The sequence below is a fragment of the Pseudoalteromonas umbrosa genome (assembly GCF_030125375.1).
In the GTDB taxonomy this organism is placed as follows: Bacteria; Pseudomonadota; Gammaproteobacteria; order Enterobacterales; family Alteromonadaceae; genus Pseudoalteromonas; species Pseudoalteromonas umbrosa.
Genome location: NZ_JASJUU010000010.1, coordinates 111,929 through 169,355 on the forward strand (window position 1 = coordinate 111,929; position 57,427 = coordinate 169,355).

General features: G+C 43.6%; 55 protein-coding genes, 2 tRNA genes and 1 pseudogene (1 of these 58 only partly in view). 21 read left to right on the top strand and 37 right to left on the bottom strand.

Annotated features, from left to right (window positions below; genetic code table 11):
* Positions 1 to 1,206 (top strand): calcium-binding protein (locus tag QNM16_RS24450; protein WP_284022841.1); only part of this gene is annotated, 1,206 nt, incomplete at its 5' end.
* Positions 1,207 to 1,326: 120 nt separating this feature from the next.
* Here QNM16_RS24450 and QNM16_RS24455 read toward each other — a convergent pair.
* Positions 1,327 to 1,836: a YbaN family protein gene (locus tag QNM16_RS24455; protein ID WP_284022842.1), complete on the bottom strand. Its 510-nt coding sequence runs from the start codon at positions 1,834 to 1,836 to the stop codon at positions 1,327 to 1,329.
* Entirely contained in the window at positions 1,805 to 2,410 is a 606-nt protein-coding gene (locus QNM16_RS24460) for a biliverdin-producing heme oxygenase (RefSeq protein ID WP_284022843.1), read from the bottom strand. The genes QNM16_RS24455 and QNM16_RS24460 overlap by 32 nt, the downstream gene beginning before the upstream one ends.
* Before the next feature lie 308 nt (positions 2,411 to 2,718).
* On the opposite strand from QNM16_RS24460, the gene QNM16_RS24465 reads away from it, so the two are divergent.
* The 3 genes from QNM16_RS24465 to QNM16_RS24475 all read left to right on the top strand — a co-directional run bounded on the left by QNM16_RS24465 (position 2,719) and on the right by QNM16_RS24475 (position 6,496).
* Positions 2,719 to 3,906, top strand: coding sequence for a cellulase family glycosylhydrolase (locus QNM16_RS24465; protein WP_284022844.1), 1,188 nt, complete (start codon positions 2,719 to 2,721; stop codon positions 3,904 to 3,906).
* A 254-nt stretch (positions 3,907 to 4,160) separates the two neighbouring features.
* Positions 4,161 to 6,179: a methyl-accepting chemotaxis protein gene (locus QNM16_RS24470; RefSeq protein ID WP_284022845.1), complete on the top strand. Its 2,019-nt coding sequence runs from the start codon at positions 4,161 to 4,163 to the stop codon at positions 6,177 to 6,179.
* 98 nt (positions 6,180 to 6,277) lie between these two features.
* Positions 6,278 to 6,496 carry a TIGR02450 family Trp-rich protein gene (locus QNM16_RS24475; RefSeq protein ID WP_284022846.1) on the top strand — a complete coding sequence of 73 codons (219 nt, stop codon included), beginning with the start codon at positions 6,278 to 6,280 and terminating at the stop codon, positions 6,494 to 6,496.
* A gap of 7 nt (positions 6,497 to 6,503) precedes the next feature.
* On the opposite strand, the gene QNM16_RS24480 is transcribed toward QNM16_RS24475, so the two are convergent.
* Positions 6,504 to 7,712 carry a helix-turn-helix domain-containing protein gene (locus QNM16_RS24480; RefSeq protein WP_284022847.1) on the bottom strand — a complete coding sequence of 403 codons (1,209 nt, stop codon included), beginning with the start codon at positions 7,710 to 7,712 and terminating at the stop codon, positions 6,504 to 6,506.
* Between the two features lie 190 nt (positions 7,713 to 7,902).
* Between QNM16_RS24480 and QNM16_RS24485 the strand changes: the two genes are divergently transcribed.
* Entirely contained in the window at positions 7,903 to 8,616 is a 714-nt protein-coding gene (locus QNM16_RS24485) for a DUF2306 domain-containing protein (protein ID WP_284022848.1), read from the top strand.
* A 162-nt stretch (positions 8,617 to 8,778) separates the two neighbouring features.
* Complete coding sequence (locus tag QNM16_RS24490) at positions 8,779 to 9,591, top strand: SDR family NAD(P)-dependent oxidoreductase (RefSeq protein WP_284022849.1); 813 nt, start codon at positions 8,779 to 8,781, stop codon at positions 9,589 to 9,591.
* On the opposite strand, the gene QNM16_RS24495 is transcribed toward QNM16_RS24490, so the two are convergent.
* Entirely contained in the window at positions 9,588 to 10,478 is an 891-nt protein-coding gene (locus tag QNM16_RS24495; RefSeq protein ID WP_284022850.1) for a LysR family transcriptional regulator, read from the bottom strand. The genes QNM16_RS24490 and QNM16_RS24495 overlap by 4 nt on opposite strands.
* 98 nt (positions 10,479 to 10,576) lie before the next feature.
* Here QNM16_RS24495 and QNM16_RS24500 point away from each other — a divergent pair, with 98 nt between their 5' ends.
* Together QNM16_RS24500 and QNM16_RS24505 are read left to right on the top strand one after the other, a co-directional pair.
* Positions 10,577 to 11,569, top strand: coding sequence for a zinc-dependent alcohol dehydrogenase family protein (locus QNM16_RS24500; RefSeq protein ID WP_284022851.1), 993 nt, complete (start codon positions 10,577 to 10,579; stop codon positions 11,567 to 11,569).
* A gap of 98 nt (positions 11,570 to 11,667) precedes the next feature.
* Positions 11,668 to 11,856 carry a hypothetical protein gene (locus tag QNM16_RS24505; protein WP_284022852.1) on the top strand — a complete coding sequence of 63 codons (189 nt, stop codon included), beginning with the start codon at positions 11,668 to 11,670 and terminating at the stop codon, positions 11,854 to 11,856.
* Between the two features lie 28 nt (positions 11,857 to 11,884).
* Here the strand turns inward: QNM16_RS24505 and QNM16_RS24510 are convergent, their stop codons facing one another.
* The 5 genes from QNM16_RS24510 to QNM16_RS24530 form a co-directional block, all read right to left on the bottom strand.
* Positions 11,885 to 12,268, bottom strand: a complete 384-nt coding sequence (locus tag QNM16_RS24510; RefSeq protein WP_284022853.1) for a hypothetical protein — start codon at positions 12,266 to 12,268, stop codon at positions 11,885 to 11,887.
* On the bottom strand, positions 12,265 to 12,861 hold the full coding sequence (locus tag QNM16_RS24515) for a hypothetical protein (protein ID WP_284022854.1): 597 nt from the start codon (positions 12,859 to 12,861) through the stop codon (positions 12,265 to 12,267). Before QNM16_RS24515 ends, QNM16_RS24510 begins: the two co-directional genes overlap by 4 nt.
* 190 nt (positions 12,862 to 13,051) lie before the next feature.
* Entirely contained in the window at positions 13,052 to 14,428 is a 1,377-nt protein-coding gene (locus QNM16_RS24520; RefSeq protein ID WP_237137902.1) for a class II fumarate hydratase, read from the bottom strand.
* Positions 14,429 to 14,436: 8 nt separating this feature from the next.
* Positions 14,437 to 14,724: a hypothetical protein gene (locus QNM16_RS24525; RefSeq protein ID WP_284022855.1), complete on the bottom strand. Its 288-nt coding sequence runs from the start codon at positions 14,722 to 14,724 to the stop codon at positions 14,437 to 14,439.
* A gap of 179 nt (positions 14,725 to 14,903) precedes the next feature.
* Entirely contained in the window at positions 14,904 to 15,074 is a 171-nt protein-coding gene (locus QNM16_RS24530; protein ID WP_155731883.1) for a hypothetical protein, read from the bottom strand.
* Between the two features lie 198 nt (positions 15,075 to 15,272).
* Here QNM16_RS24530 and QNM16_RS24535 point away from each other — a divergent pair, with 198 nt between their 5' ends.
* Positions 15,273 to 15,863 carry a DUF938 domain-containing protein gene (locus tag QNM16_RS24535; protein ID WP_284022856.1) on the top strand — a complete coding sequence of 197 codons (591 nt, stop codon included), beginning with the start codon at positions 15,273 to 15,275 and terminating at the stop codon, positions 15,861 to 15,863.
* Here the strand turns inward: QNM16_RS24535 and QNM16_RS24540 are convergent.
* From QNM16_RS24540 to QNM16_RS24555, 4 genes are read right to left on the bottom strand one after another with little or no spacing between them, the layout of a single operon-like run.
* A complete protein-coding gene (locus QNM16_RS24540) occupies positions 15,840 to 16,994 on the bottom strand; it encodes a GNAT family N-acetyltransferase (RefSeq protein WP_284022911.1) in 1,155 nt (384 codons plus the stop codon). The genes QNM16_RS24535 and QNM16_RS24540 overlap by 24 nt on opposite strands.
* Entirely contained in the window at positions 16,990 to 18,261 is a 1,272-nt protein-coding gene (locus QNM16_RS24545) for an alpha/beta hydrolase (RefSeq protein WP_284022857.1), read from the bottom strand. Before QNM16_RS24545 ends, QNM16_RS24540 begins: the two co-directional genes overlap by 5 nt.
* Positions 18,237 to 20,987, bottom strand: a complete 2,751-nt coding sequence (locus QNM16_RS24550) for an ATP-binding protein (RefSeq protein ID WP_284022858.1) — start codon at positions 20,985 to 20,987, stop codon at positions 18,237 to 18,239. Before QNM16_RS24550 ends, QNM16_RS24545 begins: the two co-directional genes overlap by 25 nt.
* 20 nt (positions 20,988 to 21,007) lie before the next feature.
* A complete protein-coding gene (locus QNM16_RS24555; protein WP_284022859.1) occupies positions 21,008 to 21,469 on the bottom strand; it encodes an Lrp/AsnC family transcriptional regulator in 462 nt (153 codons plus the stop codon).
* 138 nt (positions 21,470 to 21,607) lie between these two features.
* Here QNM16_RS24555 and QNM16_RS24560 point away from each other — a divergent pair, with 138 nt between their 5' ends.
* Positions 21,608 to 22,801 (top strand): PrnB family protein, encoded by a 1,194-nt coding sequence (locus QNM16_RS24560; RefSeq protein WP_284022860.1) that lies wholly within the window; start codon positions 21,608 to 21,610, stop codon positions 22,799 to 22,801.
* On the top strand, positions 22,791 to 23,900 hold the full coding sequence (locus tag QNM16_RS24565; protein WP_284022861.1) for an aminotransferase class V-fold PLP-dependent enzyme: 1,110 nt from the start codon (positions 22,791 to 22,793) through the stop codon (positions 23,898 to 23,900). The genes QNM16_RS24560 and QNM16_RS24565 overlap by 11 nt, the downstream gene beginning before the upstream one ends.
* A 7-nt stretch (positions 23,901 to 23,907) precedes the next feature.
* Here the strand turns inward: QNM16_RS24565 and QNM16_RS24570 are convergent, their stop codons facing one another.
* From QNM16_RS24570 to QNM16_RS24580, 3 genes are all read right to left on the bottom strand, one after another.
* Entirely contained in the window at positions 23,908 to 24,657 is a 750-nt protein-coding gene (locus QNM16_RS24570; RefSeq protein WP_284022862.1) for an MBL fold metallo-hydrolase, read from the bottom strand.
* Positions 24,658 to 24,814: 157 nt separating this feature from the next.
* Positions 24,815 to 24,907, bottom strand: a tRNA-Ser gene (locus tag QNM16_RS24575).
* Positions 24,908 to 24,925: 18 nt separating this feature from the next.
* Positions 24,926 to 25,016, bottom strand: a tRNA-Ser gene (locus QNM16_RS24580).
* 598 nt (positions 25,017 to 25,614) lie between these two features.
* On the opposite strand from QNM16_RS24580, the gene QNM16_RS24585 reads away from it, so the two are divergent.
* On the top strand, positions 25,615 to 26,493 hold the full coding sequence (locus tag QNM16_RS24585) for a diacylglycerol/lipid kinase family protein (RefSeq protein WP_284022863.1): 879 nt from the start codon (positions 25,615 to 25,617) through the stop codon (positions 26,491 to 26,493).
* On the opposite strand, the gene QNM16_RS24590 is transcribed toward QNM16_RS24585, so the two are convergent.
* Positions 26,471 to 27,394, bottom strand: a complete 924-nt coding sequence (locus QNM16_RS24590) for a DMT family transporter (RefSeq protein WP_284022864.1) — start codon at positions 27,392 to 27,394, stop codon at positions 26,471 to 26,473. The genes QNM16_RS24585 and QNM16_RS24590 overlap by 23 nt on opposite strands.
* A 91-nt stretch (positions 27,395 to 27,485) precedes the next feature.
* Entirely contained in the window at positions 27,486 to 27,578 is a 93-nt protein-coding gene (locus tag QNM16_RS26485) for a hypothetical protein (protein ID WP_465251040.1), read from the bottom strand.
* Between QNM16_RS26485 and QNM16_RS26490 the strand changes: the two are divergent.
* Together QNM16_RS26490 and QNM16_RS24595 are read left to right on the top strand one after the other, a co-directional pair.
* Positions 27,543 to 27,707: pseudogene (locus tag QNM16_RS26490) on the top strand (GntR family transcriptional regulator); the annotation flags it as partial. The gene QNM16_RS26485 and the pseudogene QNM16_RS26490 sit on opposite strands and share 36 nt — an antisense overlap.
* A gap of 192 nt (positions 27,708 to 27,899) precedes the next feature.
* Positions 27,900 to 28,949 (top strand): aminotransferase-like domain-containing protein, encoded by a 1,050-nt coding sequence (locus QNM16_RS24595; protein ID WP_465251041.1) that lies wholly within the window; start codon positions 27,900 to 27,902, stop codon positions 28,947 to 28,949.
* A 29-nt stretch (positions 28,950 to 28,978) separates the two neighbouring features.
* Here QNM16_RS24595 and QNM16_RS24600 read toward each other — a convergent pair whose 3' ends face one another.
* Positions 28,979 to 29,776, bottom strand: coding sequence for a DUF2884 family protein (locus QNM16_RS24600; protein ID WP_284022866.1), 798 nt, complete (start codon positions 29,774 to 29,776; stop codon positions 28,979 to 28,981).
* A gap of 343 nt (positions 29,777 to 30,119) precedes the next feature.
* Between QNM16_RS24600 and QNM16_RS24605 the strand changes: the two genes are divergently transcribed.
* The gene (locus QNM16_RS24605; RefSeq protein ID WP_284022867.1) at positions 30,120 to 30,302 is read left to right on the top strand and encodes a PA3496 family putative envelope integrity protein; all 183 of its coding nucleotides are present in this window, start codon (positions 30,120 to 30,122) and stop codon (positions 30,300 to 30,302) included.
* 62 nt (positions 30,303 to 30,364) lie between these two features.
* On the opposite strand, the gene QNM16_RS24610 is transcribed toward QNM16_RS24605, so the two are convergent.
* Entirely contained in the window at positions 30,365 to 30,814 is a 450-nt protein-coding gene (locus tag QNM16_RS24610) for a c-type cytochrome (RefSeq protein ID WP_284022868.1), read from the bottom strand.
* 364 nt (positions 30,815 to 31,178) lie between these two features.
* Between QNM16_RS24610 and QNM16_RS24615 the strand changes: the two genes are divergently transcribed.
* The gene (locus tag QNM16_RS24615) at positions 31,179 to 35,276 is read left to right on the top strand and encodes a S8 family serine peptidase (protein ID WP_284022869.1); all 4,098 of its coding nucleotides are present in this window, start codon (positions 31,179 to 31,181) and stop codon (positions 35,274 to 35,276) included.
* A gap of 200 nt (positions 35,277 to 35,476) precedes the next feature.
* Here QNM16_RS24615 and QNM16_RS24620 read toward each other — a convergent pair whose 3' ends face one another.
* Positions 35,477 to 35,908 carry a DUF2721 domain-containing protein gene (locus tag QNM16_RS24620; protein WP_284022912.1) on the bottom strand — a complete coding sequence of 144 codons (432 nt, stop codon included), beginning with the start codon at positions 35,906 to 35,908 and terminating at the stop codon, positions 35,477 to 35,479.
* Between the two features lie 26 nt (positions 35,909 to 35,934).
* Positions 35,935 to 36,441, bottom strand: a complete 507-nt coding sequence (locus QNM16_RS24625; protein WP_284022870.1) for a TlpA family protein disulfide reductase — start codon at positions 36,439 to 36,441, stop codon at positions 35,935 to 35,937.
* Between the two features lie 101 nt (positions 36,442 to 36,542).
* Here QNM16_RS24625 and QNM16_RS24630 point away from each other — a divergent pair, with 101 nt between their 5' ends.
* Entirely contained in the window at positions 36,543 to 36,968 is a 426-nt protein-coding gene (locus QNM16_RS24630; protein ID WP_284022871.1) for a YqaA family protein, read from the top strand.
* Positions 36,969 to 37,012: 44 nt separating this feature from the next.
* Here the strand turns inward: QNM16_RS24630 and folX are convergent, their stop codons facing one another.
* From folX to QNM16_RS24660, 6 genes are all read right to left on the bottom strand, one after another.
* Positions 37,013 to 37,387, bottom strand: coding sequence for a dihydroneopterin triphosphate 2'-epimerase (gene folX, locus QNM16_RS24635; RefSeq protein WP_284022913.1), 375 nt, complete (start codon positions 37,385 to 37,387; stop codon positions 37,013 to 37,015).
* Between the two features lie 19 nt (positions 37,388 to 37,406).
* Positions 37,407 to 37,964 (bottom strand): GTP cyclohydrolase I FolE, encoded by a 558-nt coding sequence (folE, locus tag QNM16_RS24640; protein WP_284022872.1) that lies wholly within the window; start codon positions 37,962 to 37,964, stop codon positions 37,407 to 37,409.
* A gap of 58 nt (positions 37,965 to 38,022) precedes the next feature.
* Positions 38,023 to 38,730, bottom strand: a complete 708-nt coding sequence (gene folM / locus QNM16_RS24645) for a dihydromonapterin reductase (protein ID WP_284022873.1) — start codon at positions 38,728 to 38,730, stop codon at positions 38,023 to 38,025.
* A gap of 258 nt (positions 38,731 to 38,988) precedes the next feature.
* Positions 38,989 to 39,822, bottom strand: coding sequence for an ammonia-dependent NAD(+) synthetase (nadE, locus tag QNM16_RS24650; RefSeq protein ID WP_284022874.1), 834 nt, complete (start codon positions 39,820 to 39,822; stop codon positions 38,989 to 38,991).
* Between the two features lie 78 nt (positions 39,823 to 39,900).
* Positions 39,901 to 40,518, bottom strand: coding sequence for a YceH family protein (locus tag QNM16_RS24655; RefSeq protein WP_284022875.1), 618 nt, complete (start codon positions 40,516 to 40,518; stop codon positions 39,901 to 39,903).
* A gap of 99 nt (positions 40,519 to 40,617) precedes the next feature.
* A complete protein-coding gene (locus tag QNM16_RS24660; protein WP_284022876.1) occupies positions 40,618 to 43,947 on the bottom strand; it encodes an ATP-binding protein in 3,330 nt (1,109 codons plus the stop codon).
* A gap of 217 nt (positions 43,948 to 44,164) precedes the next feature.
* On the opposite strand from QNM16_RS24660, the gene QNM16_RS24665 reads away from it, so the two are divergent.
* Positions 44,165 to 46,471 carry a penicillin acylase family protein gene (locus QNM16_RS24665; protein ID WP_284022877.1) on the top strand — a complete coding sequence of 769 codons (2,307 nt, stop codon included), beginning with the start codon at positions 44,165 to 44,167 and terminating at the stop codon, positions 46,469 to 46,471.
* Between the two features lie 14 nt (positions 46,472 to 46,485).
* Here the strand turns inward: QNM16_RS24665 and QNM16_RS24670 are convergent, their stop codons facing one another.
* Entirely contained in the window at positions 46,486 to 47,544 is a 1,059-nt protein-coding gene (locus QNM16_RS24670) for a GGDEF domain-containing protein (protein ID WP_284022878.1), read from the bottom strand.
* A 110-nt stretch (positions 47,545 to 47,654) separates the two neighbouring features.
* Positions 47,655 to 48,536: a DMT family transporter gene (locus tag QNM16_RS24675; protein ID WP_284022879.1), complete on the bottom strand. Its 882-nt coding sequence runs from the start codon at positions 48,534 to 48,536 to the stop codon at positions 47,655 to 47,657.
* Positions 48,537 to 48,836: 300 nt separating this feature from the next.
* On the opposite strand from QNM16_RS24675, the gene QNM16_RS24680 reads away from it, so the two are divergent.
* Entirely contained in the window at positions 48,837 to 49,220 is a 384-nt protein-coding gene (locus QNM16_RS24680) for an MAPEG family protein (protein WP_284022880.1), read from the top strand.
* Positions 49,221 to 49,223: 3 nt separating this feature from the next.
* Here QNM16_RS24680 and QNM16_RS24685 read toward each other — a convergent pair whose 3' ends face one another.
* A complete protein-coding gene (locus QNM16_RS24685) occupies positions 49,224 to 49,940 on the bottom strand; it encodes a pseudouridine synthase (protein ID WP_284022881.1) in 717 nt (238 codons plus the stop codon).
* Between the two features lie 113 nt (positions 49,941 to 50,053).
* Here QNM16_RS24685 and QNM16_RS24690 point away from each other — a divergent pair, with 113 nt between their 5' ends.
* Positions 50,054 to 50,359, top strand: a complete 306-nt coding sequence (locus tag QNM16_RS24690) for a DUF6482 family protein (RefSeq protein WP_284022882.1) — start codon at positions 50,054 to 50,056, stop codon at positions 50,357 to 50,359.
* Between the two features lie 243 nt (positions 50,360 to 50,602).
* On the top strand, positions 50,603 to 51,328 hold the full coding sequence (locus QNM16_RS24695; RefSeq protein WP_284022883.1) for a hypothetical protein: 726 nt from the start codon (positions 50,603 to 50,605) through the stop codon (positions 51,326 to 51,328).
* 26 nt (positions 51,329 to 51,354) lie between these two features.
* Here QNM16_RS24695 and QNM16_RS24700 read toward each other — a convergent pair whose 3' ends face one another.
* From QNM16_RS24700 to QNM16_RS24725, 6 genes are all read right to left on the bottom strand, one after another.
* A complete protein-coding gene (locus tag QNM16_RS24700) occupies positions 51,355 to 52,500 on the bottom strand; it encodes a retropepsin-like aspartic protease (RefSeq protein ID WP_284022884.1) in 1,146 nt (381 codons plus the stop codon).
* Positions 52,501 to 52,523: 23 nt separating this feature from the next.
* Positions 52,524 to 53,402, bottom strand: a complete 879-nt coding sequence (locus QNM16_RS24705; RefSeq protein ID WP_284022885.1) for a dTDP-4-dehydrorhamnose reductase family protein — start codon at positions 53,400 to 53,402, stop codon at positions 52,524 to 52,526.
* 136 nt (positions 53,403 to 53,538) lie between these two features.
* Positions 53,539 to 55,062 (bottom strand): peptide MFS transporter, encoded by a 1,524-nt coding sequence (locus QNM16_RS24710; RefSeq protein ID WP_284022886.1) that lies wholly within the window; start codon positions 55,060 to 55,062, stop codon positions 53,539 to 53,541.
* 157 nt (positions 55,063 to 55,219) lie between these two features.
* Complete coding sequence (locus QNM16_RS24715; RefSeq protein WP_284022887.1) at positions 55,220 to 55,921, bottom strand: HAD-IA family hydrolase; 702 nt, start codon at positions 55,919 to 55,921, stop codon at positions 55,220 to 55,222.
* An 82-nt stretch (positions 55,922 to 56,003) separates the two neighbouring features.
* Entirely contained in the window at positions 56,004 to 56,924 is a 921-nt protein-coding gene (locus QNM16_RS24720) for a tyrosine recombinase XerC (RefSeq protein ID WP_284022888.1), read from the bottom strand.
* A protein-coding gene (locus QNM16_RS24725) for a DUF484 family protein (RefSeq protein ID WP_284022889.1) crosses the window boundary here: on the bottom strand, positions 56,921 to 57,427 show its 3' portion. It continues 120 nt past the right edge of the window; only the last 507 of its 627 coding nucleotides appear in the window; its start codon lies beyond the right edge, outside the window; the stop codon is at positions 56,921 to 56,923. The genes QNM16_RS24720 and QNM16_RS24725 overlap by 4 nt, the downstream gene beginning before the upstream one ends.

Below are 57,427 nucleotides of genomic sequence, written 5' to 3' on the forward strand. Positions count from 1 at the left end.
AGCTGGAAAAGAAGTAGCACTAATCTTGTGTTTATACATAATACAACTGGTGAAACCATCACCGTTAAGAATTACTTTTTGTCTGATATTCATAGCATCGAAGCTGCAGAATTAGCTGATGGGACTCAATTAGATTTAGCGCAAATTGCCCTCGATGTGCGCAATGTAACGGGCACTGATGCTGGAGAGAGTTTGTATGGTTTTGAAACCGATGATGTGCTGATAGGCGCAGGCGGCAATGACCGTATATATGCAGGTAGTGGTGCGGACGTTTTATCGGGCGGTAGTGGGAATGACATCTTGCAGAGTGATGCGGGTAATGACATTCTGGATGGTGGCAGCGGCAATGATACTTTGCGTGGTGGACAAGGTAATGATGTCTACCGTTGGGGTGTAGGCTCTGGCAATGATGTCATAGAAGACTATGATGCTGTTGATCGCAACGACGCTAATCATGTCGATAAATTGGTGTTTGGAGAAGGGATCAATTTAAGTGATTTGAGCTGGGAAAGAAGTAGCAGCAATCTTGTGTTTATACATAATACAACTGGTGAAACCATCACCGTTAAGAATTACTTTTTGTCTGATATTCATAGCATCGAAGCCGCAGAATTGGCTGATGGTACCCAATTAGATTTAGCGCAAATTGCCCTTGATGTGCGCAATGTAACGGGCACTGACGCTGGAGAGTATTTGTACGGCTTTGAAACCGATGATGTGCTCGCAGGCGCTGGAGGTGCTGATCATCTTTATGGTTATGCTGGCCAAGATGTACTGAATGGTGGTACGGGTAATGACCGCTTGATTGGTGGTGCAGGGAGTGATACATATCGCTTTGAAGGGAGTTTTGGTCAAGACTCAATCTCAAATTATGATGCGGACCCTCAAAGCACAGATGTGATTGACTTTACCGGTTTAACAAGCGGTGATCTATGGTTTAGTCGCAATGGCAACCACTTGATGGTTGATGTGATAGGCACCGATGATCGTGTGCAAGTAGACAATTGGTTTATCAACTCAAATTACCGAGTAGACAGTATTGTCACGACAGACGCCTCTTTGGCTTCAGAACAAGTGGACCAGTTAGTCAATGCGATGGCTGCATTTGATGTACCTCAAGGTGTAGGGGCTATTACCTCTGTTGCGACAGAAGAACAACTGGCGCCAGTCTTGGCACAAACATGGCTGGTTAAAGTCACAGGTTAATCGCATATATTAAATTGGTTTTCTGTATTTAAAAGGCACTTTATAAGTGCCTTTTTTATGATTCATGCAAGGGCAGAAGTTACATGCGATGAACTAATTATCGATATAGCAACTCATGTGTTAAAAAGTGAGTGGGGAGGACATTAACCAGTAGCAAATAAGAGAAAAGCTGATGGCACTCAGTAGGATATTGATCTTTTTAGCTATGGCTTTGTTCGGCTGCTCTGAGGAGGTACTTGGTTTTGAAAATAAATAATTGCAGATAAATGCAAACAATACGGTTAAAAACATTTGCAACCAACCAAACGAAAACACAATTCCTGATATGATTAAGCTTACACTCATACCTGCTGCGGCTAGATATTTTGCTGGTCTTGGAACGACCTGCGCCTGTCGCCAGTTATTTAAGATGTGGCCGAATTTGGGATGAGTAAGTAGCCAGTGCTCAAGACGAGCAGATGATTTTGAAAAACACCAAAGTGCAATGAGCAAAAATACGGTTGTTGGCATAATGGGCAAAATAGCGCCAATCAATGCAAACCCGAGTGAAATAGTCCCACCGAGTAGGTAGGTGTATTTCACAAGGTTTTGTTTTAAGTTAAGCGACATGCGTGGTGTTTGGTTGAGCATAACTCAGCTCTACTAATTCATTTGCAAACTTAAATGCAGCTTGCGCGCCTTCAAGCATGGTATCTTCTTGCTGAGCATTTAATGATGCATCTTCAATGCATTGCATAAATTGACGCCAGTTTGAACCTCGACTTGAACCTGTTAAAAACCGAGCGCCAAATTCGCAGTGTAGGCCTAGTTTTTCAGCTTCTTTGGCTAGGATGGCGGCACCAAGCTTTGAACCTTCAATCACATAGAGCCAGCCCAAACTCTCAAAAATGGGTATATCAAGATGAGGGAGTGCAGGAAGAGGCTCTGGCTGAGTTATGCCTAAATCTTGAAAGTCCTGTGTCAGTTGTTCGCTCCGATCTCTGTCTGGTAGGTCAGGAATGATTTCAGCAATCTGTGGACTTTGATATAGCGCAGCAACGTAATTCATTAAATAATACTGATAGCGTAAAAATAGGCCGTAATTTGCTTTGTTTTCGAATGGTGACTGCGCCATGATTTTTTTATCTAGTTGGTCATGGACACTGGATGTTGATGCCCTAAGTTTGCTCATTCTCGGGTAGTTAGCAGATCGTAAGTTACTCATTTTCTTTCAATTAGATTGGTCATATAAATAAGAACGCATGAGCCGTTAAAACCCATAAAGTGAAGTATAAAAAAATTGTAACCATATGATTTTTAAGTTCTATCTAATGGATAGATAAATGGGATTACAGGCCAAAAACGCAGTGAAAAGCTAGGCGTGGGCTTTGTGAATAACAGCGATTTTTAGCACATTTCAAACCACTTTCAATACTTTACGATCAATTTGGTGAAAAATAATAGCCATTTAGTTTGGCAACCTCTATATCTCAATCAGGAACAACAATGTAAACAATGTGTAAAGGTTGAAAAATGAAAAAACGTTATTTGAGTGCTGTCTCATTGGCAGTCGGACTGATATCAAACCAAGTTTATGCTGCTGATTGCAGCGCAGTAAATACCTATCCAGATTGGCCACAAAAGAACTGGCAAGGGCAACCCAGCCATGCTGGTGCTGGTGATAAACTGGTGCACAATAATACGCTTTATCAAGCTAAATGGTGGACCAGTTCGGAGCCTGGTACGGGGTCCGCGTGGCAATATTTGGGTCGCTGTGACACAGGTGTCCATATCACGCCGGTTGAAAAATACGGCCGTTTGCAAGTGTGTGGCACGGGCCTGTGTAGTGAGTCAAACCAGCGTATTCAATTACGTGGTATGAGCAGTCACGGATTGCAGTGGCATGGCTTGGGCAAATGTTTGACTGATAAAAGCTTAGATGTACTGAGTTATGATTGGCAAGCTGATGTACTGCGATTGAGTCTATACGTTCAAGAAGGCGGCTATGAGACAGATCCGGTTGGTTTTACCAATCAAATGCATACGCTTATTGAGATGGCGAGTGCGCGCGGGCTTTATGTCTTAGTGGACTGGCACCAACTAGACCCGGGCGACCCTAATTATAATGTTGAGGCCGCCAAAACATTTTTCACTGAAATAGTGACAAAACACAAGCACCGCAATAACCTCATCTATGATATTGCCAACGAGCCCAATGGCGTGCCTTGGTCTGCGGTACGTCACTACGCCGAGCAAGTTATCCCTGTGATCCGTAATATCCAACCTAATGCTTTAATTATGGTTGGTACACATGGTTGGTCAACATTTGGGGCGTCTATGTCGGATGGCGATTTACAGGATGTGATCGATGACCCAGTGCCGTTTGATAACATCATGTATACCTTCCACTTTTATGCTGCTGCACACACGGATTATCACCGCAATATGCTCGATAGAGCGTCGGATATTTTCCCTGTATTTGTCAGTGAGTTTGGTACGCAGCACTACACAGGTGGTGGTGCAAATGACTTTGTGAGCTCGCAGAAATACATCGATTTAATGGCAAGAAAAAAGATCAGTTGGACAAACTGGAATTACTCAGACGACCCGCTCAGTGGTGCGGCGTTTAAGGTAGGGAGTTGTGCGTCGCAAAATTTTGCTGACTCTGAACTCAAAGAAGCCGGTGCATGGATCAAAGCAAAAATATTAGAAGGGCGGTAGTTATTCTTCAAGCAGATTTAGCTGTGGTAAGAGAGCGTGCACACGCTATTTTACCACTATTTTTTTGGTGACTGTTCATTGGGGTGAAATTCTAGGATATCTCATTCATATTATTGCTAAATATACATTTTTATACCTTTTATCGGTATTTTTTATGTTTCATAATTTATCTGTTTATTTTCATTTAGATAAGTGTGAAAAATAAATAATTTTGAAATTGGGTGAGCTGTACTATAGTTTAATTCGTAAAAAAAATGTTTAAGAAAAATAGTGGTGCAGTGATGTTACAAGCAATTGCTCGATTGGTTTCTAGCCATATGACAACCGTTGTATTACTACCATGTTTACTCTTAGGCGCAGTGATTTTTTACGATGTATCCATGTCGGCTAAACGGATGAACGACGCCTATGATGCAGAGTACAATGCGTTTTTGAGCCATATGGTATTAAGTGTTATCCATGAGACGCAAAAAGAGCGCGGAGCCTCAGCGGGCTTTATCGGCTCTAAAGGTGCTAAGTTTAAAGATAATTTGCGTCAGCAGCGTACTCAAACAGATAGATTGATTGCCACGCTTAAGCAGGAAAAACAGCATTGGGATTTAATCCCTGAAATGGCCAAAGAGTTGGCCGAGTTTGAACGCATGTTTGGCAATTTGTCGCAAATTCGCAGTCGTGTAGATGCCTTGTCTATCCCACTTTCCGAAGCGTTGAAGTTTTACACTGATATCAATCTCAAAGCATTGCATATGGTGATCACTGCATCGCGGCTGAGTAACGATCACACCATCGCCACTGAATTGGTGGCCATCTACAATTTTTCTAGTGCTAAAGAGTCCGCGGGGATTGAGCGCGCCGTATTATCTAATGTATTGAGCCGAGACAGTTTTACGCCAGCACTGAAAACCAAACATGTTGCACTGATGACTAAGCAAGACGTGTACCTTGAAGAAGCTTTAGAGGCCTCGCCTCCAGAAATGAAACGTATCTTAGAGCAGGCACTTAGTGGCAGTGCCTTTCGAGAAGTGGCCCGTTATCGTAGCGGGGTTGAAAGTAAAAATGATAATTTTGGACTGGATGCGGAGAGCTGGTTCAAAGCAGCTACAGATCGTATTAACGCACTGAAAGAAGCTGAAGAAAAAGCGCTCAGCTTGGTGGATGAAACGGCCATCAAAATTCAGCAGCATGCGGTGTGGGTGTTGGTTACAGAGTTGGTCATTTTAGTCGTCGGCTTGGCTATCACCGCGGCATTATTTTTTGCGATACGTCTGCGTCGCCGCCAGTCAGCAAAAATTGCTGAAGGCATAGATATTGCCATGCTAAACAAAAACCTTGGGCATGAGATTGGCGTGATTTCTAAAGACGAGCTGGGGAAGTCTGCAAATAACATCAACAAGCTAACTCGCCAATTTGAAGATGATTTAATTGAGTTTGCTCGGGTGTCTTCCAGCATTGCAAATGCCTCCCAAGAAACTGCAACGGCGATACAGCAAAGCCAAGAAAATTTAGTCAGTCAGCAATCTGGTATTCAAACGATAGCGTCTGCCTCAGAGCAGATGAGCGCCAATATTCAAGTGATTGCCAATTCTATGAACGAGAATGCGGCGGCTGCAAAAACCGTGACTCAAGAGTCATTGCAAGGTCAGCAAGTGGTGGCTGATGCAGTGCAAGTGATCCAACAAGCCTCAGATGATATGGCACGCTCTGCACAATCGGTGGATGCACTCAATGAGCGTGTAGGCAGTATTTCTTCCATGGTTGAAATGATCAAAAGCATTGCAGAGCAGACTAATCTCTTGGCGTTGAATGCTGCCATTGAAGCGGCCCGTGCGGGTGAGCAAGGGCGTGGTTTTGCCGTGGTGGCTGATGAGGTACGTAGCCTTGCCAGTCGTACACAAAAATCAACAGAAGAGATCTCAGCTTTGGTGAGCGAGTTACAAACCAGCTCCTCAGAGGCGTCTGATGTGATCACTCAAGGTAAAGAAAACGCGCTGGAGGCGGCGCAGCGTGCGGAAGAAATTAAGCGTGCCCTTGAGCAAATTGTTGAACAAGCTCAACAAGTTGAATTGGTGACCGAGTCTGTATCGAGTAACACTCAGCAGCAAAGCAATGCCATTGATGAAGTGAGCAAAAATATCAACGGTATATTCCAAAAAGCCACGGAAAATGTCAGTGGCGCCGAGCAAATCAATATTGCCGCCACAGACATTGCTAGAGCTGCACAAATGATGGATAAATTGATAGCTGAATACACGGTGAGTCAGTCAGTGCGCTAATCCTATGCAGGCGTGCTGTTCAGGTATGCCTGTTGTCATGTTGATCTGGGATGATAAATTTGGCGTATCAAACAGCAAATTAATTTAAAACTTTATTTATGCAGCACACACTTACTCCAAAAAAGTTGCTCCACAGTAAGTGGACGTCAGTGAGTCCAGAGCACAAAGAAAAGCACTTTATGGTCACGTCAGTCGAGTTTGATGAAGATGGCAAAGTGATTGAGTGTATTATTGAAGCTTTGATGACGAAACGTGAAATTGCCATTAATTGGCGCGTGCTCAAAGACCCTAAAATTTGGAAAATGGGCTGGAAGTAGGCCTGAGCTAAGTTTCTTTTTTCCGATAGGCACTGGGCGTCATGCCGGTGTGTTTTTTAAAGGCGGTATAAAAAGCAGACTTAGAATTAAAACCAACCGACATAGCCACATCCAATATGGTTTTATCGCTGTGCATGAGACTCTGCTTTGCTGCATCGACACGGTGCTGATTTACAAAATCGAAAAAGCGGATATCTAGCGTTTCATTTAAGGTTTGAGAAATATAATGACTCGGTGCATGAATGTGCGCTGCGAGCTTTGGCAGTGATAAAGCAGCGTCTAGATAGAGCTTATCACTGTGCATTGCATGCTGTAATTTTGTGGCAATTCTTTGCGCTTGCTGGGTGTCTAAAGCAGAGCGCTGATACTTTTCTTCACTGCTTGATGTCGGCTCGTTCGTCAGCGTTTGATTGGGCGCAGAGGTGTTCTCAAGGTGATAGCACTCTGCAAACCCCGGCTTTTGTCTTAATCCCCACAAAGATAAGCTATATACGAGCAGTAACAGTAAAGTGGCATGCAGATACGGGCTAAGCTGAATTGGACTTAGTAGGTTATCGAGTACTAAGTTCGTTGCGATGAATAGCCACACTCCGCCGACGGAAGCTAATAACCAGACTAGCCAGTGCAGCTCTTTTTGCTCGGTAGATGCAAACACATCTTTTAGCCTGATATGGTAATCACGCAGCAAATTGAGAATTTTGTAAAAGTACCAAGCTGATTGCACCACCCAACCGAGTACGCAGACAAACGTCATGATCAGTAAGCCATAGATGATTATTTGAAGCAGGTTGGAGGCGTGTGTAATAACAGTGAGCTCATCACTCACCAAAATCCCATGTTGATAGCGTGAAGGCAAACACAGTGCAACGAGGGCAATGATGCTGCCAACACATGCGGGGATCAAATGCCTCATATCATGATATGAAAGCTGCCAAGGGGTCCTACTGGTCAGTGCTTTAGTGTATAGCCATAAGCTTGGCGCGATCAGTAACAAGGCGGGTAAGGACGCAATGTGGTTGATAATTTGCCACTCGATTGGCAGCAATACTTTGCTGACGGGTAACATAGCAATGAGTCCAATGGCGAGCAAACAGACTGCCAAAGGCCAATAAATTTGATAAGTACGCACCCGCAAAATAAGTTGGTGTGCACTAAAAATAATGACACATAATGTGGCCACATTGAGGGCAAATAGACTGGGTTGCTCTACAATCATCCGTCTGACCGAGACCTTATTGTCAAAATAAAAATAAGTATATAAAACAGGGTGCTAAATAAGCTTTAAATCATGGTTAGCGCCAAGCTGTTTTGCTGTTTTTGTCCTGCCCAATCAGCTAGGACGACCTCTTTTTAATCATCTTACATAATCATCGCATCCTTCACCAGATGAATTAAGTGAGTAAACAATGACTAGCAACAATCAACCCGTCGCATTTAATTGGCCAGTGATCAGTGGCCTGCTGTTAATCATGGCGGTCCCCGGTATACCCGCCATCATCATTATTGCGTTAGTGCTGTTAGGTCAAACTGATGTTTTAGGCATGGCTGATGTTATAAACCCTCAGTACTTAGCTGCGCCTGCGGCGATATTAACCCATGCTATGGCGGGGGTAACATTCTTTTTAACCATGCCTTGGCAGTTTTCGCCTCGTCTTCGTATTCGCTACCCGCGCTGGCACAAACTTGCTGGACGCATCGCGGTGATATCTGGCTGCGTGATGGCGTTATCTGGAATTTGGCTACACCTTGTGTTGTCTCCAAATGAGTTAGGTGGACGTTTTATTTCGTTGGTTGTGATGAGTATCGCAATTGTTGGGGCGTTTTCAGTAGCAGTTTGGCAGATAGTCCACGGTCACGTGAAAGAGCATAAAAAGTGGATGATGCGTGCGGTGGCGATAAGTTTAGCAGCCATTACACCGCTATTTATTGGCATGATAGTGCATTTGGTGTTAGGTCATTGGAAAGAGACATTTGCACCCGTGCTCACGCTTTACCATGATTACGACAGATTGGTTGCCATGTTGATTAACCTAGTCGTGGTTGAGTGGTTAAGTAAAAAGCCTCAAAAAGCGGGTAAGCCAAATAGAGCGACAATGTCAGCGTCACTGTGTGAAAAATAAAGGCGCTGTGTTTGAAAGCAAGCGTTAGAGCGTGGTTTGATATTTATTATCAATTTATTTTTGAAACTGATTTAAAAAGATACACTATTATCAATATTAGTTAGGTGTATTAAAGTGATCCGCAGACATTATTGACACGGTTAAAGGGCAAAGGGGAGCGCAATGAGCAAAACCATTTTAATTACCGGATCGACAGATGGCATTGGCAAAGCTAGTGCAATTACCTTGTTGATGCAAGGACATCGTGTGTTATTACATGGTCGTAATCAAGATAAGCTAGATGCATTGTGTGATGAGCTCTCAACGCGCTTTGGCTGTGAACGTGTAGTAGGTTATTGTGCTGATCTGTCTGTGATGGCTGAGGTCACTTCGCTGGCAAAGGCGGTCACTGAAGATAATGCCCAGTTAGATGTATTGATCAACAATGCTGGTGTGTTTAAAACCACACAAACGCTGACCAGTGATGGTTATGATATGCGCTTTATGGTCAATACCATTGCCCCTTATATTTTGACTAAAGCGCTGCTCGCCATTGTGCCAAAACAAGGGCGTATTATTAACTTATCATCTGCTGCTCAGTCGCCGTTTGAGGCGAGCGAGTTATTAACTCCCAGTAACCTATCTTCGGGGGCTGTGTATGCAAAAAGTAAATTAGCGCTGACCATGTGGTCGATGTGTTTAGGTGCACAATTAAAAGTGAGTGGACCGTGTATGGTGGCAGTGAACCCCAAGTCTTTTTTAGGCAGTAAAATGGTCCAAGAAGCTTATGGTATGCAAGGCAGTAGTGTGCAGTTGGGCGCGGATATTTTAGTTGAAGCGGCTTTGGGTGAGCGTTTTGCTGGCGCCGGCGGGCTGTATTTTGACAATGACATTAATCAATTTAGCCCACCCCATCAAAGCGCCATGGATCAAAGCTTGATGGCCGACTTAATGCAGACTTTGACGCAGTTACATCAACAAGCGAAGCCAGCTTAATCCCAGTAGGGCACATCTCCGATATAGGCTTTGAGATAGTCAATAAACACACGCACTTTGGGGGCCAGCATGCGAGAGCTTGGATAAACGGCCCACAATGCAGTGTCATTGACAAGGGGTACCTCTTTTAACACTTGCACCAACTTGCCTTCTTGCAGTGCTTGATAAGCACACCACATCGAGCACAGTGTGATCCCCATACCGCGTATGCACGCATCCCGAATGGCTTCGCCATTGTCTATTTGCAGTCCACCGATGGGCTTAAACTTGATGTGCTCTGTCGCACCTTCAAAGACCCAGTGCTCTATGCCGGTTAGGTTAATCAAAGGGTGAGCGCTTAGTTGTTCAACTGAGTTGGGCATGCCATGCTTGGCAATATACTCAGGGGATGCACATAAAATACGGGTATCGCTGGCAAGCTTACTGGCTATCAGGGAAGAGTCACTCAGTGCCGCATTGCGAATAGCCACATCGAAGCCCCCTTCAACCATATCAACGATACTATCACTCAAACGAAGATCTATTTTCAGTGCCGGGTAGCGCTGTGTAAATTCCACCAACGCGGGCACGATGTGCATACGTCCAAATGAGGCTGGAGCGGTGATCCGCAATATTCCCTGTGGTGTGTGGCTGCCTGCGCCGATGGCGGCTTTAGCGACTTCAACGCTCTCGAGTACAGACTCGGCATGGGGTAAAAAAGCCAACCCCTCTTCCGTTAAGGCCACTTTGCGGGTAGTACGATAAAGCAGTTGTGTTTCCAGTGTCTCTTCTAATTTATTGATATGAGCGCTGGCAACAGCTGCAGAGAGCCCCAGCTCTTTACCTGCTAGGCTAATGTTATTTGTGGCGGCGATGCGGGTGAATAATTTTAAATGCGCAATGTTCATTATCAATCAAATCTAAAAACTGATTGTATTTATATCGATATTATCAAAAGTATAGTTAAAAAATATACTGTTTGTATTCACTGAACGAGGATTTAATCATGAAAGCAATGGTTATAAATGAATTTGGCGGTACAGATGTATTTACACAAACAGAAGTGACAAAACCGGAAGTTGGTACGGGACAGGTTCGCGTGAAGGTAATGGCAAGCAGTATCAACACGGTAGATATGATGATCCGTGAAATGGGGCCGGCGCTGCCACTCTCGCCTGCACTGCCTGCTATTTTAGGTATGGACTTTGCTGGCGTGATTGAGTCAATTGGTGAGGGCGTAGACGGTTATCGCGTTGGTGATGAGGTCTATGGTTGTGCGGGGGGGTTAGCTGATCTGCCGGGTGCACTGGCTGAATACATGATTGCCGACGCCAATTTAATTGCGCATAAGCCGACTTCATTGAGTATGCGTGAAGCCGCAGCCCTACCATTGGTCGGGATCACTGCATATGAAGGCTTGATTCGTGCAGGCGTTGCAGATGGTCAGCGTGTGCTTGTACATGGCGGTGCAGGTGGTGTCGGTCATGTGGCGGTGCAATTGGCGGTACATTTTGGCGCAGAGGTGTTTGCAACGGGTTCTAAACCAGACCAATTGGACTTAATCACGCGTTTAGGTGCGACACCTATTAATTATCAAACGGAATCGGTAGCGGATTATGTCACAACACATACGCAAGGGGCGGGTTTTGACTTGGTGTATGACTCAGTAGGCGGAGCAAATTTATTGAACTCGTTTGAAGCGGCGGCACTGAACGGTCAGATTGCGACAACGGTGTCGTTGGCTGAGATTGATTTATCTGTGGCGCATTTTAAAGGGCTGTCATTGCATGTGGTCTTTATGCTTATTCCGATGCTACATAATGTGAAGCGCGCTGAGCATCACCATATTTTGGCTAGTATGGCTGACATTGTAGACGCAGGTAAGCTCAAACCTGTGCTTGATGCTTCAGATTGGAGCTTTGCACAGGTCGGTGATGCCCATGCACGATTAGCCAGTGGCCAAGCGATGGGCAAGGTTGTGGTGAGTAACCTTTGGTAAAAAGAAATCGGCACTGGCTGTTGCTGCAATTAAAATAGGTGCAGATTTTATAATGTACCGCTATGATAAAATGATGTGTCTAAGCGTATGAGTTGTCAGTGTCTTTTTATTTATTATCGCTATTGTTGATGTTTGCGTTATTCGGTGTGGCATCGACTTATTTGTTGCGCTTTATGTATTGTTACTGGTTCAAAAAGCGCTTGATGCTATCTTATTTGGGTTCTGCGGGCTTGTGTGTTGTCTTGGTGGTGCCATTGCTACTGCTGAACCACTTCTTAGCGGGATAGGCAGTGATGGGGCTCACTGCCTAGAAATCTATTTCAATACGATTGATTTGCAAGTATTGCTGATGCACAGTGCTTGAATGGGTAACACTGGTTCGCAAATTTCGCTTGCAATCTTATCTTTATTGTCGGCTTGCTCTGCTAGGGTGACTGCTTTAGCCGCGCGTTCGACATCGTCTTCATTCACATTACGTGACGAGTACACTAGGTATCGGCTTGGTCCACCACAGGTTAGTCGCTCGCCAACTGCGATGACTTTGCATTGAAAGCTGGCATCGCAGCCTTTATCTGCAATGACCTGTTCAAGTGAATTGCTGGAATGGTTCTGACTAAGTTGTGCGCCTGTTTCGGTGGTTACACAGCCAGTCAAAAATATCATTGATAGACCAAAAACAATGCCGAGTTTACACTTCATCGATAGTCCCTAGTTGGTGATTTGTTCGTACCACCTAGTGTAACACAAGTATTTTCAACACATTGAGTTGTTGGCTGACGTAAATGCTCACAGATGCTGATCATGCCATGTTTAGCATTATACTGAGCTTCACTGTCAGTGAGTTTTTTAGCTAGCTCGTAAACTTTGTTTTGATCTGCGGTTTTGGTAGAAAACACTAAATAGCTTGAAGGTCCGCCGCATGCGCGACTACCCACAGGAATGGCAAGACATTGGCTATTGCTGTCACAGGTTTTGTCTTTGGTGATGAAGTTTAAATACTTATGCTGATTTTGGATCCCGGCTTGTGATATTTCATCTTTGTTATAGTGGGCAATGGGCTCAGCTTTGGTGATCATTTTCGCTGGTGCTGGCTTGCCATGGCCAGTATCGTGACGCACTGCTGACTTAGTTTGTAATTGTGCTGGTGCCAGTTGTTTTTTGTTTTGCTTAACTGGTTGCTCAGCGACTTGTGATTGTGTTTGTTGTGACTGGGTCGTTTCAGAGTCTGCTTTTGTACTGGAACACCCTGAAATAACCAATAGGCTAGCGAGCGTTAGCTTAAATGCGTTCATAATCTATCCTGTTTTTTTTTAACAGTGTGCCGTGCTTTGTGTTGAGATACAAGAGCCGGCACGCTATGGGTTGAGCAACTTAATGGGTGAAAACTGTCCCAATTCAGTGAGCCATAGCTCGCCTGTATCATAGCTGAATAGCCTCAGGCGAGCTTGCACAAACCCTGTATAAGATTAGAGCGCTTTTCTCTTATAGACCACCTTCTGTGAGTTTTTGTGGATCTAGCAGTGTTTTAAGCTCATCTTCACTCAGATCTGTATGCTCTGCTGCAACTTCAATAATTGGACGCCCTTCTTTATAGGCTAATTTCGCAATGGCTGCTGCTTTTTCATAGCCGATCACCGGATTCAATGCAGTCACTAAAATTGGGTTACGCGATAGCGCACGCTGGATGTTTTCCTCGTTGACTTTAAACGTTGCGATGGCTTTATCAGCGATTAGGCGAGAGATGTTTGCCAACAACTCAATGCTTTGCAAGATGTTGTAGGCGATCACAGGTAGCATGACGTTAAGCTCAAAATTGCCTGACTGGCCACCCACTGTGATTGTGGCATCGTTGCCGATCACCTGCGCACTGACCATGGCTGCTGCTTCTGGGATCACTGGGTTGACTTTGCCCGGCATAATTGAAGAGCCAGGTTGCAGTGCTTGCAGTTCAATCTCTGCTAGGCCTGCTAATGGCCCTGAGTTCATCCAGCGTAGGTCGTTGGCAATTTTCATGTTTGCGACAGCCAAAGTTTTTAACTGGCCAGAAAGTGCAACGATGGCATCTTGTGAGCCAATGTTGTAGAAGAAGTTTGGACTTGGGTTAAAGCGAATACCCACGTTGCTACTTAAGTACGTATTAAATGATGCAGCAAATTGCTTATCAGCGTTAACACCTGTTCCCACAGCGGTGCCACCTTGGCCTAATTGATACACTTTTTCTAGAGAAGACAAAATGCCTTCGTATGCTGAGTCAATTTGCTGCTGCCAGCTGCTGAGTGTTTGAGCAAATGTTACAGGCATCGCATCCATTAAGTGTGTACGGCCGGTTTTTACATGGTGACCCACCTCTTTGCTCTTTCTTTCAATAGTTTGTGATAAATGCTTAAGCGCTGGAAGCAGTTCATAGACTGCCGACGTTGCGCTACTGACGTGGATTGCCGTTGGGATCACATCGTTCGAGCTTTGCCCCATGTTGACATCGTCATTGGGGTGGATGTTTAAGCCACTTTGTTGGCTAGCAAGTGTCGCAATCACTTCATTGGCATTCATGTTTGAGCTGGTGCCAGAACCAGTTTGAAATACATCAACAGGGAATTGGTCAAGGTGAGCACCATCAATGATTTGCTGACAGGCTGTTGCAATGGCTTTGGCTTTATCTTGATCTAGGTGACCTAACTGTGCATTGGCTTCTGCTGCAGCTTGCTTGATATAAGCAAGGGCACGAATAAAGCTGGTTGGCATGGTTAAGTCACTAACAGGGAAGTTGTTCACAGCGCGCTGTGTTTGTGCTTGATACAGTGCTGTTTCTGGTACTTCTAAAGTGCCCATGCTATCAGATGCGGTGCGGTAAGTGGTCATACTGACTCCTAGTTAAAAGGATTAAATTCGTGACTGATGATCCTAGCTTCGCGCTCGAGGCGGTAAAAAGGCGCCATAGAACGGTGTTGTTTTTTATAAAAACGTTTTAGTGCTAGAAGCGGTTTATGAAGTTGCTCGAAACATTGTTGGCGAAAGCTCTGGTGAACGAGTGGATCAGCAATGTGATTGAGTAATTCAAAAAAGACACGTCGTAAATAGAGTTCTTGTAATAATACGCATGGCTTTTTTTCATACCACTTAGCCAGCTTGAATCCATCTTCGATAAAGTTGGCCACGTGCACAGGGGCCTCTAAGTAAGGGCGTTGACATTGTGTATCTAAGCGGGGTTGAAACTGACATAGAACTTGCGGTGTAACCATGACATATTATATTTTAGTGTAACGATAATTATTATCATTACACTAAAATGGGAGATTAGCAACCCTTATGCGGATTGTAAGTGATGGCGTTGTTGTCAGTTATAACCCAAGATAAACTGTTCTGTGGTTTGATCTTTTTCCTGCTCTTTACTGCTGAGCAGATCAGCGACTTCTTGTTGATAGGTTTGCTTAGACTCAGCGGCTTCTTGCTCTGGGATATGGCCTAAGCTTTGATTGGGCATATGTGTCACTTTTGAGTACTTCATTTTTGGCATCTCCATACAGGGTTTTTGAACGGGTACACTAGGTACTTATAGTCAATGCCTATGTTTTTTGCATACCATATACCAAAATTTTTTTATCTATATTTATCAGCACAGTAAATAGACATTGAGAATAACTCGTTGCAAAATGGGAATCACATTGCGCCAACTCGGCGCGTAAGTGGTCTATTTAGGTGCAAAATGACAAAGCCATTCTCTCAAGCGTGTGAAAATAATAAGGGGCCAATTTTAGCCCATTTGGCGCCCTTCATCGGTGAGGCGCAGAGTGTATTGGAAGTGGGCTCTGGGACTGGCCAGCATGCGGTGCACTTTGCCAAAGTACTCCCCCATGTGATTTGGCAAACCGCTGACTTGCCTTGCAATCATGAAGGGATTATCAGTTGGTGTGAAGAGGCTGCGTTGGATAATTTGCGCCTTCCATTAGCGTTGGATTTAAACCAGCAATGGCCTGTGGCAAAGGTGCCTGTGATTTATACGGCCAACACTTTGCACATCGTTTCTAAAGCGCTGGTAGAGCGCTTTTTTACAGGTGTTGAGCGTCACCTCGATACTGACGGGAAAGTGATAATTTATGGCCCGTTTAATTATCAAGGCGTATTTACGTCGCAAAGTAATGCCCAGTTTGATGCACTTTTAAAGTCTCGCGACCCTGACAGTGGGATCCGTGATATTGAATGGATCATGACCCTCGCGACAGCAGCGGGCCTTAAGTTAGTGGCTGATCATGCCATGCCAGCCAATAACCGACTACTGTGTTTTAAACGGCAGTAATGTTGTGCACTGGCGTGCATAATGAGCAATTTGGCTGCGCTCAGTATTGATAAAGTCGCCTATCGCTTGGCTAAATAAAGGGTGGCAGATGGTGTGATACGAGCGCGTAAACACGGGCTCAAATCCCCTTAGTAGTTTGTGCTCCCCTTGTGCGCCAGCATCAAAACGCGCTAATTTGTGCGTAATGGCATAGTTGATCCCTTGATAGTAGCAGAGTTCAAAGTGTAAGTGCTCACTATCTTCCAGTGCACCCCAGTACCTTCCATATAGCGTGTCTTTATCTTGTAGATATAAGCTGGCAGCAATCAATTCCTGTACATTGGATTGGTCGTGTTTTCGATAGGCGCAGCAGAGCTTTACTTGCTCTGGGATGGCATTAAATAGCAGCTCAAAAAATGCGCGAGTTAAATAGCCATTGTGTCCTGAACGTTTACGATAGGTCTGACAGTAACATTGATAAAAAAGATCTATGATATTTTTATCAATGTGCGATGCATCCAGCCAGACAATGGACAGATCTGAGCTATTAACCTTGTCGCGTTCTTTATTTATCATTTTGCGCTTACGCGCTTTCATCGTCGCTAAAAAGGCATCAAAATTCGTATAACCTTGATTATGCCAATGGAATTGCACACCATGGCGTTCAAGTAACTGCGCACTGGGCCAAGCTTCTTCTTGGCGCGGGAAATTGACATGCCAGCCAGACCAAGCTTGTTGCGCCGCTTCGTCATCGAGAACAGATTGAATGAATTGATACAGTGTCTCTGTGGGGGCTTCACATAAAAGCCGCGCGCCGACTACTGGCGTAAACGGCACACCAGATAACCATTTGGGGTAGTAATCTAGGTTGTGTCGCTCATAGGCTTCTGCCCATGCCCAATCAAATACATATTCCCCGTATGAGTGGCTTTTAATATATCCAGGCAAAATGGCGACTGGGTGCGCGGTGTCTTGCTGGTATATCACCAAGTGATAAGGCTGCCAGCCTGTTTCGCGTCTCACACTGCCACTGAGTTCAAGGGCTGATAACCACGCATAGCTGGTAAATAAACTATCACCTGCTAAACGCTGCCAATGCGATTGCTCTACGGCACTGATGCTGGTCACAAATTGATGACGATACGGCTTAATGGACATGATGATTTAAGAACTCACTAAGTTGTTTAACCAAACCTGCGTAGTCAGGATTAAAGGTAACTCTGGCAAGTGGCGTGTGTGCCGCTTTATTGGTGCTGTGGTGTTCGCCAAAGGTAATTTGCTGTGCAGATTTACATGCTTGGTAGGCGGCTTCATCGGCAAAGTAGCTGCCGCAGTGGCGATACGCGCCCTGCTCGCCATAGTAGGGGTGATGTTGTGGTATCAGCAAACCAACGTGCGACATATCAATGACCTTGTCTAGTTTATCAATGCGAGTGAGTGCTATACGTTGGTCAAGCTCTATGGGGTTATTTGCATAGAGTCGCAATGCCAAGGGGGCGCGGTGTGTTTTGGCCCATCGCGTTAGCAAGTTCAGTGTGGCTTGGCTGTTTATGGTGGCATCAACATCGCTCATTATGGTTAAGATAGGCAGATCAGTTGGCACGTTACTCTGCATCATATCAACCATAACATTATGTACTAAGGCTGCTGCTGCAAGGGGAAAAGACTCATATTTGGCAAAATCGAGATCGGCATCTTCATCAAGCCAATTCATCAGCGGCAGCCAATCAACCCACTGTGCCATCCAGCTGTTTTTGTTATGAGACTCTGTGGCAGGGGCAACCAATGCTAACGCTTTGAGATTAGATGGTGTGCGCTTTTCGATCTCGAGGGTCGCTAATGCCGCACCGGTAGAGAAGCCGATAATGGCAAAGTGCTTGAAATCCTTGCTGGTACGCTCAATGGCGTAACTGACATGACGCTGCCAATCGCGATTGGACACACGCCTTAAATCATCTGCTGCCGTACCATGGCCTGGTAACAGTAAGGTTCTGACATTAAAGCCTTGGCGATATAAATCTGGTGCAATGGTATTAAAAATATAAGGTGAATCGGTTAAGCCATGGATCAGTAAAATGCCTTTGTCTTGGTTGTGATGTAAAAGTTGATAAGGGGCGATGTGATCAATGACTTGAGTTTGCTTCGCTTGTACAGGCACAGCAGTCGGCAGTGGACAGGGAAGTGTTGCCCGTTTGTTGCGCTTTAATATTAGGGCCTTGGCGGCATCGATATATTCAGCGTAAGCCATATTTTCTGTTAGCGTAACGGCGGCGGGACCTATGTTATTCGCATGGCGGTATTCGCCAATTTGTATGCCTTTTACGTACTGTTGATGATCTGTGGGCAGTGTTGTGCAGTCGTGTGCAAAGGCGCTAACTGCCCACAGTGTTGAGATTAAGCCGATGAATTTTTTGAGCATATTTGAGCATAATGAGCCAGACATGCTCCTAGCTTATCGCGATCAAGCGGTTTTGCAAGATGGCTGTTAAAACCAATGGCCAAGGCATAAGCTTTGTCTTCAGGCATGACATCTGCGGTGAGCGCCACAATGGGCAAGGCTTTTTGATCGTATTGCTGACGCAGTGTCGACGTGGCCTGATAACCATCTAATATCGGCATTTGGCAGTCCATCAGTACTAGGTCAAACTTGCCTTGTTGGACGGTCGCAATGGCTTGTTGACCATTGGCGACTAATTCATATTTCACGCCAAAAGAGTCTAACATGGATCTGATCACGATTTGATTGACAGGGTTGTCCTCTGCCACCAAAACGTGGAGTTTGGCAATCTGAGATTCATCGAATTGCGGGCGTGAGACACTGGTTGCTTCACCAAATGGACAGCGGATAGCAAAGTGAAAGTGACTGCCAACATCTATTTGGCTTTCGACATGCAAACTACCGCCCATTCTATCCGATAGCTCCTTGCTGATAGCTAAGCCCAATCCCGTGCCGCCAAAACGTCGTGAGGTTGAATCATCCGCTTGCACAAACGGAGAGAAAATATGTTCTATTTTTGCGGCTTGAATACCTATGCCAGTGTCTGACACGCTGAACTGGACTCGATAATCAGCATCGCTTTCTATCACTTCACAGTGCAAACTAACTTGACCGTGCTGGGTAAATTTAATCGCGTTACTACACAAGTTTATCAACACCTGCTCTATTCTCAGCTCATCACCTTTAAGCCAAACGGCATGGTCAACGTTACTGTACAACCGCCAACTTAAGCCCTTTTCTTTAGCGCTGGAAGAGAATAGGTTATCCATATGGGCAAGTAATTTTTGTAGGTCAAAGTCATATTGCTCTATGTGCAATTTATTCGATTCAATTTTGGTGATATCGAGTATGTCGTTTACAAGGCCCAGTAATGTCTTGGCGGACATATTGATGTGCTCGATATATTTTTTTACGACATCGAGAGAGTGTGAGGTTTGAGTCAAAGAGGCAAAGCCGATCACCGCATTGAGTGGTGTACGGATTTCATGGCTCATATTGGCAAGAAAGCGACTCTTTGCTTGGTTTGCTTGCTGTGCATCCTGCAGGGCAATATTAAGCGATTCAGTGCGCTCTGCGACCAAGTGGTTGAGGGCGATATTTTGGTAATTGTAGAGCAACACGATAAAGGTGATGAGCGCACAAATACACAGTTGCAGGGTCAATAGCCAAATCGTTTGCTGATGATTTAAGTGACTTATATAGCTGTCTTTAATTGCCAAAGTTAAGCGCCATGTTTGGCCCGCAAAGCGAATTTGAGTGCTGTAATGGGTATCAGCATGATAAGGCTTTTGGGCAGTATCATAGTTGCTGAAAAAAGGTTTTTCACTGTTGCCATCATAAAAGGCGAGGTCGTAGTTATTCGCCAATGTCATTTTGAGCACTGAGGTGAGTAAGACATCAGTTTGCACCACGCCGATGGCGTAACCCACAATATCTGCATTGAGTGTTTGCTGCGTCGTATCGTTTTGATGAAATACTGGCGAAAAAAGCACATAGGCAGGTTTAGCTGGTTGTGTTTGTACCAGCTTAACCACATTGGTTGCTCTGGGCTGAAGAATAATTTCAGGGTCTTCTAACGCGGCTTTGCGATTGGCTCGCGAGTAAATATTAAAACCGAGCGAGGCAAAGTTTTCTGCCTGTGGAGAGACATATTTCACCACGACCATGGGGTCATTACTATTGAGTGGTGGACCATGCAATAAAACTTCCTTTCGGTACAGTGCATCCAGCTCTGCTTGTAAGGTATATGCGTCTGACTGCGCAATGCGTTGCCCCCAAGAAACAGCAAATAAAAAGGGATAGCGTTCCCTTTGCTGTTGGGCTATTTGCATAAATTTATCTTGGCTAAATTGGGGCTGAGACTGCAATTTAGCAGCGACCCCTTGTACCGCAAGCATACTGAGATTGACATGCCTTAGTACGACATTTTCGATAATATCGACTTCGCGCTGTGCCTCTCTTTGCGCTGCTTTTAAGTTAGCTTGATTAGATAAATACGTGGTGGCTGTGACCGACAGAAACAGGATCGAGCAGGTTGCTAACATGATGCGCTTGTGCTGGTAACCGCGTGGCTTAAACACCGTAATATTCAGCAGCATGAGCAATAAAGGGGTAAAAATTAAAATGCCAAGGCTGTCCCCTAGCCACCAAGCAATGACGTTTTGCCAGTGCTGTGAAAAGGCATATTGAGGGTTAAATAGGCTTAAAGCGAGCATACCAATATTGGCTGACGTGACATTGGCAAGTATGCCAACCAGCAATACATAGTAAGCTATGTTCTTTCTTGAGCGCATTAATAAAGGGTCGCCAAGCCATAACCGCATTAAATATCCGCCCAATAAGCCCTGTATGACAGCGCCAGAGGCAACCACCGTTACTTGGACAATATCGCTGTAGTGATTGATATGGGTTTGTAGCCCAAAGTAGGTGGTCCAATTAAATAATACTGAAGCGAAAAATATTGCAGGTGCAAAGCGCCATCCCCATAAAAAGCAGCCAACAAGGGCAATACCTGCTGGAAGCCAAATCGGCAGCACCTGATCTTCAAATGCGATGAGAGTGAAGAGTTTTCCAAAGCCAAAGTAGCTTAGCGCTAACCCAATATAGGCGAGTGCATGATGCAATGACGAGCGGAACTGAATGTGCATAAACTAAATGCCTTTAAAACTCATAGTGGAACTCCGCGTTTATTGAAGGTTTGCTTCAACACAATGGTTGATTCAACAGCTGCAATAAAATCTAAAGATGCGAGGCTGTGTTTAACAAAGTGTTCATAACTGGGTAAGTCCTCAGCAATGATCTCCAGTAAGTAGTCGTGACTGCCTGACACTACGGAGCAACTTCTGATTTGCTGCAGTGCGTCAACATGCTTTTCGAAACTTTCGGCTGCTTTGACTGAGTTTTTGGTTAAACGAATAAATGCATAAACAAGAACAGAGTAGCCGACAGCTGGAGGTGATATATCGGCATGATACCCCAAAATGACACCATCTTGTTGTAGTTTTTTAACTCGGCGTAAGCACGGTGTATCGGATAGGCTAGCTTGCTCGGCAAGCGCCGCGTTACTCAGCCGCGCATTTTGCTGTAATGCGCTAAGTAAAATCCTATCTTTGTTATCAATGTCGGCCATATTGGTTAATTCTGCTATTTTTTTTCATTTAAAGTAGGTATTCCTCTAATTGAGTTTAATGATTAATAAATAATTGGCAAATATTGCTTCTGGTGTTTTGCTAGCCTGTCACTAATGCAATTTTCAGGATTTTTAACAATGACAAAAAGAACAAAAGAGTTTGATCACTGGATAAGAAATGAGTTTGTCATGCTCAACGATAGGTTAGAAGGGATGTACCGTGAGCAAGCTGATCCGGCGAATGTAGTTGGTGTGGGTGAAGAGATAAAGCAGCAATTACTGTTACAAGGGCAGAAATATATTGAGGCGCTACTCAAAGAGGGGAATACCGATGAAGGGTTTGATAATGCATTTGATCTACTAGGTAATGTTGGCTTATATATGGCTGCATGTCGTAGACATGAGTTGACAGAGCCAAGTAAAGAGCGACAATCTCCATTGAAAGAGGCATCTGCATTATCAATGCATATTGGTTCATCTATTGGTGTTACACCAAGATTTGCAACAGCACATTTAACAACACACAATACTGCAGTTAACGGGACATACAAGCGGTTTACCAGCGATCCGGCTGAAAAGCTCTTTATTGATTACAATACACGCGGAATTTTGGCATATAAACGCGCTGCAGAGGCATTGTTAAAAGTGCAGCCGCTGGGTATTTCACACCCCATGACCCCGGTTTTATTGGAAGAAGTAAAGCGTGCGCTGGTGGATGTGATTAATTCGAATCAAGCCTTATTTAAGCAATTAGACACGGCCTCATTTTTTTATGTCGTTAGGCCATATTACAAGCCATATCGAGTGGGGAAAGAGGTATATCGCGGTGCAAATGCCGGTGATTTCGCAGGGATTAATGTGATTGATATGATGTTGGGTCTATGCCAAGCCAATGATGTTGATTACGCCCAAATCTTAGTAGAAAAGCTACTGTATATGATGCCCGAAGATCAGGCGACATTAAAAGAGTGCATGCGCTTACCAAATTTACTTGATGCATTTTTAGCTGCGCAATCACATCGTCATGAAAGTTGGTATCAAGAAGCGCTCAAAGTCTTTCTGCAAGCGTGCAAATTACATGGTGATACGGCAATACAACATCACAATCAACTAGTAGAAAAGTACATTTGCGGACCTGCTAAAAACTTAGCTAATCAACATCTTGATAAAGTAACCGCCAGCGGCCCACCGTTACAGGTTCTACTTGACCAGCTCAAAACCTTGCGAGATAAAAGAGCGGCTGCAAAACGTGCTGATCTGGATACGCGTCATGATGACTTAAAGGTATTGCGACAGTCACTGATAAAACCTGAGGTTCACCATGCAAGCTAATGATTTTTTTATGCCAGAGGGCACTTATTTATTGAGTCACTCGGTGGGGCGTATGTTAAAGACAGCACCAGCGCATTTTACAGAACAATTTTTTAATCCATGGCAGCAACAAAATCGTGAACCTTGGGCGCAATGGTTAGCAGGCGTGATGCAGTTTAACCAGGCATTAGCAAAGTTATTAAATAGCCATGCAGATAATTTTTGTCCTCAAGCAAATTTGTCCAGTGGATTGACAAAGTGGCTCATGAGTCAATCATCGCTACAAAATAGGCGGGTGCGTGTTTTGCTAAGTGAAGATGATTTTCCGAGTATGGGGTTTGTATTGCAACAGGCACTTGATGATGTTGAATTGTGCTTTATACCTGCCGGTGAAGATATGAGCGCTCTATCTACTTGGCAGGCACATTTAAACCAGCATTATGATTTGGTGTTTGTCAGTCATGTGTATTCGAATACCGGTCAGCAAGCACCAGTGCCAGACATTATCCCTCTGGCTAAAAAGTTTGGCTGTAAAGTGATTGTAGATATTGCGCAATCTGCGGGTATTTTGAATGTGGATTTGTCTTTATGGCAAGCCGATTGTGTCCTTGGGTCGTGTGTAAAGTGGTTATGTGGTGGCCCCGGTGCCGGGTTTCTTTGGGTGTCTAACGAATCTTTAGCCATGTGCGCGCCTAAAGATGTCGGTTGGTTTTCTCACCAAAATCCATTTGAGTTTGATATTCATAATTTTACTGCGCATGACACTGCGCTGCGATTTTGGGGGGGAACACCTTCAATCGCTCCCTATATTATGGCCGCTAATAGTATTGATGCTTTGAATGAGTTTGGCATTGAGCGAATACGAGCACACAATTTACAATTATTAGCGCGGATCTGGCAGGCGTTACCGCAGCTGTGCACTTCGCCAAAAAATGCAGAGCAGTGTTCAGGTACCGTGATTATGAATGCAGGCAGTAAGCTCGAGACTTGCTTACATGCTTTAACTGAGCAGAATATAGCTGTTGATGCGAGGCGTTATGGGCTGCGTATTTCGCCGCATATATATAATAGTGCCACAGAAGTTGAGCAATTCATTGAGGTGATAAACTCACTGACATAAATCAAAATCATTTAAAACCAAGGGCTTTTTTGGTTTTAGCTTTGACTGAACGCCAGTGTGTGACTGGTACTTTGGGTGCCAGTTGATCGAGGTGATCAAAATTAATGTCACTGAATGGGAGCTCACCTTGATGCGCTAAAATAACGTGAGTTGGTTTGATCTCCCTGATCCTCTGCAAAGAATTACGATATCTGTTTGGATAAAAGACTGGATACGGAGGAACAAGCTGGCCTTTGACTTTAACTAAGAGATCAGCAACGTATAGGCGTTGTGTGTCATGATGATAAAGAGAAAGATCTCTATCTGTATGACCTGGTGTATGCAACACTTGCCACTGAGGAAATTCAGGTAGATAGTCGTTATCGGATAGGTAGTAATCAGCATTTAACTTGCGGCTATACCATAAGTTTTTGCGCGCTTTGTTTTTACGCCCCGCAACCCACAGTGCGAGGAAAATATCAGACCAATGCATCAATATCCCATCGATGCCACTATACCAATGGCCATCAACTTTCGCTGTGGCGATTTTTGCGCTCGTTCGCTTTTTGAGCAAATGGGCACCGCCTGCATGATCAGGATGCATATGCGTGACGACGATCAGTTTCAGATCACCCAATGATCTTAACAGCACGTTACTGATGAAGTCACAGACAAGATCAACATCAGCACGTGTGCAGCCGTCAAGTAAGAGTAATTTGTCAGGATATTCAACTAAATAAATTTGCTGAATATAGCCATCGATAAAGTGGATCTGCATGTGGGTTATCAAGTTTGCGACTGGTATTTATATTCATAACACATCTGACCAGTTTGTGAAGCGCAAATATCAATGAATGGAAAATGGATTTGAAAATAGGGGAGTAAATTTCAGACATAAAAAAACCGTCCAATGGACGGTTCTTTTACAAAGATAATGGCGGAGGGGGAGGGATTCGAACCCTCGATAGGGCTACAAACCCTATACTCCCTTAGCAGGGGAGCGCCTTCAGCCACTCGGCCACCTCTCCGGCGCAAAACTTTAAATATGGCGGAGAGATAGGGATTTGAACCCTAGATACGCTATTAACGTATGCCGGTTTTCAAGACCGGTGCTTTCAACCACTCAGCCATCTCTCCATGGGCAACGATAATACTGATGGAATGAGTCGCTGTAAATAGTTTTTTAATCGTTTGCTGAAAAAATAGACAAAAAAGGGAAGTTATTGAATTGTTTGCCTGAAATTTATACTTTCTGGTAGGGTGTGTCTAAAATATAGACGCAAAAATTCAGCTTGATGACCAACATTAGTTGATCATCAAAATGATGGAGTTGTAATTTACTTATGCATAACCACGTGGCTGAGGCTCAGCGCTCGTCCAATTTTACTAAACCAAGCCATCCATTTGATCTGAGGCTTCGTTGCAATTGGGCTTATTGATTTTTCAGTGGTCTGAGTATGGCCGCACGCAGCAGCTGAGTTAAGCATAGTTTTACTCCAAGTTGTTGACGGATTAATAATTTACTTGTCCATTTTGCATGCGATTTGGTTGAATTTAAAACGATAAAAATTGCCTATGAAGCATTAGAAAAATTAATGAATAAATTATCCTTTTAGATTTAATATTGAGCTAGTGAATATTTATGCAATGGCTTTTTGTGGTTTATTTGGGTTTTTCGGTTTTAATTTCGATCGTTTGAATAGTTATTCAGATAAAAAATATTAAGGTTTTTGTATTGTTAGTTGTTTATAGGCCGCATAGCGGAAAAAAAATGTTGGCGCACAAGACATGGTTAAAAAAAATGGCCATACAGAGACAAGTAAATCTGCAATGGTACGCAACATGTGGCTGTTTTGAAGAGGATGTTGCACAGGTCAAATTGTTGTTGGTGCATCATCAGCAAGTTACTGTATTAGGGGGAGATGGCACATTAAATATGGTCGTGAATGCGTTATTTGATGGCGAGCAAGTATCTCGTTCTACACCAGACAAGCGAATGGCGATATTACCGTGTGGCACAGGCAATGACTTTGCAAGGTCATTTGGGCACTCATTAGCTCAGTGGCGCAGTGCGGTATTTTCTGAGTGTAGCCGTCAAGTTGATGTTGGCTGCGTGGATCAGCGCTATTTTATTAACATGGCTGGTATTGGGTTTAATGCTGAAGTTGTGGAGTCTATGGCTGGCGAAAAACGCTTTGGTGCAATGAGCTATACCTTTTTTGGTATAGCAAAATTACTGACCTATGGTGGCATGGATGTGAAAATTGATGGTGTTAAGCAATCTGTCATGATGTGCCTTTTTGCCAATGGGCGTCATTTTGCGGCTGGGTTGACACCAACGCCGAGCGCGGCACTAGACAGTGGAGCATTGCAAATGTTGGCGATACCTGCGTGCTCATTGCCGAAGCGATTATTAAGCTTTGCGCTGATGTTGGTAGGTCTGCATACTAGACTGCCTTGGGTGAAAGTCAGCAGTGGTCAATGTTTTGAAATAAGCTCACAGGGGGCGAAAATTGAAGCGGATGGTGAATTAATTGCAGTAACGCCTGCTAGGGTAACCACGCATGCGGCGTTACTGAGACTTAATGTGCCTAATTCGTTTGATATTGCTTAGCGGTCGAAAATGGTGTGTATTTAACAAGTAATTTTTTAGGCAACAGCACCAATAAGTTACCTGCGCAGATCAAGCCAAAGCCGATAAATGTATTCACCTGCCAAGTAAACCCTTCAAACAAGGTACTGAGCACCACCGCAACGATCGGAAATAACACTATGATGTAACTGGCGCGTTCTGGCCCGATGTTTTTGAGCAATGAAAAATAACATGCAAAGGCGATGACCGTGCCAAAAACGGCAAGGTAAAAAAGAGACACCCAATAGCTGGTATCCGCCTCGATTATAAAAGACAGTGGACTGAATGCAGTATACGTACCTAGTAATAGACTACTATAAAGCATGCCCCATGCATTGCCTTCCAACACGCCGATTTCACGGTTTGAATTACGGATACTAACCATATTACCCAGTGATGCGGCAAACGTACCTAATAAGGCCAATGCAAGCCCTGTTATTGTGGCTGTTGATAAATCGGTGCTGCCAAGCTCATGCCAAAATAGGCTGACGATGCCTAATACACCAATAACTGCGCCGACATAACTCTTAAAGGCGATTGGCTTTGCAAAAAAGATGCGTGTATTGATCATATTTAAGATCAACATAAACGAGAAAGCGATAGAGGCCATTGCGGAAGATAAAGTACCTTGTGCCCAGTAGAGCAATAAGTAATTAAGGCCAAAATTACCTATGGCGAGGAGTATAAAAAAGCTGTGGTCGATAATATTGAATCGCATAGGCAGCTTTTTCCAAAGGACAAATCCCCACATGCATATTGCAGAAATAGCAAAGCGGTAAAAAAGAGAGACAACCTCATTGACTTGGCCTAGTTGAAATTCAATGGCTAGCCAAGTTGAGCCCCAAATAAGAACGGTCATGATGTATAACAGCCAATTTCTCATTGCTGGTCCTTGTGTGAGTTGATTATTGCAGCTGGTAGCAGTTTACTCGGATAATCTGTGTATAATAGATACAGAAAAATGTAATTTTTACCTATACAGATTTGATGGCAGGGCGTACATGCAAAACGGTCAGTTCCTTTATCAACATGTCATTGAAGTCATCAATGATATGGTTTCTCAGCAAATACTCGAACCGGGTGATAAATTACCTTCGTTGCGAAAATTAGCGCAACAGCTGTCTGTAAGTATTCCCACAGTTAAGCAAGCTTATTATTATCTTGAAGGTCAGGGGCGCATTTACTCGAAAGAAAAGTCGGGGTATTTTTTATCTGAAGTTGAACAAACGACACTACCTCGTCGTTGCAAGTTGGCAACTACACCAACAGAGGTGAATAAGCAATCGTTAATCGAACAAGTATATGAAGGTATACACGGGCAGCACGAAGCCAAATTTGGTATTGCGAACCCAGTTACAGCGATGAGTGATGAGGCTGTGTTGGCAAAAATGATGCGTAGTGTGTTGAAGCAAGCAGGTGATCAGATGCTTCAATATGGTGCAATGGATGGGTTATTAAAGCTCAAGCAGCAAATTGCACAGCGGTATTTACGTATGGGTTTATCTGTTTCTATTGACGATATTGTAATTACTAATGGTGCTCAAGAAGCGTTGGCGATTGCCTTGCAATGTGTTACACAGCCGGGCGATGTGGTTGCTATTGAGTCCCCAGGGTACTTTGGTATCATTGAGCTTATCGAAAACTTAGGGCTACGCGCATTAGAAATTCCAGTTTGTCCTGATGATGGTTTGTGGCTTGAAGATTTGGCGCATGCACTCACTCAGCATGAAGTAAAAGCCTGTATTTGTTCGACTAGCATTAATAACCCCATTGGCAGTGTTATGCCTGAGCATCGTCAGCAGAGTTTGCTTTCTATGTTAGTCGATAATAACGTCACCTTAATTGAAGACGATGTTTATGGTGATTTACATTTTACCAAACATCGTGCAAAACCAATTCAGTATTACGCGCAGCCGAGACAAGTTATCACCTGTGACTCATTTTCGAAAACCGCCGCGCCGAGTTATCGTATTGGGTGGATGTTAGCACCCGGGTATGCGCAAAGGGCAAGGCGCTTTAAACGTGCATTAAGCTGTTCCTCTTCACTGATAAATCAATGGGTTTTGGCTGATTATTTAACTTCAGGTGCATACGATAGACATCTCAAAAAGTTGCGCCTGAGATTACAAGAAAACAAGCAAAAAATGCTGTGTTGTATCCGTCGTTATTTTCCTGAAAATACCAGAATAAGCGATCCCCAAGGCGGGTGTGTTGTCTGGATTGAACTGGATAAAAGTGTGGACGGAGGGGAGTTATTCAACTTAGCGATAGCGCAGGGGATCAGCCTAACACCAGGGCAGTTATTTAGTGCAACTGAACGCTTTCAACACTGCATTCGGTTAAGCTTTGGTTTACCTTGGCAAGATAAACATGAAGTGGGTTTAAAACGGTTAGGAGAGATTGTATCGACCATTATTAAAATGAGTGAATCAAAGTAAAGACTCACTCATTTAGTCTGTTGGTAATTTTATTGTACTGAGTATCGCATTAATGTGTACCCAGAAAGGGTAGGTATAGATTGGGATAATCTTTCCTCTTGTATCGCAATTTGTTCAAATTGATGGCACAGTGACTCTGCACGCAACTCTAGTTGCTCAGCCTGTACAGTAACACGCTGTTCAATGCTCTCACCTAATTTTTCCATCCGTTGCTCAAAGGCGTTGAAATCACCATTCGCGTGCTTCATTTCAGAGCCGATGGACATAAGTAAGCTCCCTATTGACTCAAACATAGCGTTTTTAATTGCACTTTCGACACGAGATTCGAATTCATGCTCGAACTTTTCGCCGAAGTTTGACATTACTTGTTCCCCCATTACAAAGCTACCCTCTTGATAAAAAGTATTGTGTACCTCACTGTTGAGCTCATCTAATAGGCCAGATAAGTCATCTAGACTATCTAGGCTATCTAGGCTAAAGGCCGTTGCGACTTCATCAAGTGCAACACTGGCGATGCTTACAGCTTCAGAGGCTACATCAGCGACTTTTGGCAGTTCGACACGCAACGTTTCAGCATAGAGCGCAAGCGCTTGTTGTTGTTCAGGGGTTACAGAAATCGCTTTGTTATTGATGTGCAATGTACCGTTTGTCGTGATCATCATCTGCTGATCGCCACTGTGCGTTATATATACTTCTTGAGGTGTTATTTTTACATTGTTTTGAAACTCTACTTGGCAATTGTCAGTGGTAATAGAAAAGTCATGGTCATGGTGTGCATAGACGGAAGCTGAAGACAAAATCGCAAGAGATATAATCGTATTTCTCATAGTTTTACTCTGTGTTGTTGATGACATAGAAGAGTAACCAAAGATAATGCCAAGTTTTAAAATTCAATAAAATCAAAATCTTGTTATTTTTTGTTGAATGTGAGGTGAGGCGGTTGGTCAATATTTTAACTAAGTTTTAGCCATTTTTATTAATATTTAGTTTGATTGCTTTTTTTCATCGTGACGATAAAAATCATTCACTGTCAAAGCGGCTTATTTCGAGCTAAATAAGATACTATTCGGAGTGTGCATGCTGAGGTTAAAAGTGACTCCGAAGCCATAACGCGTCAGCTAATATCCGTGTTTTAAAAGTGGATCTATTTTATGAAGATAGGAGCATATCATGGGTAAAACATATTCCTATGACCCATTGGATGATGAGTATCAAGATGAACTTGGAGCATTGAATGAGAAAGATGCGAACCAGCAGCGACAAAAAGTACGCAAAAAATTAGATGATTATCTCGAGCAAAAAAGATTGCGGCGAAACTTAGGAGATGATGATTTTGACTTTTTCGACGATTAACTTTGCAATAAAAATGGCGCATAAGGCTGCGCCTTTTTAATTCGTTTCAAAACGCTGGGCGATCAGTCTTTAAATGACTTGTGACAATCTTTACAACCTTTTGCCCAATTTCTAAAGGCACTTGCAATTATCTTCTTATCTCCAGTTTCTGAAGCCGCTGCGAGCTCTTGCGCGTATTTCGCGAACTTAGAGGATTTTTCATCGAATGTTTTTCTATCGCTCCAGATCGCAGGTAACGCGCTGGTGTCTCCTTTATCTGAGCCTGCTATAAATGCTTCCCAAGGCATACTCGAAAGCTGTGCTGCATTGTGAGCGCGTTGTTTAAAGCGTTCTGCATTAAAAGGCACTTTGCCTTTGAGCATGTCACCCATGTCGCCAATTTGATAGCGGATGAGCTGAAATGCCGCTTTTCGGTATTCGATTGCATCTTCTTTTTCTTCAAACAATGGGTTGGCTTGTACTTGCACACTCATGCCTGCAAGCAAGGTTAATAATGTTAATGACTTCTTCATACGTTGCCCCTTAAATAAATAATTCCTTACCTTTTTAAGGGTTTCTCTGATATTTGGCAAGCAGCTTAGACTAATAACTAGTCTGAAAAAGGGGTTTGAAAATATCTTGTTGCTTTTTTTGGTACTTAATTTTATTTGTGTTTACATATGCGTCGTCCCTAATCTGTTTACTTTCATTTACATAGTAGTTTTTCCTTTAATAACAATGAGTTGTTAAGTTGAATAAATTTAAAGTTTAAAAAATGTAACTTAATTGGATTTCTATTATTGCAATTAACCATGTAGTCACATTATATTGATGAATGATTCTACTCTCTTAAATATAAATAAACACCAAATTAAACAAAAAGTCCTAGGGGAAACTATGGCCAAGTATTCATTCAAAGCGACAGCAGTAGCGATTGCTGTGTCAGGTGCACTAACAACAGCTGCCGCAGGCGCTGCGACAGCAGAAAGTCATGCGCGTGCACTTAGTACTGATGTAACCAAATTCACACAATCTTCAAACCAAGAAGCACGTGTAACTGCTTTCATGGTTGTGTTGAAGCAAGAAACAGCCGCAGATTTGATGGAGCGTGGTAATTACTCGGTGAGTGATGCACGTGCAACGTATGCGTCAATCGAAACAGCACAGCGTGATGTTACTCAACAACTTGTAGAAGAAGTTGAAGGCATCAAAGTGGTAGGTTCTACCAAGTTATTGGCATCTACTTTAATCGTAGAAGCTTCAGCAGAAGCGCTAGCGAAAATTAAGAACAATAAAAACGTAGCGCGCATATTACCTCTTCGTGATTATGAGCTGCATGTTGCTGACGCCAATGAGTATATCAAAGCTGCACCAGTGAACTTATCGGGTTATACAGGTGAAGGCCAAAAAGTTGCTGTACTAGATACCGGCCTTGATTACACTCACGCAGTATTTGGCGGTGAGGGTACAAAAGAAGCTTATGAGGCTGCACAAGCAGACCCAAGAGCGGTAACGTGGCCACAAGGTCAAGTTGTAGGTGGTTATGACTTCATTCGTAACGACCCTGACCCAATTGAAAATGATCCTAACTTCCCAGATCCAACAAGTCCTGATGATGGTGCTTCATCGCATGGTACTTCAGTATCTCACTCAGTAACAGGTATTGCGCCGGATGTTGAACTTTATGCGTACTCAGTATGTGGCGGTGGTTGTCCGTTCGCAGCTCAGTTAGGTGCATTAGAAGCAGCTATGGATCCAAATGGCGATGGTGATATTAGCGATCGTGTTGATGTCATTAACATGTCACTTGGTGGTGAGTTTGGTTCTACTGTCACGTCTGAAATGGATGGTACACAGTATCTTATTCATAAGTTTGTTAAACTAGGTACAAACGTTGTTATCTCTGCAGGTAACGATGGTAACAACCCGTTCCGTATTGGTGGTCCAAGTACGACGCCAAATGCGCTATCTGTTGGTGCAATGGGTCACCCAACGATTAATGACCTGTTTGCTGTTGGTACAGTTGCTGGTAATCGTGTTGAAGTAGGCACAGCCGGCTTTGGTTTCCAAGGTGAATTTGCGTTTTCTAACAACGATGTTGAGATTGTATATCCAGATGCAGCTCCAGAAGGTTGTTTAGTTGAAGACCAAGTCAACCCTGGCGTCTTTTTAAATCCTTTCGCGGATATGGACTTTACTGGTAAGGCTGTATTGATTGACCGTGGTTCATGTGCCTTTACAGAAAAAGCACTTAATGCACAAGAGCGTGGCGCGGCTTACGTTATTATCGCCAATAATGGCCCTGGTGAAGCGCCTGGACTAGGTGGTTCTAACCCAGCGGTAACAATTCCTACGATTTCTGTTCAGCAAGCTGTAGGGACACAAATCAAAGAGATCCTTGCTGAAAATCGCCAGCCAGAATTTAGCTTTAGTATTGAGTCACACTTAGCGATCGATACAGTTGCTGATTTCTCATCACGTGGTCCGTCAATGGATGGTTTACTTAAGCCTGAAATTACAGCACCTGGTGTTAATATCCAAGTTGCGGCAACTGGTACTTATACAGGTTTAGCTGGCGCGACAGGTACATCTTTCTCTGGTCCAATTACAGCTGGTGCAGTTGCACTAGTTCGTGAAGCGAGACCTGAATTGACTGCAGAAGAAATCAAAGCAGTTCTAATGAACACAGCAAATCTAAATGTGATCATGGAACCAACAACGGTCTCTGCAGACTCAGTATTGGCACCTATCAGTTTAATTGGTGCTGGTCTGGTTGACGTAGAAAAAGCAGTAGCTTCAGAGGCAGTTGCTTGGGTTGCACAAGAAGATTTTGATACTAATCAAGGTGCATTATCATTCGGTTTTGATGTGCTTGATGAGACAACTTCATATACTAAGACGGTAACGCTTAAAAACTTCTCTGGCGAAGCTAAAACATATAATTTACGTAAAGAAGCACGTTACTCAAATGATGACGATTCAGGTGCGCTGAGCTGGGATTATCCAGCAGAAGTAACAGTTCCAGCTGGTCAAGCTGTAGAGTTTGACGTCACAATTACGATTGACCCAAGTAAGCTACCTGAATGGGATTTGCCAAACCCACAGAGCTATGATGATCAAGTTGCAAGACCAACTGCGTTGACATTATCAGAGTTTGATGGGGCGCTTATTTTTGATGATGCGTCTACAGATGGTGACCATGATATTCACTTGGTTTATCACGTTCTACCTAAGGCAGCTGAATCTCTAGAGCTTAGTTATGACGACGACAATAGATTAGCTGTTGTAAATACCGGCTTTGACACGATGTCTTTATATACTGAACAGCTTGTCGCTATGAACAGCGAAGCTGGTGAAGGTGATGAGGCGTTTGCAATTAAAGGGGTTACATTCAATGCAGTTGCATCTGATACTTGTAGTTCTGGTGCGTTCTTCACTGCGTCAGTGGTCTTAGAAGACGAATTACTAATGCACCGTCAGGCTGGTTATCAATTAAATCTTGATATCAATAATGATGGTGTTCATGACTATGCGTTAGCAAACTATAACGACGTAGGCAGAAGTGCTGCAGTTATTGGTCGTATGAGAACAGTAAGTGGTCCGATTGTAGACGGTAATCCTGCATGGGCATTCTTAACGGCTGGTTATCATCAAAGTGGTACAGATACTATCACTTTCTCTGCTTGTACAGACCTTATTGGATTAACTTCAGCTGATTTCTCTAGTGATGCTCAGCAAACAATCATCGGTATTGAAGCGTTGGTAGGTTATGACAACTATCAATTAGGTATTTCATCAGTAACTGACTCAATATCTGGTACTGCGAACTTCACTAATTTCGCACCTGCAGTGTTAGAGGATGCATCAGGTCAACGTGTAACTAGCTTAGAGCCAGGTCAAAAAGCATATGTTAATGCAGTGAACTCTTTTGCTATCTCTAGTGACGACAGCGTAGTAACGGTTGTAACAAGCCAAGATCTTGCAGGTCCTACAGAGCCAGAAACACCAACACCTGAAATCGTTGAAGCATCATTTGACGTTGCTGAAAACACTGAAACAGGTACTGTTTTCGGACAAATTGAACTTGTTGAGCATGAAGGTAGTGCTGATATCTCTGAGTTCCTAGTGCGTTCGAGCAACCACGCAGGTGTGACTGTGTCTAAATCTGGTGAGTTAGTAGTTGCTGACGGTGAGCTGCTTGACTATGAAGCTGGTTACATGGCAACACTTGTAGTTGTAGCGATTGATGTTGAAGGCAATATTTCTGATGAAGCTGAAATTTCTGTAAATATTACAAACGAAATTGATACTGACGAAGAGAAAGCGCCATATATCGCAGAAGGGCAAGAGTTTGACGTTCAAGAGAACGCTGAAGAAGGTACTGTGATTGGTCATCTTGAGTTTATGGACCAAGACGACAATGTTGTAGAGTTTGAAGTTGAAGGCTCAGATGCCATCGCAATTGATGCAGATGGTCAAATCACAGTTGTAGGCGAAATTGACTTCGACGCCGGCGAGACGATAGAAGTATCTGTTGTGGCTGTTGATGGCGACGATTTAGAGTCAGAAGCAGTGACTGTGGTATTCAACGTAGAAGAAGACGAATACGAAGGCAAGCCGATGATTGAAGAAGGTCAAAGCTTCAACATCGAAGAAAATAGCCCAATCGGTACTGTGATTGGTCAGCTAACATTCTCTGATTTCGACAATGACGTTGTTGAGTTCATCGTAACAGGCAGTTCACTTATCTCTGTTAATGAGCAAGGACAAGTACTTGTTGCTGGTAACCTAGACTTTGAATTTGATCGTCAGTTTAGCTTTGATGTTAAAGCAAAAGATGCACAAGGTAAGCATTCAGACACGGTTCGCGTAGACATTCGCTTAATCGATGTGAATGAAGACAATGGTGACGATGATGACGATTCAGGTTCACTAGCTTGGTTGACATTACTTGCTGCACCATTTGCTGCGCTGCGTCGCCGTAAGCAAAAGTAAGATGTTATTGTCAGCTTAGCTTGATAATAGCAACATAAAAAACACCGGCATTGGCCGGTGTTTTTTTATGCATTGCAAAGTTGTAAAAACAGCCATTGTGGAGAGGAGGTTGATGGTGTAGCGCACAAGGCATTATTACTTTTATGGCTAATAAAATATCGATAAATCATGGTAATAATGTATTAGTGTTATGAAATTGCTTAGCCTATGTCCTTAAAAATCATACCGCGTCGCATACTGCGTGTCGCTAACATGACCTCAGTCAATAGCGCTAAAAAAGCGCCTATTAAGAGTAACATCGCGGCGATGAAGCAGCTTGAAATTGTCACACCAAGTGACCAGGTATATAAATGGGAAATAAATAACAAGACGACTACAGCACATACCATGAGTGCACTGAGCACACTCATACTAAACGCAACATGGATACAGCGAGAGCGTTTTAATAAAGCACGCATCTCTTGTGTGAAAGTAAAGTGTAATGCCTCATCCAAGTTTGCATTGAGCTTTCTATCAAGCAGCCTTGCCCTGTCAGTGATCCGTGCTAAACGATTAGATAAAACCCCAAGAAAAGCGGCAATACCCGTCAATAAAAAAACGGGTGCAACCGCTGTTTGGATAACCTTGGCCATCGTTAAAATGTTGACCACGTCTGAATTTAATTCCACTTTACCTGCTCTATAATATTGTCAGTTTCACCTATTAAAGTGTTAATCACACGGTTATTTTCATCAAGTAGTATTAGGCGTGGTACGCCTTTATTCGCATATTGGCTGTATATCGTGCGCTTTTCATCGCTGATAAGTGGAAAGGTCACACTATATTCTTGAGCAAATTGTGTGAGAGATGCGGTGTTTTCTTCTCGGCCAATAGCTAAAATGGTCAGTGTTTTGTCTTCGACGAGCTTAGAAGCATTGAGCTGCTGAAACAGACGTTGGGAGTCAGAACACCATGTTGCAAAAAGTATGACTAACTTTCTTGATGGTTGATCACGCAAATTAACTGTTTGGTCATGGATGTCTTTCAATGAAAGATGTTTAAACACTTCCCCTTGGCTTATATAGGTTTCATAATCAGGGTTTGGTGTCACTTCTGTGGTGCCACATGCACTGATCGATAAACACAAAGCAGCGGCTGTGCCGATTGTGAATAGACTTTTTATCATTGTGTATTTCCTTATGTTAGGCTGGCGTTATTTACGCGTATTTTGCATCACATAGCAAGCTTTGTGGTGGGCATTTTTTGCAAGGTTATTGTTCTTTATATATGGCTTATTTCAGTCTTTTCTTTAGCGCCTTGATTGCAGCGACTTTGTTACCTGCGTCATCGGAATTGCTGCTTTCGGGTATGGTTGTTAAGCAAACGGGCTTATTGTGGTTATTATGGTTGAGTGCGACTTTAGGCAATGTGATTGGCAGTTGTGTGAATTATTATTTAGGTACTCAGGTGGAGAGGTTAAGCCATCATCGCTGGTTTCCAGTATCACCAAGAGCGTTAGAAAAAGCGCGCGGCCATTTTCAAAAATATGGCACAGTAAGCTTATTGTTTGCGTGGTTGCCTGTTATTGGTGATCCTTTAACGCTGGTTGCTGGCGTTTTTAGAATAAAATTCGGTCTCTTTTTGCTATTAGTGAGCCTAGGAAAGGGGTTGCGATATGCCTTGGTGATCGCGTTAGCACTGGAGTTACTTTAAATTAAATAAAGCCTTAAAGCTGGCGCCATAAGGCTTAGCCAATATCAGTCAATATTGCGTTTTTTTTGCCACTCTAATGTTAATGATACGGAATCTGCAAACCTCAATGCATGAGGCTTGTCGACCCGTACTCGTGCAAATGTCACATCGGGGTGAATATGGCATTGCGCCAATATATCGGCCACGAGTTTTTCTAATAATAAGAAGTGCCCGTTCTCTACTAACTTGATAACTGACTTGGTAATGGTCTTATAATTTAACGCATGTTCTACTTCATCTAATTGCACACACTCAGTATCTGCTGGGTAATGTATTTCAATATTGATGACAACATCTTGTTTCTTTTCACGCTCTTCATCGTTAAATCCGATAAAAGTGCGCAGTCTCAGATTAGTTATATTGATAATTGCATTGTGCATCATGGCCTATCCTTGCAAGCTAGCCGTGTTTGACGAGTTGTAAAAACTCGTTACGCGTTTTTGCATCTTCTCTAAAGTTACCTAGCATGACTGAAGTACGCATTTTTGAGTTTTGTTTCTCAACACCGCGCATCATCATACACATATGTTTTGCTTCAACAATGACTCCCACACCTCTTGCACCTGTTACTTCCTCAACCGCTTTAGCAATTTGGTGAGTGAGTTGCTCTTGGATCTGAAAACGACGAGCAAACATGTCTACAATTCGAGCAAACTTAGATAAGCCTAACACTTTACCATTTGGAATGTAAGCAATGTGGCAACGCCCGACAAAAGGCAGTAGATGGTGCTCGCACATTGAGTACAGTTCGATATCTTGAATGAGGACCATATCATCTGCATCAGATGAAAATACGGCATTGTTGGTGATTTCATCTAGCGTTTGTCGGTAGCCTTGAGTTAGATATTCCATTGCTTTGGCAGCGCGTTTTGGTGTATCAAGTAGGCCTTCGCGATCGACATCTTCACCTACCGCGTTAATGATCTCTTTATAACTGTTTTTTAAATCTTCATGCATAATATGACTCACAATTCATTATCTGATGAGTTCAAGCGAATTATCACGTCGCTTAAACTTACTTAAGGTGTCTTCCACCATCTACGGCAAGTGTTCTACCTGTTATATAGTTGCTATTGAGCAATAGCTCAATGCTCGCAATGACTTCTTGGCATCCTGGTTCAATGCCCATTAAAGACTTTTGCAGTGTTTTAGTTTTATAGGCCTCATCATCATGCTCATTAAAAATGATGAGAGATGGCGAGACGGAATTAACTTTAATATTGGGGGCGTATTTTGCTGCAAATGAACGGCTCAGATTGTCTAAAGCGGCTTTGCTGGCTGCGTAAGCTACGTGTTTAGGGCTGCCTTTTTCTGCAACATAGTCGGTGATGTGCACAATATCACTCACCTCATTTGAGGCTTGCAGCAGAGGTGCTAAAGCCATATTGAGCAAATAAGGGACTTTTGCGTGAATCCGCATCATGTTATCAAACAAGGCATCATGATCTGGGTTAAGCTTTTCGCAGTCCCAGCTTGATGCATTGTGAATGACAGCACGTAAAGCACTTGTTTGTTCTTTTATTTTCTCTACAAGTTGCGCTATTGCATCTGGCTCATTGAAGTCGACTTGGATGCATGTTGCACCGCTTGCCTCTAACTCATCGACGCTTTTATGTCGTGTCCGATAGGTTACAATCAGCGGTAAATCAGCAGAAATAAAGTGCTTTGCAAGTGCAAGCCCGATACGTTGTGCTCCACCGGTAATTAAAATTGGGGCTGCCATTATGTTTCCTTAAAAAGTGGTGTCTTGTGACTATAAGTTTGGTGAAATAATCAGAACACGCTGTGCTTTTGGCACTATCACTGACACATTTGCCAAATTAATACGGGACGAGTTACCTTTATGATCACTAACTTAGCATGGGTTTTCATTGACTGTATAGCATCTTGTTACTTTTTTGTTAAAGTTTGGGCCCAGCCTGACAAAAATAAAAAAGGGTGCAAATTGCACCCTATCTTCAGGTAAATTCTGTGCTTATGCTTACTCATCATATACAGTCGGAATCGGCTGTCGTTTGTGCTGCGTGCGCAGATAGATAGTAACAAGCTTATCTTCAACTTCTTGTGTGACAGGTTTGCCTTCCAAGAAGTCATCGATGTTGTCATAGCTCAATCCGAGTGCATCTTCATCAGCTAGACCAGGTCTATCACATTCTAAATCAGCAGTGGGTACTTTATCGACCAGTTGCGCAGGTGCGCCCAATTGCGCGGCAAGTGCACGGACTTGGCGCTTTGACAAACCAAATAACGGTGCCAAATCACAGGCTCCATCACCAAATTTAGTATAAAACCCAGTGATATTTTCTGCGCTGTGGTCCGTGCCAACTACAAGACCGGCGCTTAAACCTGCAATCTCATATTGTGCAACCATACGTTGTCTCGCTTTCACGTTACCTTTAACAAAATCTATTTGGGTCTGTTGAGGTAGCGTCAGATCCGCATCTGTCATTGCTTGCATAGCCTGCTCATGCATAGCATCTGCAGCGGGTTTGATATTGACAGTCAGTCGCTTTGTGGGCTTTATAAAGTCCATCGCCAGCTGGGCTTCATCCTCGTCGGCTTGTACTCCATAGGGTAGTCGCATCGCAATGAATTGATAAGATTTATCAGGGTGAGCTTGATTTAATTCATCAACTGCCAATTGGCAAAGGCGGCCGCAGGTTGAAGAATCAACACCGCCGCTGATCCCAAGGACAAGGCTTGTGCAGTGTGCAGATAGCAAACGCTGCTTGATAAACTGAACGCGACGTGTGATCTCTTCCGTCACGTTGATGCTAGGTTTAACTTTCATTTCGGCAATTATTGCGTCACGCATTGAATATCCTCAGGCCTATTTATTTTCTTCACAACCAGTGTAATTGATCCACAAGTCTCTGGGCAACGATGTTTTTAGTTAAAGTCCAAGATGCTGCTTTATGGCGTTAAGCTCGGCTTTTAATTGATTAATTTCCTCTAGTAAGGCATTTAGTTCATTTGGATTATTGATATCAGCTTGTGCTGACGTTTGTGGCTCTGGTGCATCACCAAATAAATGTTGATAACGACTTTCGCGTTTGCCAGGCTCACGCTCTAGTTTCACGACGAGCTCTTTTTCTTGCAGCTGAGCTAATGCCGTTTCAACTTCACTGACATTGCTAAATTCAGCTAAGCGACCACTGCGGGTTCGCAATTCCCCGGGTGTTTGTGGGCCACGAAGCAACAACAAGCATACAATTGCACGTTGTTGCTCGTCTAGTTGTAAGCTACTGAACTCAGTATTACAAAAACGGTGTGTGTATTTAGTTACACGTCCAGATAATGCTTCATCACACATCACTAATCGTTGTGTTTTAAGCTGTTCTAAGCCATCTAATACATCTGATTCAGTCAGTGAAAGTACGGGTTCTCGATTGGACTTTTGATTGCATGCATTGGTAAGGGCATTCAATGAAAGCGGATACTGATCAGGTGTGGTTGTTTCTTTTTCTAGTAGGCAGCCAATTAGGCGCTGTTCTATTGTAGTGAGCTTCATAGTTTCCCTTTTCAAATCGTATCGTAATATGAAACGTGGCCATGTTTGATTGTGACTAACCGAGTGTGCACATGTGAAACTTAGGCCATTAAATTAGCTTTACTCTATGCTATTTAAGGATATTTTCCTAGATGTGCTGGTCCACTCTTGAAGTGATTTTGTCAGTAAATCAAAATCGATGGGTTTGCTTAAATACGCATCCATGCCTGCGGCAAGGCACTTCTCTTCATCGCCTTCCATCGCGTTCGCAGTGAGTGCAATGATGACAGTATCTTTATGTTGTGTGCCACCTTTACCTTGACGAATAACTTGTGTGGCTGTGTATCCATCCATTTCAGGCATTTGGCAATCCATTAAAATGATATCGTAAGGCAGTTCTTTCTTTTGTAAGTGTTCAACGGCTAAGCGACCATTGGCCGCGCAGTCTGCTTTGATCCCAATTTTCGACAGTAGGCTGAGTGCCACTGTTTGATTTATTTTATTGTCTTCAACAAGTAACACCGAACAATCTAGCTGTATGTTTTGGTTTTCCTGTTGTGCCGTGTGCTGTTTTTGTACCAGTGCCAGTGCGGTTGCAGGAGTTAATGGGGCAAGCACAGTGTTACATTCATGCACTTTTGGCAAAGCCGCCAATTCATCTGGGGTATGGCACAAAATAGCATAATGAAGTTGATGTTTTTTTATAAATGAGAATAAAGCTTGAGAGATCAATTCTGAACTCTGCGTGAGGACTGTGGCTGTTACTATGAGTGCTGGATGGGTGTTAGTTTGTGATTCGCAGAATTCTAACGCATCAGGGATGGTTAAAAAGTGCTCTGTCGGCACTCGCCATGCATTGAGCATATGTCTGGCACTTAACTCAGTTTGTGGGTGTTGATCGATAATGAGTAGGTAATCACTGGTACTTTCGAGTGCTTTTATGGGTTGCGCATCTTGTAATTCTATATAAAAAGTAAAGGTACTCCCTACGGAGAGCTTGCTGTATGCATGCAAAGCGCCGCCGAGCAATTCGCACAGCTGTTTTGCAATGGTCAGTCCGAGCCCCGTGCCACCGAACTTACGCGTAGTGGAGGGATCTGCTTGTGTGAAAGAATCAAATATTTTATCCAGCTGCGCCTTGCTAATCCCAATGCCGGTATCTTCAATGCTGCACCATAGGCGCGTATTTTGATTGCTTTGCTCTGTGTAGCAAGTCAGAGTTATCTTGCCGTTTTCGGTGAATTTAATGGCATTACTGATCAAATTATTCAATATCTGCTTTAAGCGGTGGGGATCGGTGTTGGCAAATTGATACTGCATATTACGACTATCGAGGAACAGCTCTGTATGTTGATCAATGGCCTTCGGGGCAAAGGCAGCAAAACAATCGCTGATAATTTGAATGAGATCACATTGCACAGTGTCAATCGACATTTTCCCTGCCTCGATCTTAGAGAAATCGAGGATATCATTAATGATGGTCAGTAAAGATTCTGCAGAACTTTGCGCCAGCGTGAGGTGGCGTTTTTGTCCGTCATTTAAGTTTGAGCTGTTAAGAATATTAAGCATGCCTAAAATCCCGTTCATCGGCGTACGTATCTCATGACTCATACTGGCTAAAAAGGACGCTTTGACTTTGGCTGATTGCTCGGCGAGCTCTTTTTCCATTACTGCTTGATGTTGCGCTCGCTGCTGTTGTTGACTGCTAAACAGGCTCGCTAGCATGGCTGCGATGGCTTTTAAAAATCGCTTGTCACTTTGTGTCCACTGTGGATAAGCGGTATTAAACTCTGCGGTTAATGCACCGTATAAAGTGTCCTTAAAGAAAATGGGAACAAATACAATGGCATCGATCTCAAATGGAGATAAATATTGCTCATTGATCGCACGTGTTACCGAATGACTTTTGGCTGACCAAGCTTCTATGGTATGTCTGCTTATTAAAGCATTAAATAAAGCGGCTTGAGATGTTCTGCGCCAAGGTGGATAGTGTTGTAAGCTGTCCTTTTTAGTATTGCTAAAACAAGCTGGATATAGATGGGTTTGCTCGTCATTGAACAGCCAGATACTGGCTCGTGTCGCTCCAACGCCTTGGCTGATAGTGTCTATACAAAGCTCTTGGGCACGATCTATATGGCTATTTAAAATAGCTTCATGTGTGCTCAGTTGTGCCAATAATTCATTATTTTTGGCAACCTTTTCGTGTTCAACCTCCATGGTTTTGCGTTGATGGATGTTTTGAATAGAGCCAAACACTTCGAGGGTTTTGCGACCGGATGTTTTCGTTTGAGCTTTGATCAGAACCCAGCAGGGTGGTTTATCTTTTGGGACGATTAAAAACTCGCCTTGGAAATTTTTACCGTTTTTAATCGCTAAACTCATAGCATCTTGAAAACGCTTTCGCTGAGCTCCCTCTTTAAAAAATTCAGTACTGCCCATCCAAGTTGGTTGGTAATGGGGTGGTACATTGAAAATCTGCTGAGTGACGGTGGACCAGTTAATATGATGGCTGCTGAGCTCTACAGACCAAGCCCCAACTTCTGCCAAAGAGCCCATGCTGGTCAGTGAATTTGCTTGATCTTCGAGTTGTTTTAATAGTCGTGTAAAGAAGACAAACGCGACCATAAAAATGATCACTATAGTGAGTAATGCAAGACGAAATGGCCACAGGGCTGATTCTTCTCCAGACCAGCCAAAGCGAGGTGCTGCATAGAGTACCCAAGAGCCCGATGGCACGTTAATTTCAAAGGTTAATGGGTTTAGTTGCTGAATATCACTTGTACCATAAAAATATGCGCCCTGTGTACCACGGGCATGTTGTCCGCGTATGGCGATTTGATAGCTGTCTTCAAGTTCATTGAGCTGCGTATTTTGATATAGCTTTTGCATATCAATGACCACAGAGAGTAGACCCCAAAATTGTCGGTCAGCATCATAAACAGGTACGCGCGCAATAAGGGCTTCTCCGCCTTGTACAAGTTTTAATGGGCCTGCTAATACAATCTCACCTGTTTGCTTTGCTTGCAGTGCCTCGATACGTTGCGTGGGGTGGGTACGATAGTTTAACCCCAGTGCTTTTTCATTACCTTCCAGCGGATAGATGAATTTTAAAACCATGTCTGGGGCGGCGCCCAAGTTGCGTAAAATTTCATCGCTTTCAAAAAGAGGTGCGGCGATCTTGGCAAATTTTTCTTGGGTCAGTGTTGGCTCATTACCCAATGCAATTGCAAGCCCCCGAACTAATTGAATATTTGCAGCCAGCTGTCCTTCAATTCTCGTCCGATATACATTCACTTGCTCATAAGTGCGGTTTTTTTGAACTTCAATGAGGTGTTTATAATTTACTCGATCGACATACCACCCTGTGGCAATGATCACAGTTAACAGTATGAGCACTCCGAGCTTTGATAAGATAGCTTTCCTTGGCGGCACAACATTCTCTGTTTGCATGTCTGGTCTGTCGGTTCCATGAATATGATAACTATAGTTGGCTTGCTAAAAAGTCGCCAAATCAAAGTGCTTTAAATGAATTGCAAAAAAAGAATGATAGGTTCATTGATGTTAACGTGTTTTTGAATCTGGCTCATTGACTTGCTATAACTGATGGGCAAGTTGCTCGATGGTGCTGAGGACGCAGGTACTCGCTCACTCAAATAAAGGAAGGTTTATGCTGAAATGGTTAAAAATAGGTATTTCAATTACGGTGATAGGGGTATTGGCTGTGACTGCAATGATTTATGGTGTGCTCTCGTTGAGTTTACCCGCGCTGGATGGGCATGCAAAAAGTCAGGCGCTAAAAGCGCAAAGCACGTTGAGTCGAGATGGTATAGGACAGGCCGTGATCACGGCAAAAAGTCGCCAAGATGCGGCTTTTACTCTGGGGTATGCCCATGGTCAAGATCGATTTTTTCAAATGGATTTGTTGCGACGTAATGCAGCTGGAGAACTTAGCGAGCTATTTGGGGAAGGCGCACTCGGGCTTGATAAGTCACTGAGATTCCATCAATTTAGACAACGCAGTGAGCAGATTGTTGCCGCAATGAGTGAGGCGGACCGTACCTTGCTCGAGGTATATGCGCAGGGTGTTAATGAAGGCCGTGTGCAAGCCGGTATGTTGAGTTTTGAATATTTACTGTTGGGCACTGAGCCGCGTCCATGGCAGCCTGCTGACTCATTGCTGGTCATTTTTAGCATGTATTTAGACTTGCAGGCTGCGACTTTCAAACGAGATAAAACCTTGATCCATATTGCCGAGCAGTTTGGTCAGCCAATGGTCGATTTCATATTGCAGCCAAGTCAATATCAGGCTGCGCTAGATGGTAGTCTGCTCGCCATGTCCAATGTACCCATTCCAACTTTAGATAAACCAAACCTGTCAGTAAAACAGATCCCTCACATTACACAAGCCCCTATCTTTGGCAGTAATAACTGGGCTGTGATGGGGAGTTTGACCTCAACTGGGGCTGCTATGGTATCTGATGATATGCACCTTGGCCTCAATGTGCCCTCAATCTGGTACCGCGCCCAGTTGAATTATCAAAGTGAATCTGCCGAGCCAGTTACTGTGACAGGGGTAAGCTTACCTGGGGTGCCAGCAATTGTGGTGGGCAGTAATGATAAAATTGCTTGGGGCTTTACCAATGGCTATCTAGATACCGCAGATTGGATAGCGTTGTCTGAGCAAGAGCCTCTGCAAAGCATCAATGAAGAGATTAAATTACCAAATGGCCAAGTACATACCTATACATTATCGCTCAGTAGATTTGGCCCCGTTAAGGCGTTTAACGGTAAACAATATGCGCTGCAGTGGGTAGCACACCAGCCTTATGCGGTTAACTTAAACTTGTTGCAGCTGGAAACTGCTGAGTCTGTGGTACAAGCTCTGAATATCGCACCGCATGTTGGCATTCCAGTACAGAATTTAATGGTGGTTGATAAGCTGGGCAATGCAGCGTGGCGACCTATTGGCGCCTTGCCTGCACGGGTGTTTCCGAGTGATTTAGCTGTCTCGGCTAATCGTGCTGAGTTATCGTTATGGCAGAAAAATGAGCTTGTTCGGCCTCAAGTCGTTAACCCTGATAATGGTAAGCTATGGACCGCGAATTCACGCGTTATGTCAGCACTGGACCACCGTCGTTTTGGCGATGGGGGATATGCACTTGGTGCGCGTGCGGTACAGATCCGCGATAGATTATTGGCGGGTAGCCAATTTAGTGAAGCTAGCTTTAATCAGTTACAGTTAGATAATGAAGCGCGTTTTTTACTGCCGTGGCATGAACTGCTGGTTGAAACCTTATCAAACTCTCAGGCCCCTTTAGCTGATCAACAACAAATCCTAGATTACTTGGCTGATTGGCAAGCTTGTGCATGCAGTGACTCAGTAGGCTACACCTTGGTGAAATATTTTAGAAAAAGTGTGATTGACACCGTATTTAGCCCCATTGAGTCCTCTTTAAATGCGCAAGATGAAACGCTCAGTCACTTATCTCGGTATTTTGAGCCCGCACTTTGGCAGCTCTTGGCGTCTAAACCAACAAGTTGGTTGGCGCAGCATGCAGATTGGCAGCAATTACTTGAGGCTGCTTTTTCCCATTCTCAGAAAAAGCTGACAGCACGTTTTGGCAGTAATATGGCAAACTGGACATGGGGCAACGTCAATATGCTTACTGTGCAACATCCATTTAGTCAGCAAATGCCTTTTTTAAGTCGGTTTTTAGACATGCCTGCAGTCCCAGGTTTTGGCGATAGCTTTATGCCAGCAGTGCAAGGAAAGCGTTTTGGGGCATCACAGCGCTTTATTGCGCAGCCTGGTTTTTTAAATAATGCCGTGATGACAGTGGCTGGGGGTCAAAGTGGTCACCCGCTTTCGCCTTATTATCGCAGTGGCTTTGATGCCTATGCACAAGGTGAATTGACGCCATTACTACCGAGTGAAATAAGACATACCATCACCTTATCTATTCAAGAGGAATAACTTTAGTCGCTATGTCAGACGGCTTTTAATGGGGCGCTAGTGGTACGATTTCGCCCCTGTGCTTTGCTCATGTAAAGCGCATCATCGGCTAACTTTACAGCAATACGAAATGGTAGAGCAGGATACCACTGCGCTATACCAAAGCTCATGGTCACCTGTAACTCATGATTGTGAAATATATGTTGTGCAATATCGCGACGCAGGCATTCCACGCGTTCTTGCGCATGGTGTAAATCGCAGTTAACCAATACAAGTAAGAACTCCTCGCCTCCCCAGCGCACTGCAATATCAGATTCTTGCGTGTATTTATTAATTTTTAGCGCAACTTCAATCAAAACATCATCACCAATATCGTGGCCAAATTTATCATTGATGTTTTTAAAATGATCAATATCCGCCATGATGATGGTTAATTGTTGAGACGTGTTGATACAATTTTCTTGTGCGTTGTTTATCAGCTCTTTAGCATATCGACGGTTAAATAAACTAGTTAAAGGGTCTTTGGCGGCCAGTTGTGCAAGCTGATAACGGTTGGAGAAGGTCACTTCACGAATATGGCCAATGGTGTAAATACTAGGTATGGCACAGATCAGCACGTTGATGAAGTGGATGAAAGGCGCCAGTTCGCTAAATAAAAATCGGTGATCTACGTTACTAAATAATTCAAATAAAAGTGCAAAGGTGACAATAAGACTCAAAGCCATTGCTGAAGCAATTTTTAGTTTGAGTTGGTAATCGAGTAAGATCAGACTGGCGATTGTCCAGAGGTAATACTGAAATCCATAGTCCATGCCTAATGTGGCGCAAACAAAAATAGAGTGCAGCGTGACTTCCATGCAAAATAGCCGCAAGGCCAAATGGCTCTTATTCTGATGTAGTAGCTTGATACCGAGTGACCAAGCGATAACACTGCCGATATTGACCAAGGCTAATATCAGAATGTCACAGTACCAGAACAACACCAATAGTAAGCAATGGAGCCCTAAACAATAGTAAGCCAGTTGTTTGAAGAGCCGAATTTTAACTTGTTCGACGCTGTCTGGTTGACTGAAATAATGTTGACGTGTTGCCACACCATGCTCATATATCTTTGATGATTAGTTGAGTATAGGAGAAGGATCACCAGCTGGAAAATTGTTGCTGGTGGACTCTCAACTGTGGCTTGTGTCGTGGTATTTTTATCTCAGAGTATATCGCCCATCATCACCATTATGGCTGCCAAAGCAATTAAAAAAAGACCGAGTGTATCGCGTTTTTTAGGTGGTGATTTAAGCCAAAATACGGCAACCAAGAGGGTAAAAAAGACTTCAATTTGCCCCAGTGTTTTGACATAGGCAACATGTTGAAGACTCATTGCGCTAAACCAACCAATAGAGCCGATGCAGCTGCTTATGCTAATCAGTAACACCATAGATCGGTGTGATTTAAGCGTCAGCCACGCCTTGGGTTCTGTGATACCGATATATAGCGACAAAATAAGGGTTTGGCAGCTTAGAACACAGAGCAAAACCCAGCCTGCACTGTGTGGAAATGGCAACCCGGATGCAAGAGAAGCCTCTCTCACCCACAACGACGTTAGCGCAAAACAGGTGCCACATAACAGTCCGAGGCAGGCAGTTTTGAGATTGAACTGTTTAAAGCTAAACCCACTGAGTAGCAATACGGCAGCGCCCCCGATAAGCACGCCTATCCAGCCTAACCATGTCAGTGCCGAACCAAAAAATAGCATGCCTAATATCGCGGCCATTAAGGCTTCACTTTTTGCCAGCCCCGCGCCAATAGCAAAGTTTTTCTGTTTGAATAATACAACCATCAATGCGGTGGCGATGATTTGCATAAAGCTTGCGGCGAGTATGTAGATGATAAGCGGTTGTGAGGGGGACAGTGATGGTGCAGGCTCAAATAGATACAATGCATATAAATACAAACCTGCAATTGGGGTAGCAAAGATAAATCGGGCAAGCGTTACCATACTTACGCTTGCATGTTGGCTCAGCTTACTTTGCAGCGCATTGCGCCAAGCTTGGCTCAATGCGGCAAGACAGGTAAATAAAATCCACCCCATAATTGACCTTGAATAAATAAGTTTTTTATTAAATTACTATTTTATAGTGCTGAATCATAATGAATTTTCGTGATGTTGGGCATACCCAAAGATAACTAGCACACTGTGACAATCTGTCGCAGTGTGCTCTTTTTATAAATTGCCTATACTGTGTTCGATGTTACTCATAAAGCCACTGACGTGTATTGGAGTGGCTTTATTTCCTGCCTAAATGCCTGTACATTATCTGACCTAGTATGAATTTCAACTAGATGATAAAACCAGAATAAATAGCACCTAGTTCAAACTCAAGGAGTGATTATGACAGTCATTATTATATGTGCATTAATTGCGGTGATTTTACCGTATGCGGCTAAGATACCGATTATCATTGCAGCTAATAAAGCGGGTGGCTATGACAACAAGCAACCCAGAGCTCAACAAGGTCAATTATCTGGTTTAGGTGCCCGAGCAGTGGCGGCACATTATAACTGCTTTGAGTCTTTAATTGTGTTTGGAGTCGCTGTTGCTGTTACCCTCTCTACTGGGACGACAGGCAGTGCAATTCAAAGTTTGGCTATCGCGCATATTATTGCGCGCTGTTTGTACTGTGTGTGTTATTGGACGGATTTGGATCTACTGCGCTCTCTGAGTTGGACAGTTGGCATACTTTGCCCTATTGCCATGATAGTGATGTGTTTGTAACTATCATTGAGGTGTTTGTAAGGCCAAATCACCGATCGCGATTTGACGATATTGCCCCTCAGGTAATGCGTGTGCGTCAAGCGTTAGGTTTGCGATACGCGTTCGATTAAGGTCGACAACACGGCGCTCGCAGTATTTCGCCATTTTTCTTATTTGTCTATTTAAGCCCTGTTTTAAAACGATGATAAAGGTGTTGTTGGCGACTTTTTTTACTGAGCAGGGTAAAGTGAGCTGCCCATCTACAGGCACACCTTGCGACATTTTTTGGCAAAAATCTTCATCAATTTCTCTATCAACGGTCACTCTATATTCTTTTTCTTGATGTTGGTTCGGATGGATCAGTGCATGACATAATTCTCCATCATTGGTCAGCAGCAGTAACCCTCGGCTATCTTTGTCTAATCGACCTATTGGATAAACACGTGCGCCCTTGGGTAGGTGATGCACTAAACTTGCAGGGTCTTGCTCATTCAGCTTGCAGTCAACGCCAACAGGCTTGTGATACATAAACAGGAGTTTAGGTGCCAGTCCTGTAATTTTTTTGCCTTCAACGTGTATTTCGTCTTGCTCGGTAACATGATCAATATGATTGGCTGGGCGGCCATTGACTTGCACTGAGCCTTGCTCAATGAATCTCGATGCTTGACGCCTTGAGCAGACACCGCAATGACTAAGGTATTTAGCTAAGCGCATGGGAGGGGGATTAATAGGTTCGCTCATGGGTATTTTTTAGTAACAAAGCAAGTTGGCATGATAGCAAAATTATTGGCATATGTATCGGCACTAAACCTGACGATAAAATTTTACGTATAAGGTTAATTTGGAGGCTAAAAATGAAAATCACGCTTGCTGCGCTTGCAGATAAACCCATGATAGACAAATTTATTGCTAATTCTCTTGAGCAGGCACTGTATCAACTGACGGTTTGCTTGGGCGATACAGAGTATGTGGTGGTGGACGCAAATGGAGAAACCATCAAAGCTCATAATCCATTGGCACTGCAAAAGGTGATTCAACATTTACCATACAAGACAATGACACTACGCCAGCACAGCGCGTATGATGAAATGATTGGTCAGCCATTGCGTCAAGGTAGCAATCAGCTTGAAGTACCATTTGGTGATAATAAGCTTTACTAAATTGATGTTGAGATTTTGTATGCTTTTTTACACTGTGTAACATGTAAACTATACGATTATTTTAAATACTGATTTACGATATCTGAATGTAAGTTATTGCCTTTTATGTTTTTTATTTTTTCTGTGTGACAGGTTCATTTTTATAAATAAACTCATTTTTAATTTTTTTCACACTTTATTAAAACAATCATACATAATGAGGTTACACTTAATGTAACTTGGGTTAACTTGGTGTTACTTGTTGTGGAGATCAATAAATTACAGCGACATTTAAGTCAGTGTAGCGATCTCGTACGAGTAGGTGAGCCACACGAACGTGGTCACTTGATCCCCGCTCGTGCGATTTTGAAAACTAAAACGTTACTGTCATTGGGTGTGAATGAGAATTGGCGCTTTGATAAAGCGTTTCAGGCATTAAACCCTGACTGTAAAGTGGTGGCAGTAGATCATAAGTTGAGCTTATCATCTGTGCTTAGTGAAGCATTTGGCAGTGGCTTGAAGTCTTTACAGAGCGCTTTAAAGGGCAAGCTAAAGCAAAGTAAATTACATGCACAGACGATACTAAATCGAGTACTTCTTTATACATTCTATAGTAGCCATACTCGTTTAGTGCGCCGCCGAGTTAGCAATCAAACTAATGAATTGGACATTAGTTTAGAGACTTTGATAGCTGTTTATGGCACGCTTGATGACAATGCTACTATGTTAAATATCACGATGGGTTGTGAGCAGTCTCATTTGCTTGAAGACATTATTTCTTTGCAAGATATGCTTAGTGTGGTGACGATTGAGTTATCACCTTTACCAGAGAGTACGTGCCAAGTTGAAGGCTTTATTGATCGTATGTCGACTTGTTTTGATATTGTCAATGTCTCTAGCAATGGAGTTGAAGTCGATCAGGTTAATACGATGGAATCTCTAGAAGCGCCACTTGAACTGACTTTTATGAACAAACGGCTATCGAGTTAGTTTACCAGTCTTATATTCACAGCCGCTTATCTTGGCCTTAAAATCAGCTCTGCTTTGTGTTGGTCTATCTCAAAATCAAAATGGCGCAAAAAATTCATCCCTAATAAGCCTGGTCCATAATGAGATTGTTCCATGACGCCAAATTCGAATGGGGCCTTTTGTTTGGTGCCAATTTGGATGCCCGAACTCTGGTAAAAAGGGACCTCAGTGATGCCGTTGGCGGTGCTGACACGCCTTGAGTTGATATAATCAACATCGTAGGCGAGCTGTTCAAATTGCGCTACGGTTAAGGCGGTTACACTCGCACCGGTATCTATCATTAGCGCAATATCTTGACCTGCAATTTTGGCATTTAATACATAATGCTCGCCGTGACGCGCAAGAGGAATGCGTTCAACTTGTTGCGTCGCATTATCAAGTCTAGCTTTAAGCGGTGTTATGGCTTGATGTTTTAGTTGCTGCGCACTAAGTTGCGCCAGTAATAGTTCTGCTTCTACGGTATTATTTAGTGCCAAATTTGCCTCAACGATAGCTGCAATAATCGCGATATTACTGGGTTGTTCACTGAGCCATATCTGTCCTTGGGTAATGATTTCGTGCCAATTACTTTCTGTTTTAAGTTGCTTTAGCTGCTGTGCAATTAACTGCGTGAGAATATCTTGTAGTTGTTTATATTCGGGGTATAGATGGAGTAATTTGAGGTAGCGATATATGGCTTCATTATGCTCGTCAAGAGCAAGATAAACATCAGCCTCTAATTGCAAAGCTGCAAAGTCATTGGGCTTTAGAACTAAAATACGCTGTACGAATCGTAAGATATCAGTCAGTTGTTGAGTATTTTGACGGTCTAATTTTTCTCTTAGTTGCGTTAGCCAAACATGCACCTGTTGTATGTGCGAGAGTGGATTCGGCGTGTTTTCCCAAAGTGCAATGGCGGTCAGTATGTCACCGCGATTAAAGTGTTGTTTGGCTAAAGCTAATGGATTAATTGCTGTTGATACTGCACTGGTTGAAGGCGTGGTCATTGAGGCGTCATTCATGGCCAATATTGTGTGGGGCGGCTTATTATCAGTACGTAAAAGACCCTTTAAAATAGACCCTGGGCGCTGCCACTCCAAATAGACATTGAGGAATAAAGAGCACATCAGTAAAAGCTGAAGTAAATACCGCATAACCATGTGCTCCTTTGAAGTAATTAACTTGTATGCTGACTGAGCACTTTGGCGAGTGCCGTGGCAAAATCACGTTGATGTACAATGTTCATGGTATTTAATCGTGTATCTTGCAGCGCGCAGTTATAGGGCCTTGCTGCTGTTTGTGAAGGCTCAGGCAGTGCTTCTAACCCTTGCGTGTCAATGTTGAGTATTTTGGCGATATGAACAGCCATATCGTATTTAGTCATTGATTGATTACCTGAAATGTGAAAAATACCGTTTTGTTTATCACGTGTTTGGGTGAGTAAATCATTCAATGTCAGGGCAATATCTTCCACATGTGTTGGGAATCGCACCGCCCAGTCATCGTGTGCGCTGTTTGTATGCTTCAGCATATGCTCGGCAATTACGGTGACCGCTGACTCGGCTAAGTATTCTACATCACCATATAAAACAGGTACTCTTACAATAGTATGTTGCGGGCTAACAGCCAAAACAGCTTGCTCTGCCTGTGCTTTACTTTGGCCATAAAAATTCACCGGTGACCTTTGGGCACCTTCAATATAAGGCGCTGATTGCCCATTAAAGACATAATCTGTGCTGATCAGCATAAATTGAATGTCTCGGTCTTTACACTGGCGTGCTAAAAACTCTGCGGCTTGAACGTTTAACGCTATGGTTGCTTGGTGGTCGTTTTCACAAATATCAGGTTTGCGCTCTGCGGCTGCATGCACCAAAACATTAGGCTGATGAGTATCTAAAAATGTGGTTATGGCAGCTTGGTCATGTAAATCAAGTTGCTCGATGGGCGGCTTAGCTCTGCTAAACCCTGTGCCAATAACGTTGTTTGATTGCGACAGTATTTTAACTAGTGCGCGTCCGAGTAATCCAGTGGCACCTGTAACGACAATTTTATTCATTGTTTTCTCATCTTTTTTATCACCTGTTTATCTTAACGCTAGCATGGCACGTACTGAAGAGGAAATGCGGTGAAATAAAAGATAAAAACCAAGAAAGGTGAGATACGGCACGTCTGTGCCGTATCTGTTTATGAAGTTATGCAGTAGGTTGCTGCGTTTGGCCTTCCCAAATTTTCGCTCTAAAACTAAACAGCAAAATAAGGATACCGACACCGATACCAAACAAGCTGATCTGTAGGTAAAGGTTTGGAATTTGATCTACTTGCTCTGGGTCAAAGTTACCCGCCAGTAATCCTGAAATGATGTTACCGATAGAGTAAGTCAGTACAAATATCCCCATCATTTGGCCTGCAAAGCGCTTTGGTGATAATTTACTGACCGCACTTAATGCCACAGGACTTAGACATAGCTCGCCGACGGTATGCAGGAAGTAAGTCGTAATAAGCCACATTGGCGCAACTTTTAAGCCTTGCGCCGCGTATTGAGAAGCGAAAAACATCACAATAAACCCTGTTGCCATAATGATCAGACCAATTGCACACTTAAGGCTGTATGAAGGGGTGATCATACGTTTGGCAAGGTTAATCCAAAGTGCGGCAAAGAAAGGCGATAAAATAATGATGAAGAATGAGTTAGAAGATTGGAACCAGGCTGTCGGGACGGTAAAGCCTGCGATCACTCGGTCAGTATAGTCTTGTGCGAATAGGTTTAAAGAGGAACCGGCTTGCTCGAAGCCTGACCAAAAACACGCTGATGCCACACAGACTAAAAACAGTGCCCACAGCTTTTTCTTTTCACCCTCATCAAGGTCGCCCGCAAAATAAATATAGCCATAATAGCCAAGGAAAATCACAGTAAAGGCAACAGCAACATATTGTGCAAGCGTCACAGGTTCGATAACGATCACACCTGCATAAGTCAGTGCGACAATCGCGGCGGTTGCTGCCAAAACAGCGCCGATTGCAAGCCACGCATTTTTACTGCCTGCGGGCGTTAATGGGTGACTTGGCTTGTCACCGACACCTTCAATGTTGCCAAGCGTCATGCGATACTGAACGAGACCGATTGCCATACCCACGGCCGCTGCGCCAAAGGCCCAGTGCCAACCGACATTTTCCATAAAGTAACCACACACCATGTAGCCAATTACCGAGCCGATATTAATGCCCATGTAGTAAATGGCGTAGCCACTGTCGCGGCGCACATCTTCACTGCTGTATAGTTGGCCGACCATGGCACTGATATTGGGCTTTAATAAGCCTGTACCCATGGCTACTAAAATAAGGCCGATGAAAAACGTACTTTGAGCTGGAATAGCGAGCACGATATGCCCGAGCATGATGATAATACCGCCATACCACACGGTTCGTTGACCACCAAGCAGGCGGTCAGCTATCCAACCGCCGGGTAGGCCGAGGAAATACACTGCGCCTGTATACAAACCATAAATCGCGGTTGCTGTGGCAACAGTGAAGGCAAGGCCTTCTTCTTGTAGGCTTGCGGTCATAAATAAGACCAGCAAGGCGCGCATGCCGTAGTAGCTCATACGCTCCCACATTTCAGTAAAAAATAGGGTTGAGAGGCCTTGTGGATGACCGAAAAAACCCGTGTCTAACTTGTTGTCTGGTGACTCGGCAGAAGCTGCTTCGTTAGATGACATAATGACTTCCGATTCTATGTTTTTATATTTGAAAGCCAATATTAGTACGTTATCTGTACTGCGAATGCAAATTTAGCAGACTAATTGCGAATTGACAGTGCTCAAATAAAGGTACCTTTTGAGGGGATAAACATTATTTGAGCACAGTGGTTGACGCTTAACACAGCGCTTGAAGCTGGTGGATATCTGAAATTTCAATATCCGCAAGGCCCTTGTAGTCATAGGTGGTATCTTGATTATTTAACCATACGCTTTGACAGCCAGCATGGTTCGCGCCCTGTACATCGGTATCTAAACTATCGCCAATATGTAAGATCTGTGCAGGCACTATGCCTAAATCACGGCAGGCGCGCTGAAAAAGGGCATCGCTTGGTTTTGCTTCACCATCTGGCCCTGCTAAGTATACCTTTTTAAATACGCCAGCTAAGTTAAACTTGTCGACCTCGACATTACCATTGGTGATGGCAATTAAGGTATATTTTTGGGCTAAGTTATCCAACAGAGTCAGTACAGAATCAGCAACTGTGATTTGACTTCGGGCGTCAGCAAATGCCTGATAGGCACCATGCGTATGTCGTGTGATCTCTTCCGTTGTTAAGTTTAAATGTGACAAACCATATGTGAGTGCAACTTTTCTCCATTGTGTGACATCACTTTGTAAGTGCGGTTGTGTTTCACCAATATGATGTCTGCACTCAAGCCAATAGTCACCGCCTTTGGCAGCCCATTCAGGGATGGCTTGCAGATAATTGTGCATTGCTTTGATTGCACCGAGAATAATAGGGTGGTTATTGTAAAGTGTGTCGTCTAGGTCAAAGCTTAAGACTTTAATTGGTGAGATGGCTCGATTAAATCGCATAGTGCACGGTTAAGTTGGACAACAATGTTTTTATTGTAAGCGAAAAGCAGTGTCTGAGTGAACCCAATCAGGTATCGCTTGGTTAAGGCTTTTTTTGCTTGGCTCTTGGGTGGGCTTGATCGTACACCTTGGCAAGATGCTGAAAATCGACATGCGTATACACTTGCGTGGCAGACAAGCTGCTGTGCCCGAGCATTTCCTGTATCCCGCGCAGGTCACCGCTTGATTCTAATAAATGGCTAGCAAAGGAGTGGCGTAACTTATGCGGGTGCACGTTGGCACTGATCCCTTGTTTTACGCCCCATTCTTTCATACGCGCGCGCACATGGCGGACAGAAATACGGGTTTTGCGACTACTAACAAATAAAGCAAGCTCTTCTTCATGGGCAAACATAGGGCGCAGTTTTAACCATGCGTCAATGGCTTCACGGGCTTTACTGCCAACAGGCACCACACGCTCTTTATTGCCTTTACCTAATACGCGGATCTCTCCGTCGCGAATATCGTATAAGTTTGTATTTACTAACTCACTGATACGCAGGCCACTTGAATACATAAGTTCCATCATGGCTTTGTCACGAACAGCTAATGCGTCATCATCATCGATATCGAGTAGCTGCATCATTTGATCAACATCGAGGTTCTTTGGCAGTGGTTTTTGAAACTTCGGACCTTTTTGTGCTGCCGCAGGGTCGTGCACACTATCAGAGTCTGCGTGCTTAGTTTTTAGAAATTTATAAAGGCTACGAATACAGCTGAGCTTGAGGTTAATGCTGCGAGGGTTGTATTGTTGTGCGCGTAATTGCATTGAAAAGCGTCGAATTAATTCGCTGCTGACACTCGACCAGCCATGGCAGTGGGGGGCGAAAAACTGTGCGGCTAAGCTTAACTGAGTTTGATATTGCGTTAGCGTGTGCGCTGAATATTGCTTTTCATAGCGCAAATAGGCCATGAAGTCGTCAATGGGGGTTTGCCACTGAGCATTGAGCGATATGTCGCTCATGCGAGCTCCTTGAGCCGTATTTGCAATGAAGAGACCAGTTCATTAACAAACAAATTACCGTTGTCAGGTGAAAAGTGGTCTGCACAGTCACTGGCAAAGGCTAAAATTGCGGTGGGTTTATCACTTGGACCAAGTAGGTAAAGGGCAACAGATTGACAGGCAAAGCCACTGAATAGCAATTTTTGCTCTTCTAAATCTAGCCGCCCCAGATAGCGAGATAACTTGTTAAAACGTCTACTCACCAGCTCTTCTAACGTGGTGTCATAGGGGATCAGCTGACACACGGAAATTTTCGGCGATTGCGATAAGGTATCAGCGAGGATATCTGCCAACTCTTGAAAGTTCTTGCAGTACCATAGAGCACGTTGGCAATCACTAAACAATTTGAAAATGAGTTCATTTTCTCTTGCTGAGTCGATCATGGTGCTGATTTGTTTTTTGAGCTTGGTATTTTCCTCGCGAAGTAAGCGCTGTTGCATCAAGGCGAGATTGGGCGCACCTTG

Excerpts from the sequence above, each read along its gene's own strand:
- QNM16_RS24455 (WP_284022842.1), bottom strand. The coding sequence starts at position 1,836 with ATGCTCAACCAAACACCACGCATGTCGCTTAACTTAAAACAAAACCTT.
- QNM16_RS24460 (WP_284022843.1), bottom strand. The coding sequence starts at position 2,410 with ATGAGTAACTTACGATCTGCTAACTACCCGAGAATGAGCAAACTTAGG.
- QNM16_RS24465 (WP_284022844.1), top strand. The coding sequence starts at position 2,719 with ATGAAAAAACGTTATTTGAGTGCTGTCTCATTGGCAGTCGGACTGATA.
- QNM16_RS24470 (WP_284022845.1), top strand. The coding sequence starts at position 4,161 with ATGTTTAAGAAAAATAGTGGTGCAGTGATGTTACAAGCAATTGCTCGA.
- QNM16_RS24475 (WP_284022846.1), top strand. The coding sequence starts at position 6,278 with ATGCAGCACACACTTACTCCAAAAAAGTTGCTCCACAGTAAGTGGACG.
- QNM16_RS24480 (WP_284022847.1), bottom strand. The coding sequence starts at position 7,712 with ATGATTGTAGAGCAACCCAGTCTATTTGCCCTCAATGTGGCCACATTA.
- QNM16_RS24485 (WP_284022848.1), top strand. The coding sequence starts at position 7,903 with ATGACTAGCAACAATCAACCCGTCGCATTTAATTGGCCAGTGATCAGT.
- QNM16_RS24490 (WP_284022849.1), top strand. The coding sequence starts at position 8,779 with ATGAGCAAAACCATTTTAATTACCGGATCGACAGATGGCATTGGCAAA.
- QNM16_RS24495 (WP_284022850.1), bottom strand. The coding sequence starts at position 10,478 with ATGAACATTGCGCATTTAAAATTATTCACCCGCATCGCCGCCACAAAT.
- QNM16_RS24500 (WP_284022851.1), top strand. The coding sequence starts at position 10,577 with ATGAAAGCAATGGTTATAAATGAATTTGGCGGTACAGATGTATTTACA.
- QNM16_RS24510 (WP_284022853.1), bottom strand. The coding sequence starts at position 12,268 with ATGAAGTGTAAACTCGGCATTGTTTTTGGTCTATCAATGATATTTTTG.
- QNM16_RS24515 (WP_284022854.1), bottom strand. The coding sequence starts at position 12,861 with ATGAACGCATTTAAGCTAACGCTCGCTAGCCTATTGGTTATTTCAGGG.
- QNM16_RS24520 (WP_237137902.1), bottom strand. The coding sequence starts at position 14,428 with ATGACCACTTACCGCACCGCATCTGATAGCATGGGCACTTTAGAAGTA.
- QNM16_RS24530 (WP_155731883.1), bottom strand. The coding sequence starts at position 15,074 with ATGAAGTACTCAAAAGTGACACATATGCCCAATCAAAGCTTAGGCCAT.
- QNM16_RS24535 (WP_284022856.1), top strand. The coding sequence starts at position 15,273 with ATGACAAAGCCATTCTCTCAAGCGTGTGAAAATAATAAGGGGCCAATT.
- QNM16_RS24545 (WP_284022857.1), bottom strand. The coding sequence starts at position 18,261 with ATGCTCAAAAAATTCATCGGCTTAATCTCAACACTGTGGGCAGTTAGC.
- QNM16_RS24550 (WP_284022858.1), bottom strand. The coding sequence starts at position 20,987 with ATGCACATTCAGTTCCGCTCGTCATTGCATCATGCACTCGCCTATATT.
- QNM16_RS24555 (WP_284022859.1), bottom strand. The coding sequence starts at position 21,469 with ATGGCCGACATTGATAACAAAGATAGGATTTTACTTAGCGCATTACAG.
- QNM16_RS24560 (WP_284022860.1), top strand. The coding sequence starts at position 21,608 with ATGACAAAAAGAACAAAAGAGTTTGATCACTGGATAAGAAATGAGTTT.
- QNM16_RS24565 (WP_284022861.1), top strand. The coding sequence starts at position 22,791 with ATGCAAGCTAATGATTTTTTTATGCCAGAGGGCACTTATTTATTGAGT.
- QNM16_RS24570 (WP_284022862.1), bottom strand. The coding sequence starts at position 24,657 with ATGCAGATCCACTTTATCGATGGCTATATTCAGCAAATTTATTTAGTT.
- QNM16_RS24590 (WP_284022864.1), bottom strand. The coding sequence starts at position 27,394 with ATGAGAAATTGGCTGTTATACATCATGACCGTTCTTATTTGGGGCTCA.
- QNM16_RS24595 (WP_465251041.1), top strand. The coding sequence starts at position 27,900 with ATGATGCGTAGTGTGTTGAAGCAAGCAGGTGATCAGATGCTTCAATAT.
- QNM16_RS24600 (WP_284022866.1), bottom strand. The coding sequence starts at position 29,776 with ATGAGAAATACGATTATATCTCTTGCGATTTTGTCTTCAGCTTCCGTC.
- QNM16_RS24605 (WP_284022867.1), top strand. The coding sequence starts at position 30,120 with ATGGGTAAAACATATTCCTATGACCCATTGGATGATGAGTATCAAGAT.
- QNM16_RS24610 (WP_284022868.1), bottom strand. The coding sequence starts at position 30,814 with ATGAAGAAGTCATTAACATTATTAACCTTGCTTGCAGGCATGAGTGTG.
- QNM16_RS24615 (WP_284022869.1), top strand. The coding sequence starts at position 31,179 with ATGGCCAAGTATTCATTCAAAGCGACAGCAGTAGCGATTGCTGTGTCA.
- QNM16_RS24620 (WP_284022912.1), bottom strand. The coding sequence starts at position 35,908 with ATGGCCAAGGTTATCCAAACAGCGGTTGCACCCGTTTTTTTATTGACG.
- QNM16_RS24625 (WP_284022870.1), bottom strand. The coding sequence starts at position 36,441 with ATGATAAAAAGTCTATTCACAATCGGCACAGCCGCTGCTTTGTGTTTA.
- QNM16_RS24630 (WP_284022871.1), top strand. The coding sequence starts at position 36,543 with ATGGCTTATTTCAGTCTTTTCTTTAGCGCCTTGATTGCAGCGACTTTG.
- folX (WP_284022913.1), bottom strand. The coding sequence starts at position 37,387 with ATGCACAATGCAATTATCAATATAACTAATCTGAGACTGCGCACTTTT.
- folE (WP_284022872.1), bottom strand. The coding sequence starts at position 37,964 with ATGCATGAAGATTTAAAAAACAGTTATAAAGAGATCATTAACGCGGTA.
- folM (WP_284022873.1), bottom strand. The coding sequence starts at position 38,730 with ATGGCAGCCCCAATTTTAATTACCGGTGGAGCACAACGTATCGGGCTT.
- nadE (WP_284022874.1), bottom strand. The coding sequence starts at position 39,822 with ATGCGTGACGCAATAATTGCCGAAATGAAAGTTAAACCTAGCATCAAC.
- QNM16_RS24655 (WP_284022875.1), bottom strand. The coding sequence starts at position 40,518 with ATGAAGCTCACTACAATAGAACAGCGCCTAATTGGCTGCCTACTAGAA.
- QNM16_RS24660 (WP_284022876.1), bottom strand. The coding sequence starts at position 43,947 with ATGCAAACAGAGAATGTTGTGCCGCCAAGGAAAGCTATCTTATCAAAG.
- QNM16_RS24665 (WP_284022877.1), top strand. The coding sequence starts at position 44,165 with ATGCTGAAATGGTTAAAAATAGGTATTTCAATTACGGTGATAGGGGTA.
- QNM16_RS24675 (WP_284022879.1), bottom strand. The coding sequence starts at position 48,536 with ATGGGGTGGATTTTATTTACCTGTCTTGCCGCATTGAGCCAAGCTTGG.
- QNM16_RS24680 (WP_284022880.1), top strand. The coding sequence starts at position 48,837 with ATGACAGTCATTATTATATGTGCATTAATTGCGGTGATTTTACCGTAT.
- QNM16_RS24685 (WP_284022881.1), bottom strand. The coding sequence starts at position 49,940 with ATGAGCGAACCTATTAATCCCCCTCCCATGCGCTTAGCTAAATACCTT.
- QNM16_RS24690 (WP_284022882.1), top strand. The coding sequence starts at position 50,054 with ATGAAAATCACGCTTGCTGCGCTTGCAGATAAACCCATGATAGACAAA.
- QNM16_RS24700 (WP_284022884.1), bottom strand. The coding sequence starts at position 52,500 with ATGCGGTATTTACTTCAGCTTTTACTGATGTGCTCTTTATTCCTCAAT.
- QNM16_RS24705 (WP_284022885.1), bottom strand. The coding sequence starts at position 53,402 with ATGAATAAAATTGTCGTTACAGGTGCCACTGGATTACTCGGACGCGCA.
- QNM16_RS24710 (WP_284022886.1), bottom strand. The coding sequence starts at position 55,062 with ATGTCATCTAACGAAGCAGCTTCTGCCGAGTCACCAGACAACAAGTTA.
- QNM16_RS24715 (WP_284022887.1), bottom strand. The coding sequence starts at position 55,921 with ATGCGATTTAATCGAGCCATCTCACCAATTAAAGTCTTAAGCTTTGAC.
- QNM16_RS24720 (WP_284022888.1), bottom strand. The coding sequence starts at position 56,924 with ATGAGCGACATATCGCTCAATGCTCAGTGGCAAACCCCCATTGACGAC.